The 57671-nt window shown below is 71.2% G+C and carries 39 protein-coding genes and 5 pseudogenes; 29 read left to right on the plus strand and 15 right to left on the minus strand.

Annotation, left to right across the window (positions count from 1 at the left end):
• Nucleotides 1–270 precede the first annotated feature (270 nt).
• From IPJ59_RS38285 to IPJ59_RS30480, 7 genes and pseudogenes are all read left to right on the plus strand, one after another.
• Nucleotides 271–609 (plus strand): annotated as a pseudogene (locus IPJ59_RS38285) (arginine deiminase-related protein); the annotation flags it as partial.
• Nucleotides 609–905 (plus strand): arginine deiminase-related protein, encoded by a 297-nt coding sequence (locus IPJ59_RS38290; RefSeq protein ID WP_366524723.1) that lies wholly within the window; start codon nucleotides 609–611, stop codon nucleotides 903–905. The pseudogene IPJ59_RS38285 and the gene IPJ59_RS38290, both read left to right, overlap by 1 nt.
• Nucleotides 906–978: 73 nt before the next feature.
• Nucleotides 979–1524 carry an arginine deiminase-related protein gene (locus tag IPJ59_RS38295; protein ID WP_366524722.1) on the plus strand — a complete coding sequence of 182 codons (546 nt, stop codon included), beginning with the start codon at nucleotides 979–981 and terminating at the stop codon, nucleotides 1522–1524.
• A gap of 2672 nt (nucleotides 1525–4196) precedes the next feature.
• Nucleotides 4197–4550: pseudogene (locus IPJ59_RS38300) on the plus strand (protein kinase domain-containing protein); the annotation flags it as partial.
• 73 nt (nucleotides 4551–4623) lie between these two features.
• Nucleotides 4624–4995, plus strand: a pseudogene (locus tag IPJ59_RS30470) (protein kinase domain-containing protein); the annotation flags it as partial.
• A gap of 354 nt (nucleotides 4996–5349) precedes the next feature.
• Nucleotides 5350–7989 (plus strand): M36 family metallopeptidase, encoded by a 2640-nt coding sequence (locus IPJ59_RS30475; protein ID WP_293274501.1) that lies wholly within the window; start codon nucleotides 5350–5352, stop codon nucleotides 7987–7989.
• Nucleotides 7990–8431: 442 nt separating this feature from the next.
• Nucleotides 8432–8848, plus strand: coding sequence for an MYXO-CTERM sorting domain-containing protein (locus tag IPJ59_RS30480; RefSeq protein ID WP_293274569.1), 417 nt, complete (start codon nucleotides 8432–8434; stop codon nucleotides 8846–8848).
• Nucleotides 8849–8951: 103 nt separating this feature from the next.
• On the opposite strand, the gene IPJ59_RS30485 is transcribed toward IPJ59_RS30480, so the two are convergent.
• On the minus strand, nucleotides 8952–9329 hold the full coding sequence (locus IPJ59_RS30485; protein ID WP_293274503.1) for a hypothetical protein: 378 nt from the start codon (nucleotides 9327–9329) through the stop codon (nucleotides 8952–8954).
• Nucleotides 9326–9997, minus strand: coding sequence for a hypothetical protein (locus tag IPJ59_RS30490; RefSeq protein WP_293274505.1), 672 nt, complete (start codon nucleotides 9995–9997; stop codon nucleotides 9326–9328). Before IPJ59_RS30490 ends, IPJ59_RS30485 begins: the two co-directional genes overlap by 4 nt.
• A 126-nt stretch (nucleotides 9998–10123) precedes the next feature.
• On the opposite strand from IPJ59_RS30490, the gene IPJ59_RS30495 reads away from it, so the two are divergent.
• Entirely contained in the window at nucleotides 10124–12220 is a 2097-nt protein-coding gene (locus tag IPJ59_RS30495) for an FG-GAP-like repeat-containing protein (RefSeq protein WP_293274507.1), read from the plus strand.
• Nucleotides 12221–12364: 144 nt separating this feature from the next.
• On the opposite strand, the gene IPJ59_RS30500 is transcribed toward IPJ59_RS30495, so the two are convergent.
• A complete protein-coding gene (locus tag IPJ59_RS30500; protein WP_293274509.1) occupies nucleotides 12365–13294 on the minus strand; it encodes a LysR family transcriptional regulator in 930 nt (309 codons plus the stop codon).
• Between the two features lie 118 nt (nucleotides 13295–13412).
• Here IPJ59_RS30500 and IPJ59_RS30505 point away from each other — a divergent pair, with 118 nt between their 5' ends.
• The 9 genes from IPJ59_RS30505 (at nucleotide 13413) to IPJ59_RS30545 (ending at nucleotide 22443) form a co-directional block, all read left to right on the plus strand.
• Nucleotides 13413–13961 carry a carboxymuconolactone decarboxylase family protein gene (locus IPJ59_RS30505; RefSeq protein ID WP_293274511.1) on the plus strand — a complete coding sequence of 183 codons (549 nt, stop codon included), beginning with the start codon at nucleotides 13413–13415 and terminating at the stop codon, nucleotides 13959–13961.
• Between the two features lie 10 nt (nucleotides 13962–13971).
• Complete coding sequence (locus IPJ59_RS30510) at nucleotides 13972–14436, plus strand: nuclear transport factor 2 family protein (protein ID WP_293274513.1); 465 nt, start codon at nucleotides 13972–13974, stop codon at nucleotides 14434–14436.
• An 18-nt stretch (nucleotides 14437–14454) separates the two neighbouring features.
• Nucleotides 14455–15072, plus strand: coding sequence for a glutathione S-transferase family protein (locus IPJ59_RS30515; protein ID WP_293274515.1), 618 nt, complete (start codon nucleotides 14455–14457; stop codon nucleotides 15070–15072).
• A complete protein-coding gene (locus tag IPJ59_RS30520) occupies nucleotides 15069–15962 on the plus strand; it encodes a pyridoxamine 5'-phosphate oxidase family protein (protein ID WP_293274517.1) in 894 nt (297 codons plus the stop codon). The genes IPJ59_RS30515 and IPJ59_RS30520 overlap by 4 nt, the downstream gene beginning before the upstream one ends.
• A 504-nt stretch (nucleotides 15963–16466) precedes the next feature.
• Nucleotides 16467–17984: a Vgb family protein gene (locus IPJ59_RS30525; RefSeq protein WP_293274519.1), complete on the plus strand. Its 1518-nt coding sequence runs from the start codon at nucleotides 16467–16469 to the stop codon at nucleotides 17982–17984.
• Nucleotides 17985–18068: 84 nt separating this feature from the next.
• Nucleotides 18069–19715: a fibrinogen-like YCDxxxxGGGW domain-containing protein gene (locus IPJ59_RS30530; protein WP_293274521.1), complete on the plus strand. Its 1647-nt coding sequence runs from the start codon at nucleotides 18069–18071 to the stop codon at nucleotides 19713–19715.
• Nucleotides 19716–19827: 112 nt separating this feature from the next.
• Nucleotides 19828–20283 (plus strand): hypothetical protein, encoded by a 456-nt coding sequence (locus IPJ59_RS30535; protein ID WP_293274523.1) that lies wholly within the window; start codon nucleotides 19828–19830, stop codon nucleotides 20281–20283.
• Between the two features lie 47 nt (nucleotides 20284–20330).
• On the plus strand, nucleotides 20331–21473 hold the full coding sequence (locus IPJ59_RS30540; RefSeq protein ID WP_293274525.1) for a hypothetical protein: 1143 nt from the start codon (nucleotides 20331–20333) through the stop codon (nucleotides 21471–21473).
• An 88-nt stretch (nucleotides 21474–21561) separates the two neighbouring features.
• The gene (locus IPJ59_RS30545) at nucleotides 21562–22443 is read left to right on the plus strand and encodes a hypothetical protein (RefSeq protein WP_293274527.1); all 882 of its coding nucleotides are present in this window, start codon (nucleotides 21562–21564) and stop codon (nucleotides 22441–22443) included.
• A gap of 28 nt (nucleotides 22444–22471) precedes the next feature.
• Here the strand turns inward: IPJ59_RS30545 and IPJ59_RS30550 are convergent, their stop codons facing one another.
• Complete coding sequence (locus IPJ59_RS30550) at nucleotides 22472–23362, minus strand: hypothetical protein (RefSeq protein ID WP_293274529.1); 891 nt, start codon at nucleotides 23360–23362, stop codon at nucleotides 22472–22474.
• Nucleotides 23363–23570: 208 nt separating this feature from the next.
• On the opposite strand from IPJ59_RS30550, the gene IPJ59_RS30555 reads away from it, so the two are divergent.
• From IPJ59_RS30555 to IPJ59_RS30570, 5 genes and pseudogenes are all read left to right on the plus strand, one after another.
• A complete protein-coding gene (locus IPJ59_RS30555) occupies nucleotides 23571–25010 on the plus strand; it encodes a hypothetical protein (protein WP_293274531.1) in 1440 nt (479 codons plus the stop codon).
• A 14-nt stretch (nucleotides 25011–25024) separates the two neighbouring features.
• Nucleotides 25025–26419 (plus strand): hypothetical protein, encoded by a 1395-nt coding sequence (locus tag IPJ59_RS30560; RefSeq protein ID WP_293274533.1) that lies wholly within the window; start codon nucleotides 25025–25027, stop codon nucleotides 26417–26419.
• Between the two features lie 192 nt (nucleotides 26420–26611).
• A pseudogene (locus tag IPJ59_RS38305) lies at nucleotides 26612–27433 on the plus strand (serine/threonine-protein kinase); the annotation flags it as partial.
• A 1035-nt stretch (nucleotides 27434–28468) separates the two neighbouring features.
• Nucleotides 28469–30258, plus strand: a pseudogene (locus tag IPJ59_RS38310) (phosphoenolpyruvate carboxykinase (GTP)).
• A 172-nt stretch (nucleotides 30259–30430) separates the two neighbouring features.
• Nucleotides 30431–31195: a coiled-coil domain-containing protein gene (locus IPJ59_RS30570; RefSeq protein ID WP_293274535.1), complete on the plus strand. Its 765-nt coding sequence runs from the start codon at nucleotides 30431–30433 to the stop codon at nucleotides 31193–31195.
• Between the two features lie 49 nt (nucleotides 31196–31244).
• Here IPJ59_RS30570 and IPJ59_RS30575 read toward each other — a convergent pair whose 3' ends face one another.
• Together IPJ59_RS30575 and IPJ59_RS30580 are read right to left on the minus strand one after the other, a co-directional pair.
• A complete protein-coding gene (locus IPJ59_RS30575) occupies nucleotides 31245–31676 on the minus strand; it encodes a hypothetical protein (protein WP_293274536.1) in 432 nt (143 codons plus the stop codon).
• A 13-nt stretch (nucleotides 31677–31689) separates the two neighbouring features.
• Nucleotides 31690–34818, minus strand: coding sequence for a serine/threonine-protein kinase (locus tag IPJ59_RS30580; RefSeq protein WP_293274537.1), 3129 nt, complete (start codon nucleotides 34816–34818; stop codon nucleotides 31690–31692).
• A 95-nt stretch (nucleotides 34819–34913) separates the two neighbouring features.
• Between IPJ59_RS30580 and IPJ59_RS30585 the strand changes: the two genes are divergently transcribed.
• Nucleotides 34914–36110, plus strand: a complete 1197-nt coding sequence (locus IPJ59_RS30585; RefSeq protein WP_293274538.1) for an aspartyl protease family protein — start codon at nucleotides 34914–34916, stop codon at nucleotides 36108–36110.
• 127 nt (nucleotides 36111–36237) lie between these two features.
• Entirely contained in the window at nucleotides 36238–37731 is a 1494-nt protein-coding gene (locus tag IPJ59_RS30590) for a hypothetical protein (protein ID WP_293274540.1), read from the plus strand.
• A gap of 81 nt (nucleotides 37732–37812) precedes the next feature.
• On the opposite strand, the gene IPJ59_RS30595 is transcribed toward IPJ59_RS30590, so the two are convergent.
• Nucleotides 37813–39930, minus strand: coding sequence for a DUF4215 domain-containing protein (locus tag IPJ59_RS30595; protein ID WP_293274541.1), 2118 nt, complete (start codon nucleotides 39928–39930; stop codon nucleotides 37813–37815).
• Between the two features lie 390 nt (nucleotides 39931–40320).
• On the opposite strand from IPJ59_RS30595, the gene IPJ59_RS30600 reads away from it, so the two are divergent.
• On the plus strand, nucleotides 40321–40896 hold the full coding sequence (locus IPJ59_RS30600) for a hypothetical protein (protein ID WP_293274542.1): 576 nt from the start codon (nucleotides 40321–40323) through the stop codon (nucleotides 40894–40896).
• Between the two features lie 64 nt (nucleotides 40897–40960).
• Here IPJ59_RS30600 and IPJ59_RS30605 read toward each other — a convergent pair whose 3' ends face one another.
• Together IPJ59_RS30605 and IPJ59_RS30610 are read right to left on the minus strand one after the other, a co-directional pair.
• A complete protein-coding gene (locus IPJ59_RS30605; RefSeq protein ID WP_293274544.1) occupies nucleotides 40961–43606 on the minus strand; it encodes a serine/threonine-protein kinase in 2646 nt (881 codons plus the stop codon).
• 119 nt (nucleotides 43607–43725) lie between these two features.
• Nucleotides 43726–44445 (minus strand): hypothetical protein, encoded by a 720-nt coding sequence (locus IPJ59_RS30610; RefSeq protein WP_293274546.1) that lies wholly within the window; start codon nucleotides 44443–44445, stop codon nucleotides 43726–43728.
• Between the two features lie 210 nt (nucleotides 44446–44655).
• On the opposite strand from IPJ59_RS30610, the gene IPJ59_RS30615 reads away from it, so the two are divergent.
• Nucleotides 44656–45246, plus strand: a complete 591-nt coding sequence (locus tag IPJ59_RS30615; protein WP_293274548.1) for a hypothetical protein — start codon at nucleotides 44656–44658, stop codon at nucleotides 45244–45246.
• 21 nt (nucleotides 45247–45267) lie between these two features.
• Here IPJ59_RS30615 and IPJ59_RS30620 read toward each other — a convergent pair whose 3' ends face one another.
• Complete coding sequence (locus tag IPJ59_RS30620; RefSeq protein WP_293274550.1) at nucleotides 45268–46080, minus strand: Smr/MutS family protein; 813 nt, start codon at nucleotides 46078–46080, stop codon at nucleotides 45268–45270.
• 229 nt (nucleotides 46081–46309) lie between these two features.
• On the opposite strand from IPJ59_RS30620, the gene IPJ59_RS30625 reads away from it, so the two are divergent.
• The 3 genes from IPJ59_RS30625 to IPJ59_RS30635 all read left to right on the plus strand — a co-directional run bounded on the left by IPJ59_RS30625 (nucleotide 46310) and on the right by IPJ59_RS30635 (nucleotide 50837).
• Nucleotides 46310–47602 carry an NAD(P)/FAD-dependent oxidoreductase gene (locus IPJ59_RS30625; protein WP_293274551.1) on the plus strand — a complete coding sequence of 431 codons (1293 nt, stop codon included), beginning with the start codon at nucleotides 46310–46312 and terminating at the stop codon, nucleotides 47600–47602.
• 115 nt (nucleotides 47603–47717) lie between these two features.
• The gene (locus tag IPJ59_RS30630; RefSeq protein ID WP_293274553.1) at nucleotides 47718–49166 is read left to right on the plus strand and encodes a phospholipase D-like domain-containing protein; all 1449 of its coding nucleotides are present in this window, start codon (nucleotides 47718–47720) and stop codon (nucleotides 49164–49166) included.
• Nucleotides 49167–49253: 87 nt separating this feature from the next.
• Entirely contained in the window at nucleotides 49254–50837 is a 1584-nt protein-coding gene (locus IPJ59_RS30635; RefSeq protein WP_293274554.1) for a fibrinogen-like YCDxxxxGGGW domain-containing protein, read from the plus strand.
• Nucleotides 50838–51427: 590 nt separating this feature from the next.
• Here IPJ59_RS30635 and IPJ59_RS30640 read toward each other — a convergent pair.
• The 5 genes from IPJ59_RS30640 to IPJ59_RS30660 form a co-directional block, all read right to left on the minus strand.
• Nucleotides 51428–52450 (minus strand): Vgb family protein, encoded by a 1023-nt coding sequence (locus IPJ59_RS30640; RefSeq protein ID WP_293274556.1) that lies wholly within the window; start codon nucleotides 52448–52450, stop codon nucleotides 51428–51430.
• A gap of 500 nt (nucleotides 52451–52950) precedes the next feature.
• On the minus strand, nucleotides 52951–53769 hold the full coding sequence (locus IPJ59_RS30645; protein WP_293274558.1) for an HTTM domain-containing protein: 819 nt from the start codon (nucleotides 53767–53769) through the stop codon (nucleotides 52951–52953).
• 699 nt (nucleotides 53770–54468) lie between these two features.
• The gene (locus IPJ59_RS30650; protein ID WP_293274560.1) at nucleotides 54469–54861 is read right to left on the minus strand and encodes a hypothetical protein; all 393 of its coding nucleotides are present in this window, start codon (nucleotides 54859–54861) and stop codon (nucleotides 54469–54471) included.
• 9 nt (nucleotides 54862–54870) lie between these two features.
• A complete protein-coding gene (locus IPJ59_RS30655; protein ID WP_293274562.1) occupies nucleotides 54871–55278 on the minus strand; it encodes a hypothetical protein in 408 nt (135 codons plus the stop codon).
• Nucleotides 55279–55659: 381 nt separating this feature from the next.
• Nucleotides 55660–57003 carry a hypothetical protein gene (locus IPJ59_RS30660; protein ID WP_293274563.1) on the minus strand — a complete coding sequence of 448 codons (1344 nt, stop codon included), beginning with the start codon at nucleotides 57001–57003 and terminating at the stop codon, nucleotides 55660–55662.
• Nucleotides 57004–57671: the final 668 nt, after the last annotated feature.

Consider the following 57671-nt stretch of genomic DNA (forward strand, 5'->3'; position numbering starts at 1 on the left):
GAACGTGTGCCCTGGCGGACCGCGATCAACCGACCTGCCCCCACCTGTTGTAAAGCGGTGCATCCTCCAATCTGGCGCGCGGTTTCGGCGAAGGTCCCCGGATAGCTTACCGATCGCCGCGAAATGCTGGCGACGATGCCTGCGATCCGCGTTTTCTCACGGCACGAGAACAGTGGTATCCGGCCCCTGCGTGCCTGGCGACCTGGCCACTACATTCACCGATCGCGTGCTTCATGATCCGACCCGCGGCCTTTCGCTGGAACCCTGAGACTGCCGCCAGCAACGGCTTTCGCCCGGGCCGTCGGGCGGCCATCGAGAGGAGCTCGCCGCCGCCGCCCGCCGCGAGTTCGACGCCATGGTCGAGGTCCTGGTCCGCGCCGGTCTCCGCCGTGGGTCTGGGACGAGCGCCTCGGCCCACCGCGGCCCGACGCCGTGTTCCCCCGAACAACTGGATCCTCTCCACCCACCCGGCGGGCTGCGCACCTCTATCCGATGGCCGCCGCCAGCCGCCGCGCCGAGGTCGACCCGGCGCTCGTCGACGAGCTCGCCCGCCGCCACCACGTCACCGAGATCGTCGACTGGACCCACCACGCCGACCAAGGCCACCAATTCGAGGGCGGCACCGGCAGCCCGTCCTCGACCCGCGCCGCCGGATCGCCTACGCCCGCGAGTCCTCGCGCACCGACCCCGATCTGCTGCGCGTCCCGGGCTACCACGCGCGAGGCTGGATGCCGGTCCTGTTGGCCGCCCACGACGCCGCCGGCCAGCCGATCTATCACACCAACGTCCTGCTTTGCGTCGGCCACGGCTTCTGCCGCGCCTGTGGCTCCGATCCCGTCGCCGCTCCCCGCTCGTGCCGACTCTGCGCGTGCAGCTCGAGGACGGCGGCGAGCTCATCGAGCTGACCCCATCTGCAGATCGAGCGTTTCGCCGGCAACATGTTGCAGCTCATCGACCACCGCGGCGCTCCCTGTCTGCGTGCTTCCCGACCGCCTCGCCGCCCCTTGCTCTGACCCAGGTGCAGCAGTCGAGCGCCACACCACCCTCCCGCCCGTCGCCATCCCCACGATCGAGGCCGTCGGAGGCGGCAGCGCCCGCTGCATGCTCGCCGAGCTGTTCCTTCGAGCCGCGCTGAGCCACACCGCGAACCCGCGGACGCTGCGAACCTTCCGGACTCGCGACCCCTGCGAACATGGACACGCTGACCGCCCTCTGACACCGTCATCCTCCCCCATGTCCAAGCTCAGCAAGGCCCCTATCAACCTCGTCGCCCTCCTGCACCTCGTCTTCCCCAGCTCGAGATGTTCCTGTGGCAGAGTGAGCCGGTCGCGGGCCGCTTCAGCACCACTCCCCGCCTTCGCGGCCCAGTCCGCGGTGCTGGCGATGAACCAGGGCCTCTACAACGGCTTCTCAGCGCCGGCCTGCCAGGTCGCTGATGCTCGGCGACGCCGCGCACGGCCGCGCCAGCGCCCGCTTCTTCTCGCCTGCGGGTCGTCGCCGGCGTGCTTGGCGGGTCACGGCTAAGCCTCGATCCGTCGTGCAGGGGCTCTGCTCCGCTCCTGCTCTCGCCCTCGCCACCACCTTTCGCCCCGCCCGCCTGCGCTAGTACCTCGACGTGGGCCCACGCGCCGGGTTTGCGTTGCCCCGCAGCGGCTGCACGCCGGCCCACGCCCGCCCGCCGAACTCCGCTAGCATTCCTCGCGGCACACCGCTTGCTCCGCCCCCCCGTGTTCGCGTCGATCGCCAACCCCGTTGCTCGCCCTGGCACCGCCGACCACCGTCGCGGCGCTGACCAGAGCACACGTGCCCCCGTCTATCGCGGCGGACGAACGATCGGCGAGCGCTGCCCTGACGAGCCTGGCCGCCCACATGACGACGCTCGACCTCGGCGACAGCTGGGCCCCTACTCTGACGACGCCGCGATCGCGGCCGGCGTGGCCCTGCCGAGCTACCGCGACACCTTCATCGCGCTTCGCCGACCAGCGCTTCGGCGACGACACCTCGCCGCGAGCGACCACGACCCCGAGCTCTCTACGGCATCACCCCGAGCCCGCGTCGTCCCCGCGGCCGATGGACGACACGACGCGCCATAGCCGCCACGACGCGATCGACGACGACCTGCTGCGTGCTGTCGCGTGCCGCCGCGACGCGAGGACCCGAGCGATGCGCAGGCGCGCCGCAAGACGCAGGCGCGCCGCCTGCCTACATCACCGCGGTGACGTTGCGCGGCCTCGCCGACCCCGCCGAGCTTCGCCGCGCAGAGCCCCGCCTTACGCGCGCCTGGTCTGACGACGCCGAGCGCGACGCGATCCGGGCTCGGGCGATCGCCGCGTTGAGGCCCACCCTCGTCTGGACGGCCTGTAGCGCGCCAGCGGCATCGTCGACGGCGCGACCTGCCAGGCGGTCTCGCCGCTCATCAACGTCGCCACTGGATCGTCGCCTACGGAGAGCCTGACGCCGACACTCGCGACGCCCTGATCGCCGGCGGCCGCGAGCTCGACTTCCGCCTCGCGCTCCGGGCTCGCGTCAGCGCGTCGCCGACGCGGCTGGCCTGATCGAGGACGGTCGGCCCGCAACGCCTGGGGTACCGTCCTCGGTCGTCAGCTCGACCCCGCCGACCTGCGCTACCAGGGCGACGATCCCCCCCGCCTGCAACGGCGCCCCTGACCCGATCCACCCGCCACCGAAGCCGCGGCGCGTGCTCCTCGGATGGCTGAATTCGCCACCACCCGCGACGGCCTGCGCAGCATCTCGCCGACGACGTCACACCGTCGCGTTCGTCGCCCTGCCGCCGCCGCCCGCCTACCCAGCTGCACGCTGCTCCGCCGGACGTCATCGATCGCCACGGCGCCGACGATCGCGCGACCTCACCTTCTACGCGCAGGCCGGCGACGGCGAGCTTGGCGTTGGTCCGCTGGCCGACCACCGTCGGCGGATGGAAGGCCGAGAAGCTCGCCAACGGCCGCGTCGTAAAGCACAAGCCACGGACACCAGCCTCGCGCGTGGCGTGACCTCGTCGTCGCGCCGGTGGTTCGCCCCCCGACGGCAATCGACGACGACCCGTCGGCCGCCGCGACGGCCACTGGGCGGTGAAGGAGGACCTGATTCGCCTTCCCGGCTATCACCCGCCTTACGGCTTCGTGATGCTGATCCACCACCAGCCCGTGATCCTCCCGCGACGGCACCCACATGCTCGACCACGGCATCCGCACCCACGGCTCGGTCAGCTACCGATCGATCCTCGTCGGCGACAGTCACGGCTGCCACCGCCTCTACAACCACCACGTCCTGCGCCCCGCCAACTTCCTCCTGCGCAACCACAGCTACGTCGTCCACGGCGCCGCCGAGGAGCACTACATCTGCCGCGTCCGCCGTCACGGTTGGCGTTGGACCATCCGCCGCGACGAACGCGGCTTCCGCTACGAGCGTCACCTGCCGGTCCCGATCGAGGTCGGCCGCGGGGGGCGTCCTCGACTAGTCCTCGAATGGCCCTCGAATGGCCCTGCGACTGGCGTAGGTTGTGAAACAACCCTGACGAGCCGCCGTGCCTCGCCACGCCGCCACCCCCCCGCGCCCACGATCCGGCGAATCACCCCGCCCCGGCCGCGAGCTGCGATGAATGGACCGATGGTCGAGCGTGGACGAGACACCGGCGTGATCCTCATCGTCGACGACCACGAGGACACGCGCGTGATGCTGCGCGACTTCCTCGTCGGGTTCGGCTTTCACGTCGACACCGCGGCCGACGGCGCCGAGGCCCTGGTCCTGCGTTGCAGGGCGCGCCCTTCGACCTCGTCCTCACCGACCTCAACATGCCCCGCCTCAGCGGCCCGAGCTGATCGCCGCGATCCGGAAGCGGAGCAGCTCACGCCCGACGTCCTCATGCTCCCGGCCGACGGCCAGGTCGCGCGCGCCGTCGAGGCCATGCGCCTCGGCGCCCTCAACCACCTCATCAAGCCGCCTGACCTCGAGGTCCTGCTCGCCGAGCTGCGCGCCGTCATGCAGGCCCGACGCGACCGCGCCGCCGAGACCCACGCCGGCGAGACGACCGCGGTGCTCGGCCACCACAGCAGGCCACCGCGCGAGGCCGCGAGCGAGGCCCAGCCCGCCCGCGTGGACGAGAGCCTGCCGACCACGATCGGCCGCTACGAGGTCCTCGGCAAGCTCGGGGCCGGCGGCATGGGCACGATCTGCAAGTGCTTCGACCCCCTCGCTGCGCTGCACCGTCGCCGTCAAGGTCGTCGCCAACGAGGCCGACCCCGCCGGCCGCGACGAGCTGCTGCGCCGCTTCGCCTGCGAGGCCCAGGCCGCCGGCATGCTCCACCACCCCCAACATCGTCACCGTCTTCGACCACTCCGCCGCCGCCGACGCCCCCGTCTACCTCGCCATGGAGTACCTCGCCGGGACCCCGCTCGGCACGATCACCGCCGCGGGCCGCATGCCCTGGCAGCGCAGCGTCGGCATCGCCTTCCAGCTCGCCGACGCCCTCGAGTTCGCCCACCGCAATCAGGTCATCCACCGCGACGTGAAGCCCGGCAACGTGCTCGTCCTCCCCGGCGACATCGCCAAGATCCTCGACTTCGGCATCGCCAAGCTCGCTAACCGGAGCTCACCGTCCCGGCACCTTCGTCGGCTCGCCCCGCTACCTCGCCCCCGAGAGCTTCCGCGGCGCCCGCATCGACTACCGCGCCGACCAGTTCTCGCTCGGCAGCGTCCTCTACGAGATGCTCGCCGGCCACCCCGCCTTCGACTTCGCCAACTTCTACGCCGGCGTCCACCACATCCTCTCGGACCAGCCCACCTCGCTCGAGGCGCTCGGCGTCGACGCCCCCCTGCTGCTCCACGACGTCGTCGCCCGCCTCCACCAGAAGGACCCCGACCGCCGCTACCACAACGAGATGCGCCTGCTCGAGGACCTCGGCGAGCTCGCCGAGCTCGCCGGCCTCAGCCGCGAGCTCGGCGTCCCCCGCGACACCCCCGACTACCTGCGCTGACCTCCTCAGCACGTTCCCGCGCCTCCGCGCTGGCACACGTCGGCGACGGATGGACTTCCGCGCGTCGCCGCCTACGATGACGCGTGGTCCGCCTGCGCCCCCCGCCTCGCCGCGTCGTCCCTCCTCGCTCTCCTCGGCCTCCTCTGGGTCGCCCCGACCAGCGCCGTCCAGGCCCGCCAACACCCGCAACTCCCACCCCAGGCACCCCAGGCACCCCAGGCACCCCAGGCGCCGCAGCTCGCCGGCCAGCGCACCCCGCACGACGCCTGGCTCGCCACCGCGGCGACCCCACGCCCCCCGAGGCCCCGTGATCGTCGCCGCCCACGACCCCGGCCGCGGCGTTCCCTCGCTGCTGTGGTCCCTGACCACCGCGACCCCGCCCACCTTCCCTCGAGCGAGGCCATCGCCCGCCTGCACCTCGAGCGTCACCGCGACGCCTGCGGCATCTCCCGCGCCGTCGTGGCCGGCGCCCGCCTACCTCTTCATCCACGACCTCGGCCGCGGCGGCATCGTCGTCGCCCTGCGTCCGCGCGTCGGCGAGGTCGAGCTCCTCCACGCCGACGTGAAGATCCGGCTCGACCGCCAGCGCCGACCCTCGCCATCTCCGGCACCCCGCACCCCGCCGCCCACGCCGACTCGGCGAGGCCATTCATCCTCGACGCCGCCACCGCGCTGCACACCCTGCTCCCCGGCCACGACATCGCCGGCGCCACGCCCCGCCTCGCCGACCTGCGCGGCTGGTCGCGCTTCACCCTCCCCGGCCAGGCCACGCCCGCCCGCAGCAAGCCGGTCTACTTCCCGGTCGGCGACGCCCTCGTCCCCGCCCACCTCATCGAGCTCCAGCTCGACACCCGCGGCCAGCTCGAGGTCCTGCAATACGTCGTCGCCGCCGACGACGGCCGCCAGCTCATGCGCCGCAGCGCCACCGCCAGCGACGCCTTCAAGTACCGCGTGTGGGCCGACGAGACCGGCGACCTCCGGCCCAGCGACGGCCCGCTCGCCGACTGGAACCCGCACCCCACCGGCAAGCCCGACCAGGGCCCCATCGACGCGACCGTCCCCGCCCTGATCACCGTCGAGGGCTTCAACACCAACCCCGACGGCCTCGCCGACCCCTGGCTCCCGCCCGGCGCCAAGGTGACCCACGGCAACAACGTCGACGCCTACGTCGATCACGACGCCCCCAACGGCCTCGACGACCTCGACTTCCGCGCCAGCGTCACCGCCCCCGGCGTGTTCGACCGCGTCTACGACCTCACCCTCCCGCCGCTCGACTCCAAGGCCCAGTCGATGGCCGCGATCACGCAACTCTTCTACGTCAACAATTGGCAGCACGACTTCTGGTACGACTCCGGCTTCAACGAGGCCACCGGCGTCGCCCAGGACAGCAACTTCGGCCGCGGCGGCGTCGAGGGCGACTCGCTCCGCGCCGAGGCCCAGGACGCCGCCCTCGCTGGCGCCCGCAACAACGCCAACATGTCGACCCCGATGGACGGCGCCCCGCCGACCATGCAGATGTACCTGTGGAGCGGCGTCACCAAGGTCGCCCTCCTCGAGCTCGAGCCGCTCGGCAAGGACTTCGAGGTGGCGATCGCCCAGTTCGGCCCGCCCGACTTCGACGTCAGCGCCGCGATGGTCCTGCTCGACGACGGCGGCGGCAAGAGCCCGAGCGACGGCTGCGAGGCCCCCACCAACAACCTCGTCGGCAAGATCGCCCTCATCGATCGCGGCAACTGCACCTTCGAGACCAAGGTGAACTTCGCCCAGGCCGCCGGCGCCGTCGGGGCCGTCATCGCCGATAACGTCGAGGCCGAGAATGTCCTGAACCCCGGCAACGACGCCGACACCGAGGACCCCACGATCCCCAGCTTCGGCACCGCCATGGCCTCCGGCGTCGCCCTCAAGGCCGCCCTCAAGAAGAACCCGCAGACCGCACATATGGTCGGCGAATCCAGCGTCGAGCGCGACGGCACCATCGACAATATGATCGTCGCCCATGAGTGGGGGCATTATCTCCACCATCGCCTCGTCGACTGCGGCAGCACCGCCTGCGGCGCCGAGAGCGAGGGCTGGGGCGACTTCAACGCCCTCTTCACCACCCTGCGCGACGGCGACGACCTCGACGCCACCTACGCCGCCAGCCTCTACGCCGCATTCGACCCCACCGGCTACTTCGGCATCCGCCGCCTCCCTTACACCGTCGACTTCGCCAGGAACCCGCTCACCTTCCGCCACATCGCCGACGGCGAGGAGCTGCCGATGGGCCCGCCGATCGAGCCCTCCGGCGCCTCCAACAGCGAGGTCCACAACGCCGGTGAGATCTGGGCCACGATGATGTGGGAGGTTTACATCGCCCTCCACAAGGCCCACGCCGAGCAGGGCGACCTCGACTTCGCCGGCGTCCGCCGCCGCATGGCCGACATCATCGTCCCCGGCATGATGCTCGCGCCCCCGAGCCCCACCTACCTCGAGCAGCGCGACGCCCTGCTGATGGCCGCCCGCGCGATCGACCCCGCCGACTTCAACACCGTCGCCCAGGCCTTCGCCCGCCGCGGCGCCGGCAGCTGCGCCGTCTCCCCGCCCAAGAATTCCGTCGACCTCGTCGGCGTCAAGGGAGGACTTCCAGGTCCGCGCCAATGGCGTCATCCTCGCGGCCAAGGTCGACGACAGCCTCGCCTCCTGCGACGACGACGGCATCATCGACGGCGGCGAGCTCGGCCGCGTCGAGCTGACGCTCTACAACGCCGGCGCCGAGCTCCTGCCCGCCGGCGCGATCGTCGAGGTCCACCAGCCCGACCCCGCGCTGGTGTTCCCCGACGGCCCCTCGCTGGTCGCCCCGGCGCTCGAGGCCCTGAGCTCCACCGTGCTCGAGCTGCCGATCAGCATCGCCGCGATCCAGGAGTATCGCCCCCTCACCCTCACCCTGCGCCTCGTCACCCCCGGCGGCTGCGTCGAGTTCCTCGACGTTCCGCTCGACACATTCATCCACGCTGACCTCAAACCCATGGCCTCCCGCGACGACGATCTCGAGGTCACGCCGAGCGTCTGGACCACCGACGGCGGCAACGCCGAGGCCGTGTGGCGCCGCAGCTCCGGCCCCGAGAGCGGCTTCTTCTGGCACGCCGACGACGTCGGCCGCCCCACCGACACCCGCCTCCTCTCCCCCACCATCCAGGTCTCCGCCGACGAGCCCCTGATCATCGCCTTCGACCACGCCTACAGCTTCGAGACCAGCATGGGCACCTACTGGGACGGCGGCGTCATCGAGGTTCGCCGCGGCGATTCCAAGGAGTGGGTCGATATCTCCACACTCGCCGCCGTCACCGACTACAAGGGCGTCATCGTCAGCGAGGCCAACCCGCTGAACGGCCGCTCCGCCTACGTCGGCGAGACCCCCGGCTTCCCCAAGCGCCAGCCCGAGTCGCTGAACCTCGGCATGAACCTCGCCGGCGAATCCATCGTGCTGCGCTTCCGCGTCGGCACCGACGCCGCCGCCGGCGCCCACGGCTGGGACATCGACAACATCCGCCTCACCGGCGTCGACAACACCCCGTTCCCCGTCTGGCAGGTCGACCAGGCCCTGTGCGCCGAGACCGGTGACAGCGCCGCGAGCACCACCACCGCCGCCACCACCGCCACCAGCGACGACAGCGACACCACCCCCCTCCCGACCGACAGCGGCGCGAACAACAGCGTCACCCTCGACGCCGATGACGGCGGCGTCGACAGCAGCAACGACAGCGCCAACGCCCTCGACGACGACGGCTGCGGCTGCCGCAACGACCCGCAGCCGCGCCCGCCCCTCGCCCTCGCCGCCCTCCTCCTGCTCACAATCCGCCGCCGCCGCGCCTGAGCGCCCACCTCATACGCGGCGCCGCAGCGCAGCGCGGCTCAGCTCGACCACTCGGTGCACACCTCGCACACCTCGCGCCACGCAGCCTGCAGCCCCGCCCCGCTCAGCTCGACCACTCGGTGCACACCTCGAAGTAGAGCGCCGCGTCGGGATACTCCGACTCCTCGAGCTTGATCCCGATCACCCCCTCGGCCAGCCCCCGCGTCGTGCTCAGCGACACCACGAGGCTCGGCCCCAGCCCCTCCGCGAAGGCCTGCGCCAGCTCCTTGGCCAGCGGCTCGCTCACCAGCTGCGCGTGGTACTGACCCTCCTTGCCGTCGAGATCGGTCATCGCCACCGCCGCCTTGGTGACCAGCATGATGCCGACCGACGAGCTCCCGCTCACCGCGTCGCCCTGCGACCAGGCCACGCACTGACCGCCCTCGATCGTCCGACACAGCGCGTTCGACTCCTGCTCCGTCGCGAGCTGCCCGTCCTTCATCCCCACGTCCCAGGTCGCGTCATCCCCAGCAGCATCCCGATCTCCAGCGTGCTGTCCTGCGCCGGCTCGGTCAGCGGCTCGTACACCACCAGCTCGAGCCGCGCCGCGAGCAGATCGGCCGCGTCGACGCCGGCGTCCTGCACGAACGCCGCGACCTTCTCGCCGTTGAAGCGCAGCAGCGCCGCGTTCTTGCCCTTCTCCGTGTCGTTGACCAGGCGAAAGAAGCCGGTCGCCCCGAAGTTGAGCGCCCCGCAGTCCGGCGCCGTCCCGGCGCCCCAGCCCGCACACGGCGAGCCCATCGAGCTCGGCACCACCCCGCGTCCTCGAACGCCTCCGCGTCCAGCTTGACCGCCAGGGCGCTCCGATTTCGTACACTGCATCGCTAGCTGCCCCGTGCTGCCACCGCCGTCCGTCGCGCCGGTCCCCGTCGCCTCGCCGCCCGCCGTGGTCGTGGTCCCGGCCGCGGTCGTCGACTCACCCTGCGAAGCCGTCGCTCCACCGCTGTCCTCACCCCCGCTCGTGCTCGGCAGCGTCACCGAGGTGCCGCTCGCTCCGCCGCTCACACCCGTCGAGCCCGCGCTCGCCTCGGCGCCGCTGTCCTCCCACGCCGGGTTGTCCTTCACCAGGCAGCCACCGAACACCAGACAACCAAGCATGAGCCGTCGCATGATCGCGCCTCCAGGACCCCCAGCATGCCAGATCTCGCGACCGAGCGCGGCGCCACACGATCGATCGTCACGAGCCCGCGTGGGTGCGCCCGCCTCCGCGCGCAGCCCCCGTGATAGCGTGGCGAGGTGGCCCGTGTCTCCCGCATCTCCTTCTCCCTCCTCTCGTACCTCGCCTTCTGCACCGCCGTGTGGAGCGCCTGCGGCGACGACGGCCGCCCCGGTGAGGCCGGCACCGGCAGCGCCACCGACACCAGCCCGCTGACCACCACCGTCACCCCCACCACCGGCGACAGCACCCCCACCGGCAGCGCCACCGGCACCGCCACCGAGGGCAGCATCAGCGACACCGCCACCGGCACCAGCAACGGGCCGACCAGCGCCACCGACAGCGCCACCGCCACTGACAGCGCCACCGACAGTGCCACCACCGCGACGACCGCCACCACCGGCGAGCCCGCAGGCCCCTGCAACGAGGACCCGCCGCCCGGCTTCATGGCCCCCTTCGACGCCGCCTGCAAGACCGAGCCCCAGCTCGGCATGTTCGACCCCGTGGTCGAGTGGCACAAGGACATGTTCATGAACAGCCCCGGCGCCAACGCCAGCGCCTCGGCCCCGCTCGTCGTGCAGGTCAATGACGACAACATGGACGGCAAGGTCGACAGCGAGGATATGCCCGACATCCTGAATGTCATGTATAACCCCAACAATCAAGCCGTCCTGCGCGCCATCTCCGGCGACGGCAGCAGCGAGGTGCTGAGCATCGTGATCCCCGGCGGCACCCGCGAGGAGGGCCTCGCCGCCGCCGACATCGACAACGATGGATTCATCGAGATCCTGAGCAGCAGCAACAACGGCCAGCAGATCCTCTGCTACGAGCACGACGGCACCCTCAAGTGGACCAGCCCGATGCTCACCGCCGCCAACGCCGGGACCTACGAGACCTACCCCGCGATCCTCGACATGAACGGCGACGGCAAGCCGGAGATCGTCGCTGGCCGCGTCATCCTCAACAGCGCCGGCAGCCAGGTCGGCGTCGGCATGTTCGGCATCGGCGCCCCCACCGGCAACGCCAACGGCAGCGCCGCCGTCTCCTTCGCCGCCGACCTCGACGGCGACGGCAAGGGCGAGGTCGTCGTCGGCAACGCCCTCTACCGCATGGACGGCACCGCCATCTGGTCCAACGCCTCCAACGACGGCTACCCCGGCGTCGCCGACTTCGACCTCGACGGCATCCCCGAGATCGTCGTCGTCTCCAACGCCGAAGTCCACGTCCACGACAGCTCCGACGGCGCCTTGATCTGGAAGACCGCGACCCCCGGCGGCCTCGGCGGCCCGCCGACCATCGCCGACTACGACGGCGACGGCTTCCCGGAGGTCGGCGTCGCCGGCCTGAGCAAATACAGCGTATTCGACACCGACGGGACCGTGCTGTGGAGCCACACCACCCAGGACGCCTCCTCCGGCATCACTGGCAGCTCCGTCTATGACTTCGAGGGCGACGGCATCGCCGACGTCGTCTACGCCGACGAGATCAACCTCTACGTCTTCTCCGGCATCGACGGCGCCACCAAGCTGCAATTCGCCGACCACAACAGCGGCACCCGCCTCGAATACCCGATCGTCGCCGACGTCGACCGCGACGGCCAGGTCGAGATCGTCGTCATCCACGAGCCCTACAACGGCCCGATCACCGGCATCACCGTCATCGGCGACAAGAACAACTCCTGGCGCCCCGGCCGGAAGATCTGGAACCAGCACGCCTATTCGATCACCAACATTAATGACGACGGCACCGTCCCCAAGATGGCCGCCCCCAATTGGGACTCTTACAACAACTTCCGCTCCGGCGACCTCTCGCCCGCCGACGGCCTCGCCGCCCCCGACCTCGTCATGGTCACCCCGGAGTCCTGCATCAGCCTGTGCAGCGCCCCGGATGAATTGGAGCTGTGGGTCCAGCTCGGCAACCTCGGCGCCGCCCCCCTCACCGCCGGCGCCACCGTCGAGATCTACGGCACCACCATGGGCGTCGAGACCCTGCAGGACTCCGTCGATTTCCCCGGCGTCCTCCAGCCCGGCGAATACGCCCCCGCCACGAGCATCAAGGTCAACACAAAGGACCTCGAGCAGCTCCGCCTCCTCGCCGTCGCCAAGGAGGCCGAATGCAAGCCCGACCCGGCGAACGAGATCATCATCGTCCCCCCCTTCTGCATGGCCCCGGGCTGAACGCGCGGTCGGCCGAGGCCCGACCCCCCGACCGTTCTTGCTGCCTCCCCAACCATGCACCCCGGTGTCGCGCTGGACTCTCCTTGTCGTTCGTTTGGTGGAGACCGCCTCACTGAATGGCTCGTAGATGTCGCGGCCGGCGGATCAGCCTCGTCGATTCGCCTTGCCCAATCGCGCCGCCTCTGCGCTCAATCGGTCGCCCAGCCGCGCCGCCGCGAAATCCAAGAACGATCGCACTTTGGCCGAGATCACCCGCGACGCGGGGATCACCAACTGCACGGGGATCGCCCGCGGCGCGAACTCGTCGAGCACCAGCGCCAGCGTACCGGCCGCGAGCGCGTCGACAATCATGTAAGAGAGCGCGATCGTGATCCCCTGCCCGCGCTCGGCCGCGCGTAGGCCCACCCAGGCGTCGTTGACCTCGAGCCGGGGACTCAGCGCGAGCTCGTGGGTCTTCCCGCCCTCGCCGTAGCGCCACTTTTGGCCCTGCATCAGGCCCGTGAACGCGATGACGTCGTGCTTGGCCAGGTCGTCGGGTCGGCGCGGCGTGCCCCGCTGGGCCAGGTATTCGGGGCTCGCTACCAACACTCGCCTCACCGTCCCGACCTTGCGCGCGAGCAAGGACGAGTCGGGCAATTCACCGATCCGCAGGGCCACGTCGATGCCCTCGTCGACCAGGTTGGTCACGCGGTCGAGCAGCAGCAGCGAGCCGCTGACCTTCGGGTGCTCGCGCAGATAGTCGAGCAGGACCTCGGCCACGTGGGTGCGACCGAAGGTGACCGAGGCCGTGACGCTGAGCTGGCCCATCGGGGTCTCGCGCTCGCCCGCCGCGTCGCCGAGCGCCGAGTCGAGCGCGCTGAGGATCGCCCGAACCTCGACCAAGAAGCGCTCCCCGGGCGGCGTCAGCTTGACCCTTCGAGTCGTGCGGGTGAAGAGCGTGACGCCGACATGCGCCTCGAGGCTGGCGATCGCCCGCGTGACCGAGGGCGGCGAGACGTCGAGGCGCCGGGCCGCGCCGACCAAGCTGCCTTGATCCGCGACCATCACGAAGGTCTCCAGCCAGCGCAGGTCCATGCCAAGACGAGCGAACCACGCCGCTTCAGGCCCGTCAAGCGACTATTTCAGGATCTGAAATTGTCCATTGTCGCGGCTGGCGATTCTCTCGATCGGTCCCGGGCGCCATGGTGTCGACATGTCCCGCATCCCGACCCCCTCCACCATCGAAGCCGCCCCCGAACTCACCCACGCGTCGCTGCGCGCGGTCGAGAAGCAGCTCGGCTCGGTCCCCAACATGTTCCGCCTGATCGCCAACAGCCCGGCCGCGCTCAACGGCTACCTCGGGCTCAACGGCGCGCTCGGCCACGGCACGCTCGACGCCAAGACCCGCGAGCGGATCGCCGTCGCCGTCGCCCAGTACAACCAGTGCAGCTACTGCCTCTCGGCCCACTCCTACCTGGGCAAGAACCTGGCCAAGCTCGACGACGCCGAGCTGGCGGCCAACCGCGACGGTGGCTCGCGCGACCCCAAGGCCGACGCCGCGCTGCGCTTCGCGACCAAGCTCGTGCATCAGCGCGGTCGGGTCGGCGAAGGCGAGGTCCAAGCGCTGATCCAGGCCGGCTACGACCATGGCCAGGTCGTCGAGATCATCGCCCACGTCGCGCTCAACACCCTGACCAACTACGTCAACGAGGCGCTCGCGACCGAGATCGACTTCCCCTTGGTCGACGCCAACGCTCGCTGAGGCTCGAACCATGGCTCGGCCTCCCCTTCCCCCCTTCTCCCTCGCTAGCGCCGAACACAAGGTTCGGCTCGCGGAAGACGCCTGGAACAGCCGCGAGCCCGAGCGGATCGCCCAGGCCTACTCGCCCGAGAGCCAGTGGCGCAATCGATCCGAGTTCTTGATCGGCCGCCCGGCGATCATCGAATTCCTGACCCGCAAGTGGGCGCGTGAGCTCGACTATCGGCTGATCAAACAACTGTGGGCGTTCAGCGACGACCGGATCGCCGTGCGCTTCGCCTATGAATGGCATGATTCGAGCGGGCAATGGTTCCGCGCCTACGGCAACGAAAACTGGGAGTTCGATCCGGAGGGGCTCATGCGGCGGCGAATCGCCAGCATCAATGACCTGGCGATCACCGAGCACGAGCGCCGCTTTCATTGGCCCCTCGGTCGGCGCCCCGACGAACACCCCAGCCTCTCCGATCTCGACCTCTGATCCCGCACCAAACCAGCCATGACCATCAAAATCTGCGTACACCCGCTCTCCGGCCACTCCCACCGCGTCCGGCTTTTCGCCAGCTTGTTCGGGCTCGAGCTCGAGCTCGTCGAGGTCGATCTGGCTCGTGGCGCCCACAAACAGCCGGAGTTCCTGCAGCTCAACCCCTTTGGCCAGGTCCCCGTGCTCAGCCACGCTGGCGCCGTGATCGCCGACTCCAACGCGATCCTGATCTACCTGGCCAAGACCTTCGGACCCAGCGATTGGCTGCCCGAGGATCCAGTCGGCGCCGCCACGGTCCAGCGCTGGCTCTCGGTCGCCGCCGGTCCGATCGCCTATGGACCAGCGATGGCTCGGCTGATCACCGTCTTTGGCGCGCAGTACGACCCGGCCCAGATCGTCCCGCGGGCCCACGCGATCCTGCGCCTGCTCGACCGCGAGCTGCATGACCACGAGTTCCTGGTCGGCGATCGCCCGACCCTCGCCGACGTCGCCTGCTACAGCTACGTCGCGCACGCGCCCGAAGGCAACGTCTCGCTCGCCGAGTACGAGGACGTGCGAGCATGGCTGGCCCGGATCGAGGCCCTGCCGGGCTTTGTGCCGATGCAGTCGACCCACGTGGGACTCGTCGCATGACCCACCCCGATCATCCCGAGCATCCCGAGCATCCGAGCCCCTGGCACGCCGGTGAGCGAGCGATGCAGCAGCGGCTCGGCGTGGACGAACGGATGGCCGAGCTCGGACCGCGAGTCATCCGCGACTTCATGCCCGATCAGCACCGGGAATTCTTCGAGCAGCTGCACTTCGCCGTCGTCGGCAGCGTCGACGACCAGGGCGACGCTTGGGCGACGCTGCTGACGGGCGCGCCCGGGTTCATGCGCTCGCCGGATCCTCGCACCCTGACGATCGCCGCCCGTGCTGCGCACGGCGACCCGGCGAGCGAGGGGCTCGCGGACCAGCGCTCGATCGGGCTGCTCGCTATCGAAGCGCCCACGCGCCGACGCAATCGCATGAACGGCACGATCTCGGGCTCGAGCGAGCGAGGCTTCGAGGTCGGGGTCGTGCAGAGCTTCGGCAACTGCCCCAAGTACATCCATCCGCGCGAGTTCGTCGCCACCACGCATTCGCGGCCGGCGACCTTCGAAACCATCACGGGACTCGACGCTCGAGCTCGGGTTCAGATCGCAGCGGCCGACACCTTCTTCGTCGCGAGCTACGTCGACGCCCAAGTCGATGTGTCGCACCGCGGCGGCCCGATCGGGTTCGTGCAAGTCGAGCCCAACGGCTCGCTGACCATCCCCGACTACGCCGGCAACCGCTTCTTCAACACCCTGGGCAACATACTCGTGCAACCCAAGGTCGGCCTGCTCTTCGTCGACTTCGACACCGGCGAGCGCCTCCAGCTCAGCGGCGACGCCGAGCTGATCGAGGCCGGGGATGCCCGACTCGCCAGCCTTCGCGGCGCCGAGCGGGCGTGGAGCTTCCAACCGCGTCGTTGCGTTCGACGCGACGTTCACAGCTCGTGACCCAGATGGACGCGGGTCTGCGGATGGCGCTCGACGAACTCGCGCAGCCGCCCGGGCGCAACATGGTTCGGCAGACTCGCTCGAGCTGCTTGCGGACCTCGGCCGTCGACGGTGGTCGCGGCGTGGAGGTGCATGCCGAAGGCGGACTCGGTTCTGCATGGCACCGGGCTGATCGGAGGACGTACCCAGGGTGGCACCGGGCGCGATCGCACAGAGGACCGCCCGGAACCGACGCCCGCGGTGGAGCCCGCGCCGACGACCCAATGCTGGCATCTCATGTCGCCGGCCGTCCCTTCGCGGCCGGCCGCGACCGCGCGCCGACCCTGGGCGTCTCGAATCGATGGACCTTGAGCGCGCGCCCCGGTACAATCCGGCGTTCGGGGTGCCACTGGAGCACGGCGAACCGCTGCGACTCGGTACCGCTGGGCAGAGCTCGTTGCGCGGGGACGAAATATCGGTGGTGGGGACGGGGAGGAAATGACAATGCCGAGAAGCCTTAATGTGGTGACGATAACCGCCTGGTGCGTCCTGTCGGCGTGTGGGGACAGCTCGGGAGGCTCGGCGGGCAGCGCCGGCTCGACTGGCCGCGGGCCGGACACGACCGACGCGACCGACGCGCCCACGACGACCGCGACCCCGACCACGGCGGCCGCGACCGAGGGCGGATCGGGCAGCGACTCCGTGTCACAGTCGACCACGGCCGGCGACTCGAGCAGCGACTCGCAGGCGACGGGCTCCGCGAGCGCGACGACGACGGGCGTCAGCGCGACCACCGGCGAAGCGAGCTCCGGCGACACCACGCAGGGCGCTTCGGTCAGCGATGGCAGCACCGGGTCGGGCACCACGGGCGCGAGCACCGACACCAGCTCGGGGACGGACACCGGCGAGCCGCCGTGCGAGCCCGGCGGCGTCGGGGAGCAATTCAGCTTCCTCTGGATCGCCAACACGGACCAGGGCAGCGTGTCCAAGATCAACACCAACACGATGGTCGAGATGGCCCGGTACTACACCGACCCGGTGCAGAGCGGGGCGGCCTCGCCCTCGCGGACCAGCGTGAGCCTGGATGGGCGGTTCGTGGTGGTCTCCAACCGGGACACCGGGAGCATCACGAAGATCGCGGCGAACGAGGTCGACTGCGTCGACAAGAACAACGACGACGTGATCCAGACCTCGAAGGACAAGGCGCAGCTGCTCCCGTTCGACCAGGATGAGTGCATCCTGTGGACGACGAAGCTGACGATCAACAACCACCAGTGGGGGCCGCGGGCGACGACCTTCGGGATCCCGGACTGGAACATCGACACGTGCGCGTACGAGAATGAGAAGGTCTGGGTCGGCTATATGGTCGGGCCCGCGTCGGCGCAGATGGCCCGGCTCAACAGCTACACCGGCGCGATCGAGGAGAAGGTCGACATCATCGATTTCCCGCTCTACGGCAGCTACTCGCCCTACGGCGCGGCGGTGGACCCGGATGGCAACATCTGGACCAGCGCCGTGGCCAACAAGGCGGCGATCAGGATCGACGTGAAGACGCTGCAGGTGAAGCGCTGGGACTCGCCCGACGCGGACGCACACTACGGGATCACGATCGGCGCCGACGGACGGGTGTGGTTCGCCAACTACGGCGGGTTCGGCGGGCACGGCGGAGTGTCGTTCTTCGACCCGAAGACCGAGCTATGGAAGGTGATCCCCGGCACCCAGGGCAACCTGTGGCGCAGCGTCGCCGCCGACGACAAGGGCAGGATCTGGGTGTCGAACAACGGCGGCCCCTTCGGCTGCGGGCTGCTGGAGATCGACGGCGAGGACGAGACGATCACGAACTTCCACACCTTCACGCAGTGCGGCACGCCGGTCGGGGTGGGGCTCGACGGCAAGGGCAAGGTCTGGATGATCGACTACAACGGCTGGACCTGGCAGATGGACCCGATGACCTTCGAGAAGAAGCTGCTGCCGGTCGCCAACGTACACTACACATACTCGGACTTCACCGGCAGCGGCCTCTCGGGGATCGTCCCGCAATGAGCGAGCGAGCAGAGCCGCGGCCCAAGACGACCACACGGCTTGGACCCGGATGAACCCGCGCATGTGGACCTGGAGGTTCGAATGATGTTGGACCGAAGATACCAGTTCGTCTGTTCGTGGGCGGCGCTCATCATCGCGGCGTGCAACGGAGACAGCGGCGACAGCGGCGACAGCGGCGGCACGACGATCTCGACGAGCGTCACGTCGTCAGCGACCGCGCCCACCAGCTCGACCACCGACGCGAGTGCATCGAGCGGCGAAGTGACGACCGCTGGCACCTCGACGAGCACGGGCACGTCGAGCAGCCCGACGAGCACGACCACCGGCGACGGCGAGACGACCACGAACGAGTCCGAGACCTCCATGCCGCCGATCTGCGGCGACGGGGCCGTCGACGCGGGCGAGGAGTGCGACGCGGGGCCGGCGAACAGCGACAGCGGCGCGTGCACGCTGGCCTGCAAGAACGCGGCCTGCGGCGACGGCCTGCTCGGGCCGGGTGAGGGCTGCGACGACGGCAACGACAATGACGGCGACGCCTGCTCGAACGCGTGCGCGCTGGCCAGCTGCGGCGACGCGGTCGTCCAGGAGGGTGAGCTCTGCGACGACGGCAACAAGGATGACACCGACGCGTGCCTCTCGAGCTGCGCGCTCGCGAGCTGCGGCGACGGGAAGGTCCAGGCGGGGGTCGAGCTCTGCGATGACGGCGACGCCGACGATACGAATGCATGCACTTCGCTGTGCATGGCGCCCGCCTGCGACGACGCGATCAAGAGCGGCGACGAGAGCGACGTCGACTGCGGCGGCGCCTGCGACCCTTGCGGCGTGGACGCGGCCTGCGTGGTCCTGGCGGACTGCGCGAGCGGCTTTTGCAACGCCGGGAAATGCACGATCTCCGCCAATTGCGCGGCGATCAAGGCCGCCGCGCCAGAGGCCGCGTCGGGGGTCTATACGATCGATCCCGACGGCGACGCGGGCGAACCGCCGTTCGACGCCTATTGTGACATGACGACCGACGGCGGCGGCTGGACGCTGGTGTTGAACCTCGACACATCGGACGGCCACGTGATGTGGTGGGGCAACCCGAAGTGGACCGACGGCACGAGCCACGGCGTCGCCGCGACCGCTCGCACCGCCGATCACGTGAGCGTCGGGTGGAAGAACTACGCGGGCGCCAAGGAGATCCTGCTGATGATCCACAACGAGGGCACGACGATCGGCTGGCGCTCGTTCACCAAGATCACCCAGGAGCCGATGCTCACCCACGTCAACGCCGGCGATAACGTCCTGATCGGCTCGGACAAGGGCAATAGCATCGGCGGGGTCTGGCCGGGCGAGCGGCTGGTACGGATCTCGACGGCGCTGTACGCCAACCGATGCGTCACGACGGGAGGCTCGTGCACGAGCGGCTCGACTGGCTCGCCCGACGGCGATCGGATCGGGTCGATGCAGGCCTCGCCCTCGGACAACGTCGGCGGCGGCCTCGGTAACTGGCATGACATGAACTACTGCTGCAACGGCAACTACGGCAGCGGCAAGGTGTGTACCGGCGGGGCGTTCCGGACCGCGTCGGAGGCCCAGTCCGGCTGGGCGCCGTGCTACGGCGGCAACGGGCACTTCGGCACCGACACCTTCGCGCCCGCGGCCAACACCTGCACGAACGCCAACTGCGCCGTGGCGAGCTGGTCGCAGACCAACGGGCTCACCTACGACTATTCGCTGATGCTGCGCTGACCGCCGCCGCCGTGTCACACGACCGCTGGCTCGCCCGAAAGCCCCCAACCCGCCGACGAAAAGGTTGGTTTCCGGTTGCCTCGGCCGGCGAGTTTATCGACACTGAGGGCCCATGGCCGCAAGGACCGCTCGGCGAATGTTCGCCGCCTCACGCTTGATCCTGCTGATCGCGGCCCCGGGCTGTGTCGTGAACATCGGACCCTTGCCACCGAGCGAGACGCCCCCCGTCACGGGGCCGCGGACGTGGACGATCACCCGCGCTGGCGATCAGTGCTTCACCCGCCTCGCGGACTGCAAGCGGTGGGGGGTGCCGCATTGCCCCGCGGTGAAGGCCGCGTACCCGTGCCCGCGAGACAGCGACGGATCTGCGATCAGCCTGTCGCTCAGCGCCGCGGTCCAGGGTCCGCTCGGCGGTGACTCGTGTTCGTTGTTTCGCCACGAGCGCGACATGCCCGGATACGTCAAGCGGGGCCCCGCGAGGGGGCCGCAGAGCTCGAAGGGGCCCAGGCCCAACAAGCATCCACCAGCGCGCACGCCCCCGCTCGCTGTCCCGTGCCCGAAGGCCTGACTCCCGAGCGGCCGCGCGGCCGCAGCTTTTCCCGCTACCATCGGCCCATGAAAACTTGCCTGGTCTCCCCCCTCGCGGCGCCAGTCGTCGCGCTCTGCTTGCTCGTCCCCGCCTGCGGCAGCCCCGGCGAGGGCACGGGCGGCCAAACCGAGACCGGCAGCGCGAGCAACAGCTCGACCACCGGCGCCAGCGGTGACGCGACCACGAGCACCCCGACCACCGGCGCGAGCGGCTCGATCACCGACGGCATGACCACGGCCCCGACCAGCGCCGGACCGACGACGGAGCCGAGCACGACCCAGGACCCGAGCGTCAGCGGCACCGGCGAGACCGGCCAGACCGACACCGCCGCGACCAGCGGCCCGGGCACGGACAGCAGCACCACAGCCGGCAGCACCGGCGCGATCGATGACACGACCGGCGGCAGCAGCAGCGGCGGCGACTCGAGCACCGGCGAGCCCTGCGTCCCGATCGCGGAGGTGTGCAACGACCTCGACGACGACTGCAACGGCATCGTCGACGACCTCGACATCGCCGGCGACGGCATCTGCGACTGCCTCGACATCGCCCTGTTCGGCAACAAGGGCTCGAACCCGGCGGCCGAGTTCGAGACCTGGCTCGAGGCGCAGGGCACCCAGGTCGACCGCATCCAGCTCGACAACACCCCGCTGACGCCGGCGCTCGTCGACAAGTACGACATCATCATCCTCGACCGCCTGGTCCGCAGCTACGCTGCCGGCGAGGCGACCGTGATGCAGGACTGGGTCCTCGCGGGCGGCGGCCTGATGTCGATGACCGGCTACACCGGCCAACCGCCGGACGTCACCTACCCCAATTCCCTCATCACGCCAATGGGCCTCACCTACAACAACAGCAAGGGCATCATCAGCGGGCCGGTGACCCAGTGGGTGCCGCATCCGGTGTCGATGGGCATCACCTCGGTGACCTTCCTCGGCGGCTTCTATATCGACCTGGTCGACGACGGCATCGGCCAGAACACGATCGTGGCGACGCTGCCCGCCGGCCCCGTGGCGGTGGCGCAGGTGCGCAAGGACGGCAAGCTGTTCATCTGGGGCGACGAGTGGATCGAGTTCGACTCCGAATGGAAGAACATCCCGCAGATCAAGGAGCTGTGGGCCAATATCCTCGGCTATCTGTCGCCGGCGAATTTCTGCAGCATTCCCCAGTAGGCCCGAATCGCGGATCGGCCCGAGAAGAGGCGCGCAGACGCTCCGCCGGGCGCCCTCTCGCGGGCCCGGAATCGGGTACCCTGGCACGATGCTCCGTCCTGCGCTCATCCTCGCCGGTCTCCTCGCCCTCACCGCCGCCTGCAATTCAGCGGCGAAGCAGGCCTGCGTCGCCAAGGTCGCAACAATGCGAGCCCTGTTCGCCCAGGGCCCCGGCGAGATGCTCGTCATCAACACCCCGGCTGGCATGCAGCTCCCGGTGTCTGCGCGCGGCGCCGCGGTCGACGACGGGCTCCCGCTCTTCGTCCACGCGGACGGCACATTCAACTTCAACAACGAAGCATTCGCCACGGTCGCCGCCGTGAACGTGCCCTTGACGGATGAGTTCGACAAGGCGAATCAGCTCGGCGAGTCCATGGGGAAGCCCTGGCAGCCGCGCCTGTTGCTCGTGGCCGACCAGCGGGCCCCCGCGTCGGCCATCGTCGAGCTCGCCGCCCTGGTGCCGCCCGCGACGCGCCTCCTGCTGATCGCCAACCTCGAGGGCGACACCCCGCCGGCCCCGCCGCCCATGCCGCCCGCGGTCGAGGCGGCGCTCAAGGTCCCGGCCGATCAGCGAGCGTACGCCCTCGCCGAATTGCTCAAGCCCGCGATCGGCAGCTGCGCGGCGATCCGCGAGACCTTCGACGCTGTCGCGGCCACGAGCTCCGACCAGCGCAGCAAGGTCCTCTTCGACGGCCTGCCCGCCGCGCTCGAGAAGTGCGGCTGCGACGGCGTCGACGTCGACACCCTGTTCTCCGTGGTGTGGTCGATGAGCGGCAAGACCGAGCCGACCCGGCGTCAGCTCGTGCTCCCGCTCGCGCAGGACCCCGCGGCCGAGACCATCGAGCTACCCACCAACGCGACCGCTGCCGAGCTCGTCCGCCTCGCCGAGACGCGCGACGGGAAGCCCTTCCGCCTCGCGCCCAGGCCGTAGCCGTCCGCCATCGGCGTGACGCGCCGGCTCAGAACGCCCCGCGCAGCCCGGCGCCGACGAAGCCCGGCCCGAGCAGCGGCTGCACCGCCTGCTTCCCGGCCTTCTTGCGCTTGAGCCCGATCACCAGCAGCGGCACCCCGGCGCCAAGCATCAACACCCCGAGCACCGCCCCCGAGACCGCCAGCCCGTTCGCCGCCTGCCCGCGCGTCAGCAGGTCGTCGCAGGTCGTCGACATCTCACCCTTCACGCAGGTCGAGTTGTAGTCGCTAGTCAGCTTGATCCCCGAGACTCCGCCGAACACCGAGGCCCCGATCGCCAGCCCCCCGAGCCCGGTCAAGATGGCCCCCGTGATCACCAGCGGCTTCCACGGCTTGCCCGTGGCCTCCGGCATCGGCATCGGCGCGGGGCCGCCGGGCTCGGGCCCCTCCACCGGCTTCGGCGTGACGACCGGCGTCCGCGCGGCCCGCTCCTCCGCCTCCTGCAGCCGCGACTTGAGCTCCATCCGCGCCGCCGACACCTTGGGATTGAGCGGCGTCTCCGTGCCATACGCCCGCGTGTAGCCCACGCAGTACGCGTCGATCGCCGCCGACGCCTCGCGCAGATCCTTCAGGTTGCCGCCGTCCTGGATCCCACGCAAAAACGCATCGACGATGTACTCGTAGATGCCCGCCCGCTGGTCGCGATTGACCGTCGTCTCCGGCAGCAGATCGGCCGCCGTGATCCACCGCCGCGCCGCGCCCAGCAGGTCGCCGCTGTCGAGCAGCGCCTGACCCTCCGTGAAGCCCACCTCGAACTGGGCCATCAGCGCCGGATCGGGCGCCGGCGCCGTCTTCTCGGCCTTCCCGCGCGCCGGGGCGGCCTGCACAGGCGCGGCGATCAGGGCAAAGGCGGTGACGAGCGCGGGGCCGACGGCGTGCATGGTCTTTCGTGACTGTCCGGCAGGATACCCCCGCGGGCCGACAGAGGGCCAGCCCCTTCGCCGCCTCGGCGTCGATCGCCACGCCACCGGCAGGCCCGCCCGCGATACCCTGCACCGTCATGCTCGACCCGCTCCCAGCGCTCGGACGACACCCCGCGCCCAGCGATCGCGAGCACCACCTCCCACCGCGAGCCCCGTGCGCCCTGACGTGACACCGCAGCCCGGGCGCGAGGTCCTGCTGGTCGGTCCCGGCAGCTTCGAGGCCGTGCGCCACTACTACCCGCAAGTCCTCGGCGCCCGCGTGCACCCGCTGGTCGAGCGCTTCCTCGCCATGGACCACGGACAGGTCGCGGCGCACCACGCCAGGCGCCACCCCGAGGCGAACCCTGGCGCCGTGGCTCGCGTGCTGGCGACCGTGCCGCGCCACTTCCACTGGGCCGGCGCCGACCTGTTCAACGTCGCCACCGAGGACGGGCGCCGCCACCTCGTCGTGCTCGAGACAAACTCCAGCCCCTCCGGTCAGAAGTCGATGCCCCGCGGCGCGAGCGAGCAGCCGAGCTGCGGTTACCGCCGCCTGATCGAGGGCTCCTTCCTGCCGTGCGCCGCGGCGAGCCCGATCGACGGCGAGCTCGCGGTCGTCTACGACAAGAACGCGATGGAGTGCTCCGGCTACGCCGCCGCGCTGGCCGACGCGACCGGCGAGCGCGTGCTGCTCGTGCCCGTCGCCGAGGCCGACCGCGACCCGCCGCTGCGAGTCCACGCCGGGGGCGTGCTGCACGTGCGCGGACCGGCGGGCTGGCGACCCGTGCGCGCGGCGCTTCGCTATCTCACGCAACAACCGTGGACCCGGCTCCCGCCGGTCACCGCGACCGTCATCTACAACCCGGTGCTCGCGTGCCTGGCCGGGGGCCGCAACAAGGCCCTCGCCGCCCGCGCCTACGCCGACCTCAACGCCGAGGTCGCAACCACCGGACTGCGCATCGAGACCCCGGAGACCCTCCCCCTGGTGCCGCTCGCCGAGGTGCGGGCAATGGTGGCAGGGCTCGGCGGCGCCGCCGTGATCAAGACCCCCTATTCGAACGCGGGCCAGGGCATCTTCACCGTCGTCGGGCCCGGCGAACTCGATGCATTCATGCGCCTCGCCGAGCCCGGCGCCCGCTTCGTCGTGCAGGCCCTGGTCGGCCACGCCGCGTGGGACTCGCGCGCCGCCCCGCGGCTCCACCACGTCGGCACCGTGCCCTGCGCCCGCGGCGAGGTCCACGTCGCCGACCTCCGCTTCGTCGTCAGCGCCGGCCCGCAGGGCTTCTCGCCCGCGGCGCTGTACGCCCGACGCGCCCGTCGACCCCTGCGCGCCAGCCTCGACGGCGTCGCCTCGCGCCAGGTGCTGCTGACCAACCTCTCCGTGCGTGCCCCCGACGGCTCGTGGCGGCAGGAGACCGAGCGCCTGCTGCCCGTCGACCACGCCCACTTCGACGCGCTCGGCCTCGGCCTCGACGAGCTCGTCGACGCCTATCTCCAGACCGTGCTCGCCGTGCTCGCCATCGACCGCATGGCGGCCCGCCTGCTCCGCGCCGACGGCAGCTTCGACCACGCAGGCTTCGCCGCGCTCAACCCCGATCCACGCCTCGCCGCCGCCCTGCAGGCCTAAAAGGACCCCTGGCCATGCTGACACGCCTCTCGGTCCCGACGCTGGTCCAGACCTCGGCGCTGTTCACCGCGGCGCTCGAGGACCGCGCCCACGTCCGCGACGCCCAGGAGCTCGGGCTCTTGCCGCCGGCAATCCTCGACCCCGCCGCGAGCGGCGGCATCCCCATCGCCCCCGACAACCGCCATACATTTTATTATGGTTGCGTCGACTTCATGCCATATACACATGCCGGGCAGACCGCGTTCGCAATGCTCGAGCTCAACGGCACCGGGATGGGCGGTCTGACCAACCTGCCCGAGCCCGTCCAGGCCGCGATCCTCGGCGAGCTCGGCCACGCCGCCTGGGCCCTGCCCGGCGCCGACCCGGCCCCGTGGGTCCTCTGTCCGCTCAGCCGACCCACGAATCGCGGCCTGATCCACGAGCGCGTCCTGGCCGGCCAGGCGCTCGCCGAGGGCCTCGCGCGGCGCTTCGGCGCCGCCCGCCTGGCCCTGTGCGCGCGCCTGGACGACGCCGATCCCGGCGCCCCGGCGGTGATCCTGGGCTTCCCCGACGAGCTGCGCGACCAGCTCGCTACGCGCGACGGGCGACTGACCCTCGCGGGCCGCCCGATCCACGGCGTGATGCGCGACCAGTTCTGCCAACATATCCGCGACGACCTGGGCGACGCCCTGCAGCCGGACAGCTTCCACGCCATCAATGAGATCTATCGGGTCAGCGCCAGCAAGGTCGCAACCTACGAACATTACAACGCCTTCCTGGCCGCGCAGCCCCGCGATCTGCCCGCCGGACCGATCGAATTTACCAGCGCCTGGAGCCGCGACGAGCTGGTCGCCCGCGTGCGCGACGCCCGGGCGCAGGGGCGAGGGACGGTGATCAAGCCGCACGCCAGCGGCGCGGCCAAGGGGATCGAGTTCTTCTTCCCGAACAGCGACGAATCCGCCGTCCTGCCGAAGCTCGACGCGTCCATCGCCGAGGCCCGCGAGCGGACCGCACGCGCCCAGGGCCCCGACGTCCCGCGCCAGGTGTTCCCCTACGCGATCTGCACATTCATCGACGGCCTCACGGTCCGCGACAGTACCCACAAATTCGCCGGCCATCGCCACGAGCTGCGCATCGTGGTGTATCGCCACCGCGACCGGATCCGTAGCTTCCCCGCGCTCTGCAAGGTCTCGGGCCAGCGCCTCGACCGCGAGCGCCCCGACCGACGGGCGCTGCTCAACACCGCGAGCGTCTCCGCGGGCGCCACGGGCCAGCGCAACGACCACCTGCTGCCGCTGTGCAACGCCGGCACGCTCGCGGCCCTGGGCATCGAGCCGACGACCCTGGCGCAGCTCTGCGACCTCGCCGCGCGCTTCACGGCGCACGTGATCACGGCCCATCAACCCCCGAGCGGCTGCTCGAAGCAGTAGAAGCGGGCCACGTTCTCGCAGCCCAGGCTCATGCCGCTCGACCGCGAGTCAACAGCCCGGATATCGCAAAAACTGAGCAATTTCGCGCAAACCATGTCCCCCAGCAGCGGCCTCATCCGCACCGGATCGCTCCAGCAGACGAGGCTTTACGCATGTGCACAAGTCGCAGTCGTGGTGTAGTTAGTCCTCGCGATGGTTCAGGAGGCCCACCAAGACCCCCTCGTCGGCGCCACTCTCGAGGGTCGCTTCCTCGTCGAGCGGTTGCTCGGTGAGGGCGGCATGGGTCGGGTCTACGTCGCCGAGGAGCTGCGGCTCAAGCGGCGCTGCGCGCTCAAGGTCCTGCTCCCCGAGCTCTCGGCCGACGTCGGCTGCCGCGACCGCTTCCTGCGCGAGGCCCAGGCCATCGCCCAGATCGAGCACGAGAACGTCGTCGACATCTACCACCTCGGCGAGGAGACCAGCGAGGTCGTGTTCTTCGCCATGGAGTTGCTCGCCGGCGAGGACCTCGAGACCCGCCTGCTGGACCGCGCGCGCCGCCCTCTCGGCTGGCAGCAGATCTGCCAGTGGATGGCCCAGGTCGCCGCCGCGATGAGCAGCGTGCACGCGGCCGGGCTCATCCACCGCGACCTCAAGCCCTCCAACATCTTCCTCAGCAGGCGCCGCGACGGCCGCGAGCAGGTCAAGCTGCTCGACTTCGGCATCGTCAAGTCGCGCGACGGCGCCGCCCTCACCAGCACCGGCGCCGCGATCGGCACGCCCTATTACATGTCGCCGGAGCAGATCCTCGCCCAGGAGCTCGACCACCGCACCGACGTCTACTCGCTCGGCGTCCTGTTCTTCGAGGCCGTCGCCGGCCGCATGCCCTTCGTCGGCGAGGCCATCCAGGTCGCCATGCAGCACTGCAACGTCGCCCCGCCGACGCTGCGCCAGGTCAACCCGGAGCTCGACATCCCCGACGATCTCCAGGAGCTCATCGCCCACATGCTCGCCAAGTCGCCCGAGCAGCGCGTGCAGAGCATGGACGCCGTCATCCAGGTGATCCACGACCTGCTCCCGCCCGACACCCAGGGCTCGCTGGCCCGCCCCGTCACCGGCCGCTCCAACGCCGCCGCGGCCGCGGCCGCCGCTGCCAACCTGAGCGCCTCGCAGGAGCTCTCGCTGCGCCCCGCCCCGCAGCAGAACCCCGGCCCCCTCTTCGTCGGCGCGAGCGCCCCGACCACCTCCCAGGTGGGCTCCGAGCTGGGCGTCGCCCGCACCCTGCACGCGACCCCGCCGGCCAAGCCGCTGACCCCCGCCTCCACCCTCGAGATCCACTTCGATCACGAGCCCGCCGCCCCACGGCCCCGACCCGCGCGCAGCATGGCGCCCTTCATCCTCGTCGGGCTCACCGTCGCCGCGCTGGCCGTCGTGCTCGTGTTCCTGTTCACCGGCGCCGGCGACAACCAGCGGCACCCGCGAGTCGAGCCCACGCCGATCGTCGCCGTCGCTCCGCCCCCCACGACGCCCCCGCAAGAGCCGGTCACGCCCCCACCCGACCCGATCCCGCCGACCAAGATCCCGGACCCGCCGATCACCGACCCGCCCGAGCCCGTCGCCGACCCGCCGCGCAAGCCCGAGACCAAGGACCGGCCCCGCGGGTCCAGGACCCGCTCAAGGCGATCCGCAAGGCGGCGACCGCCTGCCGCAAGAAGCACCCCGGCGGCCCGGCCAAGCTGCACGTCAAGTACGCGGTCCTCAGCAGCGGCGACGTCCGGAACGCCAAGGTCGAGGGCGACACCGGTGCGCTCGGCGAGTGCGTCGAGCGGGCGATCAAGGCCACCAAGTTCGCCCCGGGCGGGGTCCTCCTCCGCAACATCGACCTCTGAGCGCCCGAGGCCCAGGTCGCCGCGGCCCCAGCCGATGGCGAGCGATGGCCCACGCTCGGCCCGCGATCTGCCCACGATCTGTGAGTCGACCGATGTTCCGCCGCGCCTGCGGCGTGCGCCTTGTCGCGTGTCGCCGCGCCGCCCCCCGCGCCCGGCCTGGACAGCCGCGATAAGGTTGCCGCGCATGTCGACCGCACCCGCTTCCAAGCCCCCGACCGACAACCCGCACCTCCTGCAGTGGGTCAGCGAGATGGCCGCGCTGACCCGGCCCGAGCGCATCGTGTGGTGCGACGGCAGCGAGGAGGAGCGCGCGCACTTCACCGCGCAGGCGGTCGCCGAGGGCGTGCTCATCGAGCTCAATCAGGACAAGCGCCCCGGCTGCTACTACCACCGCAGCAACCCCAACGACGTCGCCCGCGTCGAGAACCTCACCTTCATCTGCACCGAGACGAAGGACGACGCCGGCCCGACCAACAACTGGATGGCGCCGGCCGACGCCTACGCGAAGCTGACCCCGCTGTTCGCCGGCAGCATGGTCGGCCGCACGATGTACGTGATCCCCTACGTCATGGGCCCGCTCGGCAGCAAGATGGCGAAGATCGGCGTCGAGCTGACCGACAGCATCTACGTCGCGCTCAACATGCGGATCATGACCCGCATGGGCAAGCCGGCCCTCGACATGCTCGGCGGCGCCAACGACTTCAACCGCGGCCTGCACAGCACCCTCGACTGCAACCCCGAGCGCCGCTACATCTGCCACTTCCCGCAGGACAACACGATCTGGTCGATCGGCAGCGGCTACGGCGGCAACGTGCTGCTCGGCAAGAAGTGCCTGGCGCTGCGCATCGGCAGCTACCTCGGCCGCAACGAGGGCTGGATGGCCGAGCACATGCTCATCCTCGGCGTCGAGTCGCCCGAGGGCGAGACCACCTACGTCGCCGCCGCCTTCCCCTCCGCCTGCGGCAAGACCAACTTCGCGATGCTGATCCCGCCCAGGCGCTTCAACGGCTGGAAGATCTGGACCGTCGGCGACGACATCGCCTGGATGCGCGTCGGCGAGGACGGCCGCCTGTGGGCCATCAACCCCGAGAACGGCTACTTCGGGTCGCCCCCGGCACCAGCATGAAGTCCAACCCCAACGCGATGCCCACCGTCTCGCGCGACACCATCTTCACCAACGTGGCGCGCACGCTCGACGGTGACGTGTGGTGGGAAGGCATGGACGGCGAGGTCCCCGACGAGCTCATCGACTGGCAGGGCCGGCCGTGGTTCAAGGGCTCGAGCGAGAAGGCCGCCCACCCGAACTCCCGCTTCACCGCCCCCGCGCGCAACAACCCCAGCCTCTCCAAGTACGCCGACGACCCCCAGGGCGTGCCCATCTCCGCGATCATCTTCGGCGGTCGGCGGGCCACCACCGTGCCGCTCGTGCTGCAGTCGTTCAACTGGGGGCACGGCGTCTACCTCGGCGCGACCCTCGGCTCCGAGACCACCGCCGCCGCGACCGGCAAGGTCGGCGTGGTCCGCCGCGACCCGATGGCCATGCTGCCCTTCTGCGGATACAACATGGGCGACTACTTCCAGCACTGGCTGCGCATGCAGCACAAGCTGACGCTCCCGCCCAAGATCTTCATGGTCAACTGGTTCCGCCAGGGCGAGGGCGGCAAGTTCCTGTGGCCCGGCTTCGGCGAGAACATGCGCGTGCTCAAATGGATCGTCGATCGCGCCCGCGGCCGCGTCGGCACCATGGAGACCGTCGTCGGCTGGGTCCCCCGCGTCGGCGACCTCGACCTCCAGGGCCTCCAGGCCAGCGAGGACGACGTCGACCACGCCACCCGCGTCGACTACAACGAGTGGCGCCAGGAGCTCGAGTCGCAGAAGGAGTTCTTCGCCCAGTTCGGCGAACGCATCCCGCGCTCGCTGCTGCTGTGGCGCGAGCTGCTGCTCGCCCGCCTCAACGGCCTGCCGACCACGTAGCCGCTGAGAGCATCGGCTCCGGTTCGGCTCTGGGTCGGCGATCGACCCGGGTGGGCTCGCGCGTGAGGCGACGAGCTGCGCATCGCCCCCGTCGGCCCAGGTCGGCCCGCGGGCGAAGCCGCCCCACCTCCCCGTGCACAGCGCCGACGTTTAGCGCGACAATCCCGGCCGCATGCACAGCGACGACGCGACCCCCGACGACCCCATCGGCGAACTTCAGCGCCGCCTCGACGACGCCCTCCGCGACCTCGACCAGCAGCGCGAGCACGGCGAGCACGTCGCCCACGAGCGCGACGGCCTGCGCCGCGAGCTCGCCGACCTGCGCAAGCAGCACGACACCGAGGTCCAGGCCCACGCCCACCGCGGCCAGGCCCACGACCTCCTGCAGAGCCGCGTCGCCGCCCTCGACGCCGAGCTCGCCGAGCGGCGCCGCGAGGTCACCCGCCAGACCAGCCGCGCCGACCAGGCCGCCCGCGACCTCCAGGCCGCCCGCCGCGACCACGTCGCCGAGCAGGCGGCCCACCGCGCCGTGCAGGAGCGGCTCGCCGAGCTCGAGTCGACGCACCGCAGCGGCGCCGCCGAGTTGGCCGGCGAACGCGCGGCCCACGTCGAGGCCAGGGAGCTGCTGCGCAAGCTCCAGAGCGAGTACGCCGCGCTGCAGCAGCGCGCCGCCGCCGACCAGAGCGCCGCCCTCGAGGCCGGTCAGCGCGTCGAGTCGCTGACCCGCGAGCTCGGCGTCCTCGGCGACCGCCTCACCCTGCTCAAGCGCCAGCTGCAGGACGAGGTCAACGCCCACGCCGCCACGCGCAAGCAGCTCGACGAGCAGCGCGACGCCACCGCGGCCGCCGAGCGTCGCCAGCGCGGCCGCGGCCTGATCGGGGCGATCGGCGGCGCCGCGGCCGTCGGCCTCGGCCTGCTCCTGCGCCGCCGCCCCTGATCGCCCCCAGTGACTCGCCCGCGGACTCGCCCGCGGTGACTCGCCCCGTTTAGTGGCAGCCCGAGAAGCTGATATCGACGTGCAGCTCGAGCTCCCGCAGCGAGCAGTCGATCAGCGCGTGCCCAGTCACGTTCCAGTAGTTGTTGACGCGCGAGCTCTCGCGCGCGAGCGCCACATCGAACAGCTCGCAGCCCGCGGACGCGTCGATGAACAGCGCCTGCTCGGTCCCCGGGATGTTGGTGCCGAACGAGTAGCCGTCCTTCGGGTCCTGCAGCACCCGCACCAGCGTGTCCTCGTCGTCGCCCGCGATCAGATCGACCCCGAAGAAGCCCGCGTGCTCGCCCGACACGCAGCGCGTCGGCGTCATCGTCCACTTCGTCGCGGGCGCGTCTACCTCGGCCGCCAGCATCCCGTCGATCGAGCTGCTCACCCCGCAGCCGCACAACATCGCCATCAGCACGCCCGCCAGCCCCACCCGCATTGATGCCACCTTATCACCGCTCGTGCTGGCGCAGCCACGCCTCGACCTCGGCCTGCTCGCGGGTGTGGGTGCCTGGCGCCGCGCGATACACCGCGATCGCCTCGCGGGCCAGCGCCGCGGCCCGCCCGCGATCGCGGCCCTCCGCCCACAGCGCCCGCGCCAGCGCGAAGCGCACCGCGCCGACCAGGCTCACCGCGACGCCCTCGCCCTTGCTGGCCCGCAGCGCCCGCTCGAGCCACGCAACCGCCTCGGCCGCCCGCCCGCGCTTCAGCGCCAGCTCGCCGAGCCCGAGCAGCGGATAGCCGAACTCGGAGTGCTCCGCCGGCAGCGTGCGCTCGTAGATCGCCAGCACCCGCCGCTGCAGCCGCTCCGCCTCGTCGAGGTCGCCGCGGTCCTGCTGCACCCCCGCGAGGTTGTTGAGCGTGTCGGCCACCTCCGGGTGATCGGGCCCGAGCCGCAGCTCGCGGATCTGCAGCGCCCGCGTGTACATCCGCAGCGCCTCCGGGTACGCGCCCTGCCCCTTGTACGCGACGCCCATGCCGTTGAGGATGAAGGCCACCTCCTTGCTCTCCGACCCGAGTTGCCGCTCGCGGATCGCCAGCGCCCGCTCGTACAACCGCTGCGCCGCCGCGAACGCGCCGCGCTGCAAATACACGGTCGCCAGGTTACGTGCCCTGGACGCGATGTCCGGGTGATCGGGCGGCAGCGTCGCCTCATTGATCGCCAGCGCCCGCTCGTACAGCCGCTGCGCCGCGATGTAGTCCCCCTGCGTCTCGAGCATCACGGCCAGGTTGTTGTAGTTGTTCGCCAGCAGTGGGGCGTCCGCCCCGAAGGCCCGGGTCCGCAGCGCGATCGCCTGCTCGAGCAACCGCTGCGCCGCCGCGAAGTCGCCGGTCGCGTGGTAGCAGGTGCCGAGGAAGGCCAGCGCCGCCCCGACATCGGGGTGCTCCGGGCCGAGCGTCTCGCGGCGGATCGCCAGGCTGCGCTCGGCCATGCGACGGGCCGCCTCGACCTCGCCGCGGCGCAGCTTCACGGTGGCCACGCTCAGCAGTGAGGTCGCCACCTCTGGATGCATCGGCCCCAGCTCGCGCTCGCGGATCGCCAGCGCCTCGGCGTAGGCCTGCTCGGCCTCCGGCAGCGCCAGACGGCGAACCTGCACGTCACCCACGCTGGCCCGCTGCGCCGCCCCCAGCAGCCCCTCCGTCGCGCCGAGGTGCAGGACCTCCGCCTCCGCCTGCCGGGCCCAGCGCAGCCCGTCCTCCGGCCGCGCCAGCGTGTCGCCCACCACCCGCGTCAGCGCGACCAGGGCCTCGGCTTGCAGCCCCGCCTCACCGGCCCGCATCGCCAGCAGCAGGGCCTCCTCGAGCAGCGTCTCGGCCAGCGCCGGCTCGCCCGCGACGACCGCCAGCGGTCCGGCCACCAGCCGCACCCGCGCCGCCAGCGGGCCCCAGCCGAGCGCGTCGGCCCGCGGCAGCAGGGCCCGCACCAGCTTCCAGGCGTCGCCGATCCGCCCCGCCGCGTGCAACGACACGGCCCGCTCGAGCAGGCGCTCGATCCCCGCCAGCTCCGCCTGCGCCGAGCGGTCGCGCGGCGTCTGGGGGCGCAGCGCCAGCTCGCGAAGGTCGAGGCAGGGCGCCAGCGCCGGCAGCTTCGCCGCCGCCTGCGTGACCCGCAGGGCCCCGCGCGGGTCGCTGTCCGCGAGGTTGGCCAGGACCGCCTCGAGCGACCAGCGAGCCGCCTGCAGGCAGCCCTGCGCCCGCTCCGAGGTGTCGCTGTCCCAGTCGCCGGTGAGCAGCACGCGGCGGCAGGCCAGCGCCCGCGCCCCGGCCCACGCCTCCGCGAACTGGTCCAGCGATCGCAGCGCCTGGGTCGCCGCGTGGCCCGCGTCCGCGGCCGCCAGCGCGTCGCGGAGCCGCGTCCGCGTCGCCTCGTCCCACAGCCCGCGGATGCTCGCCCCCTCCGCCGCGCACACCTCGGCGACGCGGGCCCGCTGCCACGCCCGCGCCCCCACGCCCGCGCCGGCGAGCACGCCCAGCGCCAGCACCCCCGCGATCGCGAAGCTCCGTCGCCGTCGACCCGCCCCGCTCTGCAGCGCCGACAGCAGCGCCGCCATCGTCGGCCAGCGCTGCTCCGGCTCGGTCGCCAGCCCGCGCAGCACGACCCGGCGCAGCCACGCTGGCACGCGCACGCCGGGTCGCGGCTCGCGGCGCTTGCCGGTGGTGACGTCGAGGACCAGCTCGTGCAGCGTCTCGCCGGCGTAGGGTCGCTCGCCGTAGAGCCCCTGCCACAGCGCGACGCAGAACGCGAACTGGTCCGCGCGGGCGTCCGCCGCGGCCCCGAGCCACTGCTCCGGCGCCATGTACGACGGCGTCCCGATCAGCTTGCCCGCCTGCGTCACCTCGACGCTCAGCGTCGTCATCGCCGGGCGCATCGCGATCATCGACGCCCCCGAGTCCGTCGCCCGCCCGCGCGCCAGCCCGAAGTCCATCACGCGCACGCGCCCGTCGGCGCCGACCATCACGTTGTCGGGCTTGAAGTCGCGGTGCACCAGCCCCGCCGCGTGGGCCGCGGCCAGCCCCTCGCCGGCGCTGCGGAACATCGCCAGCACCTCCGGCCAGGCCCGCGGCCGCGCGCCGAGCCACACCGTGAGCGTCTCGCCCGCGATGAACTCCATCGCCAGCCACACCTGGCGCCCGAGCGTGCCGACGTCGTGGATCGCCACCACCGCCGGATGCGACAGCTGGGCCAGCGCCTGCGCCTCGCGCAGCAGCCGGGTCCGCGCCTCGAGCGGCGCCTCGCCGTCCTCACCCGGGAGCAGCAGCTTCAAGGCCACGCGGCGGTCGAGCTCCGGGTCGTAGGCCGCGTACACCACCCCCATCCCGCCCTGCCCGATCTGCGTGATGATCACATAGCGCCCGACCACGTCGCCGCGGCAGAGCGTCGTCACGACCGGCGCGCCCCGCAGCGACGCGCTCGCGGCGGCTCCGGCCGCCGCCGAAAATTCGGACATCGTCAGGCTGCCCGTGTCGAGCAGCGCGCGCCCTGGCGCCGGCTCGGTCGCCGGCGGCGCGTCCTCGTCCTCGCCTGATCGACCGATACCACCCACGCAGATGACCCAGCAGGCATCGTACCGAGGCCGCACGCTCGCAGCAATGGTCCGACCGCGGCGAGCGACGCGGCAGATCCGGCGACCCGCGGAGCCTGGATCGGGCGGCCCATTCGGCGTATGCCGGTCGCATGGTCGCTCGCATGCTCGCCCGCCACCTCGCCGCCCTCGCCTGCATCCCGCTCATGGGCTGCTTCTCCCGCGGGATCAGCCCCGTGATCAGCGAGGCCACGCTGCCGGGTGACGACTACCTGATCGAGATCCCCGTGACCGCCGACCGCTACCTGGTCGCCGAGGTGAAGTTCGGCGCCGAGCCGCGTTCGGCGCTGATCGACACCGGCGCGTCGATGTCGGTCCTCGACGACGACCTCGCCGCCACGCTCGGGCTGGCGACGGTCGGCACCGCGCCGGTGATCGACTTCGAGGGCAAGCGGGCGTCGGCGCCGGTCGTGCGCGTCCCATCGCTCACGCTCGGCGGCGTGCCGGTGCTGGACGTCGGCATGGTCGTCCTCGATCTCGACAGCCTCGGCGACGCGGAGTGCAAGCGCATCGGCGCCGTGATCGGCAACAACGTGCTGCGCGGCGCGCTCGAGGTCGACGTCGGCGGCGGCGTGGTCCGGCTCGCGGCCTCGACCGAGCGCCTCGGCGCGCGCCCGGGCGGGCTCACCACCAGCTCCTATCCGCCGAGCTACAACGTCCTGCTGCCGCCGGTCGTCACCACCTTCCTGCCGCAGCCGGTGTGGGTCGACACCGGGTCGCCGATGACGATCACCGCCACGCGCTCCGTGGTGCGGCGCCTGGACCCCGGCGCCTCGCTCGCGCTCACGACCGTCGCGGGCGGCGTCCACGGGCGCACGGCCCGCCCGGTCAAGCGACGGCTCTTCGCCTGGTCCGGTCCGCCGATCGGCGGCCTCGATCTCACCGGCGTCTCGACCGTCGGCGGCGCCGGCAGCACCACGATCGGCCTCGGCGTCCTGCGCAGCTTCGTCCTGCGCGTCGATCGCGAGGCCCGGAAGATCACCCTGTGGCCGAACGACACGCCGCTCCGCAAGGGCATCGACTCCTTCGGCCTCGCCATCGACCCGAGCGACGAGCCGCGGGTGTACTGGCTGATCGAGGGCTCCCCCGCCAGCGAGGCCGGCGTGCGCTGGGGCGATCGGGTCGTGAGCATCGACGGTGAGGCGCTGGCGACGATGGCTCCACAAGCCCGCTGCCTGGCGATCCGCGACCTCAACAAGCGCGAGGCGGTGCGGCTGGGCCTCGCCCGCGGACCCGAGGTCCAGGAGGTCGCGCTGAAGCGCCGCCAGCTGCTGCCACAGCCGTCGTAGTCCTGCGCCGCCAGCCCCCGCGCTCACGCGGGCCCCGGCTCGCCGCTGTCTGGCGCCGACCGCCGTGTGCTTCTCCACATCCGCGCCCGCGTCCGCCACCGCGGCCTGTGCGATCGTGGCTTCCGCGATGACGACCTCCCGCTCGAGCCCCGCCGCGGCGCTCCTCTATACCCTCGCGCTCGCCCCGGCCTGCCTGCCACCGGAGGAGCCCTTCGACGTCATCCCGGGGACCCGAACGATCACCCACGCATTCGGCCAGCTCGCCCTGCCCGCCCTCAGCGACGACGCCCAGCGCTGCGTCTCGTGGCGCCTGGACAACGAGGCCGCGCTCTACGTTCAATCGGTGCGCCTCGCCAACCAGGGCTCGTTCCACCACTCCAACTGGATCGTCGTCCCCGAGGACGCCTACCCCGGCCCCGACGGCTACTGGAGCTGCCTGGACCGCGACTTCGAGGAGATCAGCGCGGCCCAGCAGGGCACCGTGTTGTTCGCCCAGTCGACCCAGAGCTACGACGAGGCCCAGCGCCTGGCCGACGGCGCGGTGATCAAGATCCCCCCGCGCCACAAGATCGTCGGCCTGCTCCACACCCTCAACAGCTCCCCGCGCGACGCGAGCTCCGGCCTGTGGCTGACCCTCGAGCTCATCCACCCCTCCAACGTCGACACCATCGTCACGCCGATGACGATGCAGTACCACGACCTCGCCATCCCCGGCGAGCGCGAGTCACGATTCACCGGCGTCTGCGACCTCAGCGTCGCCCACGGCCTCGTCAGCCTCCAGCCGCTCGACCTCCGCCTCCATTACATCCTCCCGCATTACCACTACCTCGGCAATTACTTCGACGTCTCGGTCATCGGCGGCGAGCGCGACGGCGAGTCGGTGTTTCGCATGACCGGCTTCAACGGCGAGGGCAACGGCAAGGCCTTCGACCCGCCGCTGCACCTGCCCGGCGCGACCGGCCTGCGCTTCACCTGCGGCTACGATAATTGGCGCAACGAGACCGTCGGCTGGGGCAACGGCGACGGCGAAATGTGCGTACTTTTGGCGCTCGTCGAGGCCGACGCGGTGCTCGGATCGTCCGTCGACGCCTACAACCACCTCGTCGAGGTCAAGGACGACATCCGCCGCTATGAGGGCACTTGTCTGACCGCCGCCACGCCCCGCAAGGCCAATCAGAGCCTGCCCAGCGCGGCCGAGCGCCGCGCCGGCTTTTACGTGCCGCCACAGGACCCCGCCGACGCCGAGCTGCCGCCGGCGCCGGCGTGTCGCGACGTCGACCCTGCCCTGCCCGCGGCCACTCCGGCCACCCTCACCAGCATCCGCGACACCATCTTCGCCCCCAGCTGCAGCTTCTCCGCCTGCCACGGCGCGGCCGCGGCGGCCGGCCTCGACCTCGGCGCCGCCGACCTCCACGCCCAGCTCCTCGGCCACGCCGCCCTCGGCAGCCCGCTCCCGCTGGTCGCCCCCGGCGACCCCGACGGCAGCTGGCTCGTCCACCTGCTGTCGCGCTGCGACCCCGACGGCGCCTCGCACATGCCGAAGAACGCCCCCTTCCTCCTCGACGCCGCCCTCGTCAACAAGGTCCGCGCCTGGATCGCCGCCGGGGCCGAGGACGACTGAGCACGCGGCCTCCGTGCGCCGCGTGCTCGCGTCTCGATCGCCTTCAGGGCTCGCGGCGACACGCGAGCCCCCGCCCCTCCATCACGGCAGGAACATCACCGGGCTCGCCGACGAGGGCAGCTCGTCGTCGCCGATGTTGAGGAGGTCGCCGTGGCCGAGCTGACCGTACTCGTTGCGACCCCAGCAGCGCACGCTGTAGTCCGTGCCACGGGCGCAGGCCTGATTCCAGGCCGCGCTGATCTGGGTGACGTTGACGCCGATGTCGATCGTACCGACGGTCGACGGCGCCTCGTTGTCGCCGATCTGGTTGATGTCGCCGAGGCCGAGCTGGCCGTAGGTGGAGTTGCCCCAACACCGGACCTTGCCCGTCTCGAGCTGCACGCAGGTCGACGCGTAGCCGAGGGCCAGGGCGACCGGCTTGACGCCGAGCAGGCTGACGAAGCCGACCACGCTCGGGGTCTCGTTGTCGCCGATCGACGCGGTGTTGCCGTAGCCGAGCTGACCGTTGCTGCCGAGGCCCCAGCAGTGCACGTTGTCGTCGGCCGCGATCACGCAGACGTGACGGCGTCCAGCGGCGATCAGCTTCGCGTTCTGCCCGAGCGGCACGGCCCCGACCGAGCTCGGGACCTCGTCGTCTCCGATCGTGACCGTGTCGCCATAGCCGAGGGTCCCGCTGGTCCCCAGGCCCCAGCAGCGGATCTTGCCGTCGTCGAGGAGGGCGCAGGTGAAGCTCTCACCGGCGACGATCTGCTTGACGACGCCACCGACCATCACGTCGCCGGCCGACGCCGGGGTCTCCGTGTCGCCGATGTTGTTGATGTTGCCGTAGCCGAGCGAACCATTGACCCCGGCGCCCCAACAGCGGACCTTGCCGCTGCCGAACAGCGCGCAGTTGTGGTTCTGGCCGGCGGCGATCGCCTGAACCGGCCCGCCGAGCGGGACATCGCTGACCGACCACGGCTGCTCGTTGTCGCCGATGTTCTGGGCGCTCGCGAGGCCGAGCTGCCCGAAGGTCCCGCGGCCCCAGCAGCGCACCTTGCCGTTCTCAACGAGCGCGCAGGTGTGGGCCTCGCCGGCGACCAGGCTCAGCGCCTTGGCGCCGAGGTCGACCGCCGGGATGGTGTTCGGGAGCTCGTCGTCGCCGATCTGGACGAGGTTGCCCTGGCCGAGCTGGCCGAAGTTGTTGCGGCCCCAGCAGTGGACCTCGCCCTTCGTGTCGAGCGCGCAGGAATGGTACCAGCCGTTGACGACCATCACCGCCCCGAGGCTCTCGGTGCAGTCGTTCTCGCAGCCGTCCTGGGGGACCATGTTGCCGTCGTCGCAGACCTCGACGCCGGCCTGGACGAAGCCGTCGCCGCAGCTCGCGGGCTCGCAGGCGTTGGTGCACTCGTCGGTGTTGCTGGCGTTGCCGTCGTCGCAGGCGTCGACGCCGTCCTGGACGAAGCCGTCGCCGCACTTCGCCAGCTCGCAGGTCGCCAGGCACTCGTCCGTCTCGATGTCGTTGGCGTCGTCGCAGGCCTCGACGCCGTCCTGGACCGTGTTGTCGCCGCACACCGCGATCAGGCAGGTGTTCAGGCACGCGTCGCTGTCGACCTGGTTGCCGTCGTCGCACTCCTCGGCCTGCTGGACCTTGCCGTCGCCGCAGGAGGGCAGCGCGCAGCTGTTGGTGCACGCGTCGCCGTCCTCCTGGTTGCCGTCGTCGCAGGCCTCGCCCGGCCCGACGAAGCCGTCGCCGCAGCTCGCCTGGACGCAGGTGTCGAGGCAGATATCCTCGTTGGTGGCGTTGCCGTCGTCACAGACCTCGATGCCGTCCTGGACGAAGCCGTCGCCACAGGCGGCCGCCTTGCACCCGTCGACGCAGGCATCGGTATTCTCGGCGTTGCCGTCGTCGCAGTCCTCGCCGGGCTGGACCTCGCCGTCGCCGCAGACCCCGGCGCCGCCGGTGCTCGCATCGGTAGACTCACCGCCTGTCGAGCTCGGGTCGCCGCTGGTCGACGGAGCGTCGGTCGTCGGCATGGTCGCGTCGCCGGTGGTCGACGCCAGCGTCGTCGCGTCCCCCGTGGTCCCCGCTTGACCGGTCGACATGGCCTCTGTCCCCGCGGTGGTGCTCCCTGTGGTCCCGCCGTCATCGCCGCCGCAGCCCGCGACGAGGGTCACCGCCGCCGCAAACGCGAGTTTCCTATACATTCGAATGTGCATTGAGACATGCTACACAGATCACGATGCGCTTGGCGGCAAGCCGGCGGGCCGCATATCGGCGCACGCCTGTCCGACGCGCGGCGATGCATGCAGGCCCGCGGGCCGCAGGGCGCCGGGTCGCGCGGCCGCGATATACATATAGTCCCCGGACCGCTCCGCGCTCTGGCGAGCGCCCGACCTGACCCGCGCCGAACAGGTCCGGGCCGCGATCGACGCCGCGACTCGAATCGAATCGAATCGCAGGATCAGCGCGCCGCGGACTCGGCTGTCGCCGCGTCCGCGATCACCAGATCACAATACCCGTCCCCCGGCTCCTCGACGCCGCTGCTAAATGCGAACGCGACAACAAGGCGCTTGTCCGCGGCGGATCCGGCCGCTAGCGTGATCGCCATGCCTCGCCGCCCCGCGCCCTGCCTCCTCATCGTCATCCTCGCGGCCTGCGGCCCGGGCGACCCCGACCACGGCAGCGCCGGGTCGAGCGGGGACGCCAGCTCGGCGGGCGCCACCGACGCCGTGACCAGTGCGTCGGAGGCCAGCAGCGACGCAGTCACGGAGCCTGCCAGCAGCGACGCCGCGAGCACGACGGGCGCCAGCGACGGCACCACCCAGGCCACACAGACCAGCGACGCCAGCGCCACGGGCGGTGCGCACGACTGCGGCGAGCAGAGCTGCGGCGGCGCCGCCCAGGTGTGCGTGCACCCCTGCTGCGGCGGTCCGGCGCCGGGCTGCACCGACGTCGACAGTCGGGGCGCCTGCGCCAACGGCGAGGTGCCACTGCCGGCGGAGCAGTGTCAGTTCGGCGGCTGCACCGGTCAGCTGTGTTGCCCGCCGGTCAACTGCGTCCCGGACCCGCCGTTTTGCACGGCGGTCGCCGATCTGACCTGCGCCGGCACCAGCTGCTCGCTCGCGGGCTGCTTCGGCACCCTCGACGCCGGCGCCGTCGACCTCTACTGCGAGTGCGCCTGAGGGCCGCCTGGGCAATGTACGTAGCTGACTGATCGGACATGTGCGATGATTCGGCCGGCGCCGATCAGCGGTGCGTAGCGAGCCAGGCCAGGGCCTCGCGCAGCTCGCGGGCCGAGCTCGGGCCGGCGCTGTGCAGGTCGTCGCGGGCGAGGCCGGCGAGGTCGCGGGCGCGGACCCGATCGGCGGGCTCGCGGGTGGCGCTCCACAGGGCGCGGGCGAGGGCGAAGCGGGTGCGGGCGAGCTCGACGGGGCTGCCGACGTCGCGCAGGGTGAGCGCTCGCTCGAGGCGCTCGCGGGCCTCGACGCCGCGGCCCTGGGCGAGCAGCGCCTCGCCGAGCCCGGTGAGCGGATAGGCCAGCGGCGGCGCCTGCTCGCCGAAGCCGGCGCTGAAGATCGCCAGGGCGCGCAGGTACAGCTCCTCGGCGGCGACCGCCTGGCCCTGACGCTGGAGCGCGTCGCCGAGGTTGTTGAGGGCGATGCCGACGTTGGGGTGCTGGGCGCCGAGGCTGGCGAGGAAGATCGCGTGGGCGCGGGTGTAGCTGGCCTGCGCCTCGGCGAGCTGGCCGCGGCGCATCTGCACCTCGCCGAGGTTGTTGAGGGCGACCGCGACGCTCGGGTGGCGCTCGCCGAGCTCGGCGATGTAGAGCGCGCTGGCGCGGCCGAGCTGCTCCTCCGCCGCCGCGAGGTCGCCGCGACGCAGCTGCAGGTTGCCGAGGTTGTTGTGCAGGTCGGCCCGGCCCAGGCTGTCGTCGTCGCGCAGGCGGGGCCGCAGGGCGAGGGCCCGGAGGAAGCTCTGCTCGGCCTGCGCGTGGTCGCCGGTGTGCACCTGCACCGTGCCGAGGGCGTGCGCGAGGTGAGCCTCGAGGCGGAGCGCGTCGGTCGGCGAGTCGGCGACGACAAGGTCGATCTGCGCCTTCGCGTGACGCGACCACAGCTGCGCGCCGGGGCTGGCCTGCTGCATCGTGCCGGCGACCAGCTCGATCGCCGCCTCGGCCGCGGTGACGTCGCTGCGCGACGACTCGGCCGCGAAGAAGGCGTCGGTGAGGGCCCGCTCGCTGGCCGCGTGCTCGCCGGCGAAGTGGAGCAGCCGGCCGTGCTCGAGGTGGGCCTCGGCGAGCAGGGCCCGATCGCCGAGCCGCTGCGCCTGCGTCAAGGCCGGCACCACCAGCGCGAGCCCGGCCTTGAGCTGCATGGTCCGCTCGCGGGCCCGGACGCGGGCCAGGGTCTCGCGCAGCTGGCTCTGCGCGGCCGCCTCGGCGAGCGGCGGGCGCTCGGCGAGCATCGCCTGGATGTCGGCGCAGCGCGCCAGCGGGGGCAGCTGCGCGGTCGCCTCGGCGGCGTGTTCGACGACCGGGGCGTCGGCGCCGGCGAGCACATCGACGAGGGTGCGCAGCTCGGTGTGGGCGCGGTCGAGGCAGGCCATGCGGCGGTCGAGCAGCGCGGGTGACTGCTCGCCGCGGAGGTAGGTCGCCTGACAGGCGTCGCCGTGTTGCTGCACCCACGCGGCGGCGTAGTCGTCGAGGCGTCGGGCGACCCGCTCCCAGGTGTCGTCGGCGTAAGCGAGGCCGGTGCCGCGGATCGCCGCGCCGACCTCGGCGCGACGGGCCGCGTCCCACACCCCCTCGAGGTTGCGCGCCGCCCCGGTGCACACGCCCTGGCGCGCGGCCTGCCGGGCCTCCTCGCCCTGCAGCAGGTACCAGCGGTACGCGAAGGCGCCGGTGACCAGGGCCGTGAGCGCCGTGGCGCCGAGACCCATGAACAGGCGTCGCCGCCCGCGGTCGCGCGCGAGCTCGGCGAGCAGGGCCGGCATGTCGGCGAAGCGGAGCGCCGGGTCGCGAGCCAGGCCGCGCAGCAGGACCCGGCGCAGCCAGCCCGGGACCCGGCGCTCGCGCGGCTCGTCAGGCAACGCCGCCAGCAGCACGGCCTGACGCAGCGCGGCCATGTCCTCGCCGTGGTAGGGCCGGTCGCCGTAGAGGGCCTCATGGAGGCTGATGCAGAACGCATACTGGTCGGTGCGGGCCGAGGCCGACTCCCCGAGGTACTGCTCCGGCGAGACGTAGGGCGGCGTGCCGGTCAGGGCGCCGGTGCGAGTCAGGCGGGTGGCGAGGCCGACGTTCGAGCGACCCGAGCGCGAGTCGTTGCGCTCGACCTCGAGGCTCGATCGCTCGCCGCGGTCCTGCGCGAAGGCGAGGCCGAAGTCGAGGACCCGCGCCCGACCATCGGCGTCGACGATCACGTTGTCGGGCTTGAAGTCGCCGTGGACGATGCCGCGGCGGTGCGCCGCTGCCAGGCCGCGGCCCGCCGCGAGGAACACCGCGACCACCTCGCGCCAGGTGTGCGGCCGCTTCAACCACTCGGCGAGCGACACCCCCTGCACAAACTCCATGGCGATGAAGACCTGGTCGCCGTAGGTGCCGACGTCGAACACCGTGACCACGCTCGGGTGCGAGAGCTGGGCCATCGCCTGGGCCTCGCGCAGCAGGCGGGCGCGCCCGAGGTCCTGCTTGTCGCTGCCGGTGAGCCGCGGGTGCAGCAGCTTCACGGCGACCTTGCGGTCGAGCTCGGGGTCGTAGGCGGCATAGACGACGCCCATGCCGCCGGCGCCGATGCGATGGAGCACGACGAAGCGGCCGAGCTCGGGCGGGATGTCCTGGCGAGCGCGCGAGGCGTGGCCGCTGTGGCCCTCGGTCGGTGTCGCGGACTCCGGCATCGTCGCCAGCTTGGCGCGAAGCCCGGAGATTGTCAGCCGGATCGACGAGGTCGCGGGCGCGCCTGTTTGGCAGCCTATTGGCAGCCTATTGGCAGCCTATTGGCAGCCTGTTTGGCAGCCTATTGGCAAGTCGGCGAGTCGCCCTTGATGTGGGCGCAGTGGACCACAGGATCGAGGCTGGCGGCGGTGACGTGGTAGAGGCGGCAGGCGAAGCTGTTGCCGCTCACGTCGTTGGCGTCGTAGTGCTCGTCGGCCGGGAAGGTGACGCAGGCCGCGATGCAGGCGGCGGTGTCCGCCCAGGCCTCCGGGCAGTACCTGCCTGCGATCGCGCAGAAGCCCTCGCAGTTGCTGCCACAGGCCGTATCGCCGCCGGGGCCGGCGTGCGTGCAATGAACGTCGTTCGCCATCGCGGCGAGGCCGGCGTGGTAGTGCCGACAGGCGAGGCTGTTGCCGGACATGTCGCCCGGCGACCCCGGCGCGAACGCGGCGCAGCTGGTCATGCATGTCTCGCGGCTGCCGTACTGCGTGAAGTCGCCGTCGCAGTTGAGGCCGATGAGATCGCAGTAGGCGTCGCAGTCGACGACCCCGCTGGTGTCGTCGCCGGTGCCGGGATCGCCGCTGCTTGAGGCGCCGCTGCTGGAAGCGCCCCCCGTGGTCAGCGCGGCGCTGTCGCTGCTCGCGTCGCCGCTCCCGCTCGCGGCGCCGCTCTCGCTCCCGCCGCTGCTGCTGCTGCTGCCGCCGCCGCCGCCGTCATTGTCCTTGAAGCAGGCACCCAGCGAGAGGGACACGAGTGAGAGGCCCACGAGCAGGGCCGAGGTTCCAGGGTGCACAATGCTCATCGCGGACGCTCCGTGTCAGCTGGCGAGATGCCGACACAACCGCCACGTGCTCAATGGCTCGCGGACGGCGCGCAACAACCCAGCGGTTTGCTCGCACAGGCTCGCGGAGCGCCCGGGCGATGTCAATACCGCGCCCGTGATTCGTGTCACCCGCCGGGATGCATCGAAATCTCCGCGGTCGTTACGGCCGCGACGGCGTATATGTCGAGCGTGGCGCGCCGGCTCCTCGCAACCCTGCTGGCGCTCGTCGCCTGCGCGACAGATCCGGGGCGGCCACGCCCCGCGCGCGAGGACTCGGCCGCGGCGGAGGTCAAGGTGGTGAAGCCAGATCCTGCAGATCACGAGGTCGTGGCGGCACCCGAGCCGGCGACGGTCGTGGCGACGCCAGAGCCAGCGACGGTCATGGCGACACCCGAGCCGGCGACGCCCGCAGCCCCGGGCGAGGCGACGCCCGCAGCCGGGCCCCGCGAGCTCTCGGGGCCCGCGCTGCTCGGGGCGAAGCGCTCGCGCATCGAGGCGGCGATCGGGGCGCCCCGGCAGACCCGCGGCGAGTGGGTCGAATACGCCGAACTCTCGCTGCGCTATCGCGGGAATCGCTGCGTCGGTCTGCGCCGACAGGTGCCCGCCGGGCTCGACTGCGAGGCCGCCGCACGCTGGCTCGGGTACCCCGACGCCGGACCCGCCCTGCGCCGCGACAACCGCTGTGAGTGGCCGGGCATCAGCCTGCGCCATCGCCTCGCGCCCGGTGTGGCCGGCTCGCTGCTGCTGGCGGGCGGACTCTTCGAGCTGCGCCTGCTATGACCCCGCGCAGATCGTCGCCGCTCACACGGGATCGTCCTCGCCGACTATCCTCGCACCTGGCCCAGAGGACAGGTCGACAAGCGTCGCCCCCCAGCCGCCGCCGCCGTGACCCGCGAGGCGAAAGCCCTTCACCCGCGGGTGGCGCTCGAGCAGCGCGTGCACGGTGCGCCGGAGGTTGCCGATGCCCTTGCCGTGGACGATGCGCAGCTCGACGAGGCCGCGGGCGAGGCACTCGTCGATGTACGCGAGCACCAGCGGCTTGATCTCGCGGGGGTGAAAATTGTGGAGGTCGAGCTCGCCGGTGATCGGGAGCTGCGTGGCCTGCCCTGACTGCGGGCCCTCGTCGGGTGCGCCGTGGAAGCCGCACGCGCCGGCCCACGGGGCCCACGGCGGCGGGGCGAGGGTCCGCGCAGCGTAGCGAGGCGGCCGCGGGGCGGCGCCGCAGTGCACGCTGCGCTGGAGGCGTGCGAGCGGGTTCCACGGGCGCGAGCCCTGGGTGCTGAGCGGGTCCCAGCGCTCGCCGCGAGCGAGCTCGAGGGTGAAGCGGCACGGACGATCGCCGTGGGCCTCGACGACCACCCGCAGCGCGCCGAACAGGGCGCCACCGATCAGGTCGAGCGCCAGGGCGGCCGCGTCGGCGCCGTCGTCGTCGTCGCCGAGCTCGAAGGTCTGCCGCCAGCCGGAGAGGTCGACCGCGATCGCTGCGGGCGTGAGACGCAGATCGATCTCCAGGGTGCCCGCGCGCAGGCGCAGCCGATCGCCCGCGCCGGGCTCGTGGCCAGCGGCGGCGAGCAGCGCGAGCAGCTCACGCTCGAGGTGGGCGCGGATGGACATGCGGGCGTCCAGCTTGGGCCTGCCCCGCCGCGGTACGCAAGCTCAGGCAAGGCCGCGGCGCCTCTCGGCTGCGACGGCGAGCGACCAGGCGCGACGCCGGTGCGCGGGCGCGCCGAGCTTTCGTCGCGCCGGCGCAATTGTCTGGCCTCGTCGCGTCACCGAACCAGGGTGTCCGCAGGGCCAGGCCGGGCCCGGGGTGTTTGGCTCGGAGCGTCCAGGTGTACCGACAATGACAGCGATTTATGATGTGATCATCGTGGGGGGTCGACCTGCGGGCGCCGCCCTGGCCGCCCGCCTCGGGGCCGGCGGCCTGTCCGTGCTCGTGGTCGACAAGGCGAGGTTTCCGTCGTCGCCGGAGGTGCCGTCTTGCCCGGTGCTCTACGCCGGGACGATGGCCCTGCTCGACGAGATCGGCTTCACCGAAGACCTCTACGCCCACGCCGTCACCCGCGTCCGGGCCGGCGTGATCATGGTCGAACCGTACTTTCACACCCGCATGGTCGTGCCCGAGTTCTTCGGTCGCGACTACGTCTGCGGCTTCGAGCGCGCCAGCTTCGACGCCGCCCTGTGGGCCCACCTGGCGCGCTTCCCCGGGGTGACGCGACGCGCGGGGTTCCGCGTCGACAGCGTGCTGCGTGACGACGCGGGCCGGGTCACCGGCATCACCGGCGCGGAGGAGGGTATGCCGCCGGAGAGCCTGCGCGCCCGGCTCTGCGTGGTCGGTGCCGACGGTCGTCACAGCCTGGTCGCGCGCAAGGTCGAGGCCCGCGTGATCGAGGACTGCGCCGACCGGACCAGCACGTGTCACTTCGCCGAGTGGGAGGGCCTCGCGCCGTGCCCCGTCGACCCCGAGCCGATCGTACAGATCGTCACCCGCTGTCGCGGCGCGAGCGTGTTGTTCTTCCCGTCGGCAAACGGCCGCGTCCACGTCGCCACGCATGTCCGCTCCGATCGCGCCGACACCGGCGGAGACCCTCAGCGGTACTATCGCCGGCGCCTCGACGACTTCGCGGCGGTCCGTCAGCGCCTCGTGGGCGCGCGTCAGGTCGGCGAGCTCCTCGGCGTCAAGAAGATCGCCAACCGCTACCGCGAGGCAGGCGGCCCGGGCTGGCTGCTGGTCGGCGACGCGGTCCACCACAAGGACCCCGTCGACGGCCAGGGCGTCTACGACGCGCTCATCGAGGGCAAGCGGCTCGCCGAGCTGCTGCTCGCCGCGCATCACGGCGCGCTCACGTGGGACGCCCTCGTCCCGGCCTATGCGCGTGCGATCGAGGAAGCGACCGGCGGAATGTTCCGGGCCACCATGCAACGCCTCGCGCGCGAGCTCTATCAGGAGCCCCCGGTGCCGGTCATTCGCACGATGATGCGGTGGCTGCTGCAGGACCCCGCCTACCACCACCAATTCTTCGCGTTCCTGTCCCGGGCGATCCCACCCGAGAATTGGCTGCGCCCGTCGCTGGTCCTCGGCGCCGCGGCACGCGGGCTCCTGCGCGACATCGCGGCGCCGTTCACCCGGCGTTAGGCGGCGGTGCACATCGGAGCGTGCAGCCCTGCGTCGCGCCCGACGCGGCCGCGAACCTGGCGCGGCGCGCAAGATCTGGCTCGACACGCGGACGCGGGCTCGCGACCATCGCCGCGTGGCCGGGACCGTCGTGCCAGTGGCGAGCAGCGGGCCGTATCCGGCGCGCGACGGCAACCTCGTGATCCCGTGGATCGACGGGCTGCCGTTCTACACCCGGCTGGCCGCGGCCTTCCGCGGGGCGCGGCGCCAGATCTGGGCGATCGTCTCGTTCATCGAGCCGGGCTTTCGCTTCCCCGACGGGACCGCGTGGTGGGACCTGCTGGGCGAGTGCACCGCGCGCGGCGTCGACGTGCGCGTGCTGTTCTGGCGCAACCCCGGCTTTCGCACCGACCACGTGTTTCGCGGCGGGCCCGAGGACCGCGCCTTCTTGCGGCGCCGCGGGGCCGCCTTCGCGGCGCGCTGGGACAGCTCGGGCGACGACCCCAACCACTGTCACCACCAGAAGGGCTATGTGATCGACGCGGGCGAGGTCGACACGACCGCGTTCATCGGCGGGATGGTGCTGAGCCACGCGACCCTGGCGACCCCGGGGCACCACCACGGACGCGAGAAGCACGACGCCTTCCTCGAGCTGCGCGGGCCGGCGGTGGTCGACGCGGAGCACAACTTCGTCCAGCGCTGGAACCTGGCCCGCCGCGACGACGCGGCGCCGCCGTGGCCCGACGCCACGCGGGCCAGCGCGCTGGCGTGGCCGACCCGGGCGCCGCCGGCCTGCGGCGACGTGCGCGTGCAGCTGGCGCGGACGATCCGCGCCGGCGCGTACCCGGGTCCCACGCCCGTGGTCGACGCGCCGAGCTTCGACAGCGCCGCCGGTGAGGCGACGATCCGCGAGCACTACCTCGGCGCCTTCGCGGCGGCGCGGCGGACCATCTACCTCGAGAATCAACACCCCGGCGAGCTCGGGCTGTTGACCGCGCTCGCGGCGGCGCTACGTCGCGGCGTGCAGGTCGTGATGGTGGTGCCGGGCGAGCCGATGCCGGCGATCGTCGCCGCGAGCCGCGAGTGCGCCGCGCTGGCCCGCGCCGGCCGCGGGCACGAGCACCGCTACGGCTCGACCTTCGCCGGTCTCGCTGCGCTGGCGACGATGCCGGGCTTCACCCTCGTCGCGCTCGCTCGCAGCGACCCCGGCGGCTCCCCGGGCGCATGGTCGCACCGCGAGATCTACACCCACGCCAAGCTGTGCATCGTCGACGGCGCGTGGGCGACGCTCGGCTCGGCCAACCTCGTCGACCTCAGCCTGCTGCCCGATCACACCGAGCTCAACGCGGCGTGCTGGGGCGCCGCGCTGTGCCTGCCGCTGCTGTGCGGACTGGTGGAGGAGCACTGCGGCGCGCGCGAGTCGGACGACCTCGCGGCGCTCGTCCGGATCGCCCTGCTCGCGCGCGTGAGTCGTGCCAGCGTGATCGCCGGCGGACCGGTGCTGGCCGGCTGCTACGCGCTCGACGCCAGCTGCTACGCGCAGGCGCCCGCGCTGACGCGCGGCGGCCCGGCGGCCGCGCCTTGACAGGCCCCGGCGACTCCGATAATCGAGGTCTCGTAGTTTGGATAGCGAGGGGGGTTTTGTATGCATGTTCTCAATCGATGCATGGTGGTGGGTGGTCTTTGTGCGCTGATCGGCTGCGCTGACGACACCGGGACCTCGTCGGAGGCGAGCACCGGCGCCGCGACGACGAGCGGCAGCGCGAGCTCGGGTCTGGCCAGCACGACCGCGGCCTCGGCCGAGAGCAGCAGCTCGGCGACCCCGACCGAGGGCAGCGGATCGGACAGCCAGACCATGACCTCGCCGACGACCACGGCGACGACCGGGCCCGACACCGTCAGCGACACGTCGACCGACACGCTCCTCGATACCACCACCACGGCGACCGACAGCGGCGCGTCGTCGAGCGGCGGGCCCGACCCGATCTGCGGCGACGGCAACGTCGACCCGGGCGAGGAGTGCGACGACGCCAACGCCGACAACACCGACACCTGCGTCGACGGCTGCAAGAACGCCAGCTGCGGCGACGGCTTCGTCGGCCCCGGCGAGGCCTGCGACGACGCCAACGACGTCGACGACGACGCCTGCGGCAACGACTGCGCGCTGTCCAGCTGCGGCGACGGCAAGCTGCAGCCCGGCGAGGAGTGCGACGACAACAACAAGGACGACACCGACGCCTGCCTCGGCACCTGCGTGAAGGCCAGCTGCGGCGACGGCTTCGTGCAGATGAACGTCGAGGCCTGCGACGACGGCAACGCCTCCGAGGCCGACCAGTGCACCACGCTGTGCAAGGCGCCGGCCTGCGACGACGGGCTCCAGAGCGGCAAGGAGACGGACCTCGACTGCGGCGGCGGCGACTGCCCGAAGTGCGAGGTGGACCAGGCCTGCGTCGCGCCCTCGGACTGCAAGACCGGCGCCTGCGACGTGGACACCTGCGTGTTCTCGGCCAGCTGCAAGGCCCTGAAGCTGGCCCAGCCGAACGCGCCGGACGGGGTCTACGACCTCGACCTCGACGGCAAGGGCCCGACCCCGCCGTTCAAGGCCTACTGCGACATGACCACCGACGGCGGCGGCTGGGCCCTGGCGATCCGCTTCGCGCCGACCAACGGCCAGTTCAACTTCTACTCGCCGCACTGGACCATGGTGTCGCTGGTCAACGAGAACGTGCCCGGGCCGGCGGACCCGTCGGACGGCAAGTTCCCCGCCTACAACCTCCTGCCCGGCGGAGAGATCCGCGGCTGCATGCAGCACCCGATCACCAAGGCCTACGCGTGCAAGTTCTACACGCTGCCGGCGACCAAGACCCTGCTCGACATCTTCACCAACACGCCGGTGGGCTCGGACATCGCCATGAAGGGGCTCTACTTCGTCGAGGCCCAGGCCGAGAAGCTAAAGTGGCTGACGATCCAGGGCCGCACCGTCGCCGAGGCATCGGTCGCCCCGAACTACGTCGCGGTCGGCATCAACATCGATGACGACCAGTCGTGCTACGACGCCCGCGTGCGCTTCGGCCTGGTCCTCAACAACGAGGCCAACATCGTCACGCTCAACGACGCGGCCGGCTTCGGCGCGCAGGCCTACTTCACCGCCGCCTGCGATCTGGCGCCCGGCGTCGACTCGGGCTGGCGCACGCCCTGCGGCTTCCAGGCGGGCGCGACCTCGTACAACACCGCCGGCCACATCTGGATCCGTTAGCGCGCGAGCGACCCGGGGCGCTGCTGCTCAACCAGGGCCCTTTGCGCGCGCGGACTTTGGGGGGCCGGGGGGTCCCTCGGGCGGCGGGGGCGGGCGGGGGGGGGGGGGGGGGGGGGGGGGGGGGGGGGGGGGGGGCGGGGGGGGGGGGGGGGGGGGGGGGGGGGGGGGGGGGGGGGGGGGGGGGGGGGGGGGGGGGGGGGGGGGGGGGGGGGGGGGGGGGGGGGGGGGGGCGGGGGGGGGGGGGGGGGGGGGGGGGGGGGGGGGGGCGCGGGGGGGGGGGGGGGGGCCGCGGGCCCCCCCCGGGCGGGGGGGGGGGGGGGGGGGGGGGGGGGGGGGGGGGGGGGGGGGGGGGGGCGGGGGGGGGGGGGGGGGCGGGGGGGGGGGGGGGGGGGGGGGGGGGGGCGGGGGGGGGGGCGTTTGTGATAGGGGGGGGGGGGGGGGGGGGGGGGGGGGGGGGGGCGCCCGCCGGGGGGGGCGGGGGGGGGGGGGGGGCCGGGCCACGTTCGGGAGCGCGCCCGCAGCGCCCTGCCGAGTAGCGTTGCGGCCGAGCGGGGCCGGGGATCTGGCGCCGGGCCGACGCGGTGCCGGTACTACTGGGGATTCACCTGCGCGTTCAGGGCGGCCCCCGTCATGTCCGAGTAGGTATAGGGCCCGATCAGCCCCTGGACGGTCAGCTCGACCTGATACGTCTCCGGGTGGACCTTGTAGGCCACGCTGGCGGACATATCGACGACCCAGACGAAGCCGTCGATGTCGATGCTGACGCCCCACGGGGCCTGGCAGCCGGGCAGCGGGATGTTGTTGTTGACGTACTTCTTGGTCGCGGCGTCGATGTGGACCAGGCGACACGGGCTGCTCCCCGCGCCCCACACGTTGCCGTCGGCGTCGGCCATCATGCCGTTCACGCGCGAGCCGCCGGCGTTGCCGATGTTCGACCAGGCCTTGGCCTGCATGTCGTAGTGATAGACGGAGCTGTCGTTGCAGCCGCCGTTCCAGATGTTGCCATTGGTGTCGAGGGTCATGCCATACTTGCAGCCCTGGGGGATGCCGAAGTCGGTGATGGCGAGGGTCAGGGCGTTGATGCTGATCGCCGGCTGGGTGCTGAGGCCAGTGACGAAGAAGTCGCCGACCGCGTTGACGGCCCCGCCGTAGGGGCTGTAGCCGGGCTGCCACGGGTACATCACGGTGTCGAGGGTCTGGCCGGTGTCGCCGTCGACGCGCTCGAAGTGGGCCATATAGTTGGCGTCCATCCACCCGAACCACAGCCGCGGGGTCGGCGAGACGCAGGTGTCCGGATCGGGCTTACCGCCCTCCCACGCGGTCGCACGCGGCCCGTAGCCGTAGCCGGGCGACGGGATCTTCTTGGTCCACAACACACATTCATCGGCGCCGAGGGCAAGGATATCGTTGGCGCCCTTCGAGGTCTCGATCATCCCGTTGCCGTTCTTGTCCTTGCAATCCACCTCGCGCGCGGCGATCTTGGTGACGCCGCCCGGATCGCGGCTGCTGACCGCGACGTCGCCCATGAGGTTGACCGAGGTGCGCGACGGGCTGCCGCCCTCGACGCGATACCGACCGACCTCGGCCCCGGTCTTGGTATTGATCTTCAACACCCGGACACCGCCTCAGAACCCCCACCCAACCGCGGCAGTTGGGCTGTGCGCTCCCAAACAGGGGTTCTGAGCGGTTCCGGCGCCCCGCGAGTCCCCGACCGGGACCGATGCGCGGAGCTGTCTTGGAGACGGGCTGGAGACGGAAGCGGCGCCGTTAGTACATCTAACGCGGGTCAGTCGGCTCGCACGGCTGTGAGGCCGTTGAGCACCCAGTGCAGCGTGCCGTCGCCACCGTCGCAAACCCAGAAAAGGGGTCTGGGGGGGCAGCAGGGCGGCCGATGTAGCTATCACCCCCGACGGGGTCGAGACGGGCTCAGCTCTCGGCGTGGAGCGCCACAGAATCCGAGAAGTCCTCCGCCTCGCGCACGAATGCGGCAGCATCTCCGCGTAGACCCGGATGTCGAAGGTCCGAGGCCTTCCTCGCCGGCCCGGCGCTGCGCGCCCGCCTACGCGCCGCCGGCTTCGCCGCCTGAACCCACGCCACGTCTCAGCCAGCCCACCTATTGAGCTTCACACGTGCCACGTGACGTGGCCTCCCGCAAGGGCCAAAATAGCCCGAGGTGCGCGAGCATCAGTCCGTGGAACAGCCACGATACACGCATGGTCAGCATCATGCCGACGTGAAGGCCGACCAGCGCCAGGGCGGCGGCCATGCGGGTGCGACGGTGCCACAGGCCGAGCGCAATGAACAGCTCGAGGACGATCACCGACCAAGCGAGCAAGACCGGCCAGGCGCCCTGCATGGGCGGTAGCAAGTTCGACGCGAAGTGCTGGCCGTAGCGTGGCGAGCCGAGGATTCGGGTGATGGCCGAGCCATCGCGCCAGGCCGGCCCCTCGACCAGTTTCGACAGGGCCGCGAATCCGTACACCGTCGACAACTGCAGCATCGCCAGGCGCGTCGCCCATCGGGGCGCGGACGGACCGTCCGGTGCCACCGCGACGATCGTCCATTGAAGCAGGGCCAAGCCGTTGTAGGCGAGCAACTCGCTGGCGTCGAGTACCACCAGCGCTGCGAAGCAGCTCGTCGCGGCCCAGGTGGAAGCGCGGGTGCGGACGCCAGTGATCACGAGGACGAGTGCGGCGACGAGCCCGGCACTGAGCACCAGCACGAACGCCAGGGGCGGGGCCGGGAGGCCGAACCACACGTCGGCCAGGCCTTCGCGGAGGATCGGGCGGCAGTAGAGCTCCTCTGCGTGCGGTAAATGGATGAGTGCCCATGCTCCTGTCCATATAGCCAGGTACCGACGAAACTGATCGAGCGGCGCGGTCGCGCCGGGCGTGTAAAAGAACCGACGCCAGGCGTCAAGGAGGCGCCGCATCACTTACCTCGAATTGGCCAAGCAGACGGGTGTCGACGGCCCTACCTCGCATCGACCGTCGCAGCAGCCGGACCGCGCGTACTGGGGTGCCGGCGGCGGCCTTTTTTGCGGCGAGCCAGCGCGCAAAAGCCGCGCGTTCGTCCGCATGACCCGGCTGGCTCAGGAAACGGCTGGTGTCGGGGACGCGGCGATCCGTCCAGCCTCGGGTGAAGTGGAAGTAGCTACGCAGCGGGATCTCCAACCATTGCCCGGACGGGTCCAGGCTCTCTGCTACGATTGTCGCTTCCGCGGCTGGGGGTACGCGAAACATCGACCATGGCAGTGGCGCCGCCCACGGCCGAGGCGCCGGCGCGAGGCCGCGAACCAGCATGCCGATATGCACGAGGACCCATATCGCGACCAGAGCGCGGACCCGCCAGGATGGCAATGGCGGCGGGCGGCCACGCGGCGAGGATGAAGGAGATGCGGTGGATGTGGCTGATGAGTCTGGAGATGCCGTGGGTAGCTCGGAGGAGCAGTACTCGGGCATGTCGCAGCGGCGGCGACGGGCTCGGCGAGGACGGCGCGCTGCAGCAGACGTCTGGCCGTCCCGGCCTTCCACGCCGCCCTCGCCGCCCCGGTGCGACGCGCCCGCTTGCGCGCCGCCAACTTCGCCGCCTGAACCCACGCGGCAAGGCGAGTGCCCTAAGATCCCCACCGTCAGGAATTGGGTCCGTAGAGCGGCATGTCAGGGCAGGCCGCGCGAAACTCACTCTCGAGTTTGCCGCAAGGGTACTCGAAGGTATCGTTGCGCTGGGCCGTTCGCCAAGCTTCGACCCCCTCACAGGACATCGTGACGAAGCATTCGTAGATCTCGATCCAGAGCTCTCCACAGGCATCACTGAAGTCAGCCGCGCCTTCGCCGTAGGATACGCAGTCCGCCTCGCAAGGAGCCTCGTCACACTCGACAATCTCGTCCCCACAGGACGCGGTGAAAGCGGACTTATTACCGCAGTAGCCCTCCAAATCGGGCTCTTCCTTGCAAGCACCAAGGGCGACTCCGAGGCCCACTCCGAGGCCCACTCGTGAGATGAAACGTGCGATGGTATTCATGCTAGACTCCTATGGTTCGGGGCGATCAGGCGCGAGAAATACGCCGGGGCATAAATCGTAGTAAGGCGCGAGAACCTCCGGGCAGGGTCCTTGCTCGACCGGTACGTTCTGGAACAGGTGATATTCATCGCAGGTCATGTTCGCTACGCATGCCATAGCGATTTTGAAAGCGGACTCGCAATCCGGGCCGTAATCAACTGCGTCCACCTCGAATGAATCCTCACATGAATCGACGCAGACGGCGGTGTTGTCAGGCCCACCGTCGCAGATCATGTCAAACTGGCACCAGCCGCGGCAGTCCTCGATGAAGGGATCCGTGTCTGCAGGTGAGCCGCAGGCGGCGCAGCAAGCCACGAGGCAAAGCCCGAAGAGAGTCGAGGCGAAGCGCTTTGCCGGCTGCCTGTCGCGCTTATTCATTGAGTGCATACCACGCCTTGTCACAGTGTCGGAAGAGGTCTAAAACCTCGCTCTTGCACGGATAGGGCACTGGATTATCAGGGGTGGAGTAGTTAATACTCCACTCCGTGCTGAACTGCTCACAAGAGAGCAGCGACAGGCAAGTCAGCAGGCTCGAGAAGCTGTCAGCGCAGCTGGGGCCCTCCTCAAGGCCGATCTCCGATTCATCGAGAATCGCATTGACGCAACGCTCCGTCCGTCCGCTCGGGTCCGGCACTTGCTCGCAAGTACTGCGCCCCTTACATAGACGCTCGGCGTCCTCCTCGACCGTTTCGTAGTGGATCTCTGGCCCGCAGGCACAGGCCAAGGTCGCCCCGAGTGTCCATTTGCGCACCATGAGAGTCACCGCCTCGCCCGTGTTCGCGCGTAGCCCACAGGATAAGCGAACTGCGGGTGGCTCTGATCAAGCTGGAGATCGAACCCCTCCGGGACAGCGGTCGCTGTCGTACAGCGGGCCCGCCACAACGGACTAAGGGCCTGGTGCGGGGCGAACCACAGGATGTCCTCGCATCCATCGCCATCAAAGTCACCAACATACGGTGAGAAGTCGCCCTCGACGGCTGCCGGCAGAGCAAAGGTCTGCACAGAATGACTCATGTCATCCGCAAAGTACCAGACCTGCTCGGGTTCGGCATCATCGACCTCGTCGGGACTCAATATATGACCACCACGATACCAGAAAATATCATTGGTGTTATCATCATTAAAGCGGCCGACAAAAGGTTTGAAGAAGGTCGGACTGGTGAACGTGAACGTGGTGCTGGTCTGGGCGGTGCATATGCCATCCTCGGCGATTTTCTGTACATCCCACCACATGACATGGGTCGATGTGCGTTCGGAGACCCAGAAAATCTCCCACTCACTATCACTGTCAAAATTCCCGATTAGAGGAGTATATTCCCTGCCGTCAGCAATACCGCAGGGGTTGAAATCCGCGGAGTCACCGGTGAAACCATCCATGGTGGCGTTCTGTTCCATGAAGCGAAACCGTTGCGGACCACCTTGCTCACGCCACCACACGATCTGACCGTCAGGCGTCCCTCCGACGCTCCAAGTCCCTACGAGCGGTCGACGATAGTTATCCGCACTGAATGAACTATCGTAGCTGCCGAGATCAACAGTTGATTCTGATGCTGTGATGAACTTCCACATCATGTCGGATCGGTCCCCGTCGGCTCCAGGTAGGAGCCACCAGACCTCATCGGTGGCGATATCCAGAAACCGTCCGACGATTGGAAATGCGTAGCGTTCCGGCTGTTCTTTCCCGTAGTCAGTAAGGTTAAACGGCGGAGCACTTCCGGGATCGGGCGCAAGGACTAGATCGCTTTGTGGTGTACCGCCATCAGGGTCGTCCGATTCGTCTCCGGGAGCATGCAGAAGGACATGGGAGAGAGGCTCACTGTCAATCCGGACAGGGATTGGTTTGACACGCCGCGACATGGTGCCCATCGGCGCAAAGGGCCCGACGGAATCAAAGTTAATGTTCCCACCGTCGGAACCACCGTACCAGATGACCATGGTATTCTCCAGTGGACTCACCCATAAGATGTCATCAGTTGGTCCCGCATCAAAGTGGAGTTCACCAGTACGTGGCACCGTGTACAAGTAGTGCAGACCCTGGCGGTCACCCGCCGAGAGCCGCGCCTCGGGGATGTCGTTTAGGTCGTCGCAATCAGGATAGCCCATGATTGAATCGGGGTCCGCGGGCGTGACTGCTCTCCACGGATCGTCCGCGGGCTTGGTAGAGCAAAGGGCTTTGTTGCTCTCCGTAACGGAGGTCTGTTCCCACCGCACTTGCTCGTGGTAAAGTCCGGGCCCTTCCGGCTTTCTAGTGGAAAGATAGCGCGCAGGGAAAAAGGGGAAAAGGGGGGTTTTGGAGGGCTCGGGGGGCGGGGGAGCCGGGGGGGGGGGGCGGGGGGACCGGGGGGGGGGGGGGGGGGGGGGGGGGGGGGCGCCCGCCCGGCCCCGGGGGGGGGGGGCAAAGGGGGCCGGGGGGGGGGGGCGGGGGGGGGGGGGGGGGGGGGGGGGGGGGGGGGGGCGCGGCCGGACCGCCCGGCACCCCGCCCCAGGGGGGGCGGGGGGGGGGGGGCCGGGGCGCCGCGGCGGGGGGGGGGGGGGGGGGGGCGGCGGGCGCGGCGGGGTTGGGGGGCGGGGGGGGGGGGGAGGGGGCACGCCCCGGGGGGCGCCGGGGGCGGGGGGGGGCCCGGGGGGGGGGGGGCCGGGGGGGGGGGGGGGGCCGGGGGGCCGCGTGGGCCCCTGGTGCCCCGCGGGCCGGGGCGGGGCCGGGGGGGGGGGGGGGGGGGGGGAGCCCAGTCCGCCCAGCCAAGGGCCAAAGTCCGAGGGTGTGGCCAAGC

Source organism: Nannocystis sp. (assembly GCF_016714285.1).
Lineage (GTDB): Bacteria > Myxococcota_A > Polyangia > Nannocystales > Nannocystaceae > Nannocystis.

What these genes read in the sequence shown, in the direction of transcription:
- IPJ59_RS30480 (WP_293274569.1), top strand. Translation starts at nt 8,432, where the DNA reads ATGAACCTCGCCGGCGAATCCATCGTGCTGCGCTTCCGCGTCGGCACC.
- IPJ59_RS30485 (WP_293274503.1), bottom strand. Translation starts at nt 9,329, where the DNA reads ATGAAGGACGGGCAGCTCGCGACGGAGCAGGAGTCGAACGCGCTGTGT.
- IPJ59_RS30490 (WP_293274505.1), bottom strand. Translation starts at nt 9,997, where the DNA reads ATGCGACGGCTCATGCTTGGTTGTCTGGTGTTCGGTGGCTGCCTGGTG.
- IPJ59_RS30500 (WP_293274509.1), bottom strand. Translation starts at nt 13,294, where the DNA reads ATGGACCTGCGCTGGCTGGAGACCTTCGTGATGGTCGCGGATCAAGGC.
- IPJ59_RS30505 (WP_293274511.1), top strand. Translation starts at nt 13,413, where the DNA reads ATGTCCCGCATCCCGACCCCCTCCACCATCGAAGCCGCCCCCGAACTC.
- IPJ59_RS30510 (WP_293274513.1), top strand. Translation starts at nt 13,972, where the DNA reads ATGGCTCGGCCTCCCCTTCCCCCCTTCTCCCTCGCTAGCGCCGAACAC.
- IPJ59_RS30515 (WP_293274515.1), top strand. Translation starts at nt 14,455, where the DNA reads ATGACCATCAAAATCTGCGTACACCCGCTCTCCGGCCACTCCCACCGC.
- IPJ59_RS30520 (WP_293274517.1), top strand. Translation starts at nt 15,069, where the DNA reads ATGACCCACCCCGATCATCCCGAGCATCCCGAGCATCCGAGCCCCTGG.
- IPJ59_RS30530 (WP_293274521.1), top strand. Translation starts at nt 18,069, where the DNA reads ATGTTGGACCGAAGATACCAGTTCGTCTGTTCGTGGGCGGCGCTCATC.
- IPJ59_RS30535 (WP_293274523.1), top strand. Translation starts at nt 19,828, where the DNA reads ATGGCCGCAAGGACCGCTCGGCGAATGTTCGCCGCCTCACGCTTGATC.
- IPJ59_RS30540 (WP_293274525.1), top strand. Translation starts at nt 20,331, where the DNA reads ATGAAAACTTGCCTGGTCTCCCCCCTCGCGGCGCCAGTCGTCGCGCTC.
- IPJ59_RS30545 (WP_293274527.1), top strand. Translation starts at nt 21,562, where the DNA reads ATGCTCCGTCCTGCGCTCATCCTCGCCGGTCTCCTCGCCCTCACCGCC.
- IPJ59_RS30550 (WP_293274529.1), bottom strand. Translation starts at nt 23,362, where the DNA reads ATGCACGCCGTCGGCCCCGCGCTCGTCACCGCCTTTGCCCTGATCGCC.
- IPJ59_RS30560 (WP_293274533.1), top strand. Translation starts at nt 25,025, where the DNA reads ATGCTGACACGCCTCTCGGTCCCGACGCTGGTCCAGACCTCGGCGCTG.
- IPJ59_RS30570 (WP_293274535.1), top strand. Translation starts at nt 30,431, where the DNA reads ATGCACAGCGACGACGCGACCCCCGACGACCCCATCGGCGAACTTCAG.
- IPJ59_RS30575 (WP_293274536.1), bottom strand. Translation starts at nt 31,676, where the DNA reads ATGCGGGTGGGGCTGGCGGGCGTGCTGATGGCGATGTTGTGCGGCTGC.
- IPJ59_RS30585 (WP_293274538.1), top strand. Translation starts at nt 34,914, where the DNA reads ATGGTCGCTCGCATGCTCGCCCGCCACCTCGCCGCCCTCGCCTGCATC.
- IPJ59_RS30590 (WP_293274540.1), top strand. Translation starts at nt 36,238, where the DNA reads ATGACGACCTCCCGCTCGAGCCCCGCCGCGGCGCTCCTCTATACCCTC.
- IPJ59_RS30595 (WP_293274541.1), bottom strand. Translation starts at nt 39,930, where the DNA reads ATGCACATTCGAATGTATAGGAAACTCGCGTTTGCGGCGGCGGTGACC.
- IPJ59_RS30600 (WP_293274542.1), top strand. Translation starts at nt 40,321, where the DNA reads ATGCCTCGCCGCCCCGCGCCCTGCCTCCTCATCGTCATCCTCGCGGCC.
- IPJ59_RS30605 (WP_293274544.1), bottom strand. Translation starts at nt 43,606, where the DNA reads ATGCCGGAGTCCGCGACACCGACCGAGGGCCACAGCGGCCACGCCTCG.
- IPJ59_RS30610 (WP_293274546.1), bottom strand. Translation starts at nt 44,445, where the DNA reads ATGAGCATTGTGCACCCTGGAACCTCGGCCCTGCTCGTGGGCCTCTCA.
- IPJ59_RS30620 (WP_293274550.1), bottom strand. Translation starts at nt 46,080, where the DNA reads ATGTCCATCCGCGCCCACCTCGAGCGTGAGCTGCTCGCGCTGCTCGCC.
- IPJ59_RS30625 (WP_293274551.1), top strand. Translation starts at nt 46,310, where the DNA reads ATGACAGCGATTTATGATGTGATCATCGTGGGGGGTCGACCTGCGGGC.
- IPJ59_RS30645 (WP_293274558.1), bottom strand. Translation starts at nt 53,769, where the DNA reads ATGCGGCGCCTCCTTGACGCCTGGCGTCGGTTCTTTTACACGCCCGGC.
- IPJ59_RS30650 (WP_293274560.1), bottom strand. Translation starts at nt 54,861, where the DNA reads ATGAATACCATCGCACGTTTCATCTCACGAGTGGGCCTCGGAGTGGGC.
- IPJ59_RS30655 (WP_293274562.1), bottom strand. Translation starts at nt 55,278, where the DNA reads ATGAATAAGCGCGACAGGCAGCCGGCAAAGCGCTTCGCCTCGACTCTC.
- IPJ59_RS30660 (WP_293274563.1), bottom strand. Translation starts at nt 57,003, where the DNA reads ATGGGCTATCCTGATTGCGACGACCTAAACGACATCCCCGAGGCGCGG.